The organism is Bacillus sp. ISL-46, from assembly GCF_018613205.1.
In genome coordinates this window covers 173,015-230,685 of sequence record NZ_JAGGQR010000045.1, presented here as the reverse complement: position 1 = coordinate 230,685, position 57,671 = coordinate 173,015, and the positions used below count along the sequence as shown (strand labels likewise).

Annotated in this window: 59 protein-coding genes, 2 pseudogenes and 1 riboswitch (2 of these 62 running past the window's edge); of the genes and pseudogenes, 19 read left to right on the top strand and 42 right to left on the bottom strand. The window is 37.8% G+C overall.

Features of this window, described 5'->3' with window-relative positions:
* From J7E67_RS21735 to J7E67_RS21720, 4 genes are all read right to left on the bottom strand, one after another.
* A protein-coding gene (locus J7E67_RS21735; RefSeq protein ID WP_214718557.1) for a divergent polysaccharide deacetylase family protein crosses the window boundary here: on the bottom strand, nt 1-260 show its 5' portion. It extends 541 nt beyond the left edge of the window; 260 of the gene's 801 nt are visible here — the first part of the coding sequence; it begins with the start codon at nt 258-260; its stop codon lies beyond the left edge, outside the window.
* A gap of 95 nt (nt 261-355) precedes the next feature.
* Complete coding sequence (locus J7E67_RS21730) at nt 356-796, bottom strand: peptidylprolyl isomerase (RefSeq protein WP_214718556.1); 441 nt, start codon at nt 794-796, stop codon at nt 356-358.
* A 243-nt stretch (nt 797-1,039) separates the two neighbouring features.
* Complete coding sequence (locus J7E67_RS31895; RefSeq protein ID WP_285290740.1) at nt 1,040-1,492, bottom strand: CBO0543 family protein; 453 nt, start codon at nt 1,490-1,492, stop codon at nt 1,040-1,042.
* On the bottom strand, nt 1,419-2,480 hold the full coding sequence (locus J7E67_RS21720) for a DUF2515 domain-containing protein (RefSeq protein ID WP_214732820.1): 1,062 nt from the start codon (nt 2,478-2,480) through the stop codon (nt 1,419-1,421). Before J7E67_RS21720 ends, J7E67_RS31895 begins: the two co-directional genes overlap by 74 nt.
* Nucleotides 2,481-2,630: 150 nt before the next feature.
* Between J7E67_RS21720 and shc the strand changes: the two genes are divergently transcribed.
* Nucleotides 2,631-4,496 (top strand): squalene--hopene cyclase, encoded by a 1,866-nt coding sequence (gene shc, locus J7E67_RS21715; protein ID WP_214732819.1) that lies wholly within the window; start codon nt 2,631-2,633, stop codon nt 4,494-4,496.
* Between the two features lie 45 nt (nt 4,497-4,541).
* On the opposite strand, the gene J7E67_RS21710 is transcribed toward shc, so the two are convergent.
* The 18 genes from J7E67_RS21710 to J7E67_RS21625 form a co-directional block, all read right to left on the bottom strand.
* Nucleotides 4,542-5,048: a mismatch-specific DNA-glycosylase gene (locus tag J7E67_RS21710; RefSeq protein ID WP_214732818.1), complete on the bottom strand. Its 507-nt coding sequence runs from the start codon at nt 5,046-5,048 to the stop codon at nt 4,542-4,544.
* Between the two features lie 72 nt (nt 5,049-5,120).
* Entirely contained in the window at nt 5,121-5,696 is a 576-nt protein-coding gene (locus J7E67_RS21705; RefSeq protein WP_214732817.1) for a YitT family protein, read from the bottom strand.
* Between the two features lie 122 nt (nt 5,697-5,818).
* On the bottom strand, nt 5,819-7,144 hold the full coding sequence (locus tag J7E67_RS21700) for a Na+/H+ antiporter NhaC family protein (protein WP_214732816.1): 1,326 nt from the start codon (nt 7,142-7,144) through the stop codon (nt 5,819-5,821).
* 114 nt (nt 7,145-7,258) lie between these two features.
* The gene (locus J7E67_RS21695) at nt 7,259-7,690 is read right to left on the bottom strand and encodes a cell wall hydrolase (RefSeq protein ID WP_214732815.1); all 432 of its coding nucleotides are present in this window, start codon (nt 7,688-7,690) and stop codon (nt 7,259-7,261) included.
* Nucleotides 7,691-7,857: 167 nt separating this feature from the next.
* Entirely contained in the window at nt 7,858-8,271 is a 414-nt protein-coding gene (locus J7E67_RS21690; protein WP_214718547.1) for a hypothetical protein, read from the bottom strand.
* Between the two features lie 27 nt (nt 8,272-8,298).
* Nucleotides 8,299-9,186 carry a peptidylprolyl isomerase gene (locus tag J7E67_RS21685; protein WP_214732814.1) on the bottom strand — a complete coding sequence of 296 codons (888 nt, stop codon included), beginning with the start codon at nt 9,184-9,186 and terminating at the stop codon, nt 8,299-8,301.
* Nucleotides 9,187-9,207: 21 nt separating this feature from the next.
* A complete protein-coding gene (locus J7E67_RS21680; RefSeq protein WP_214732813.1) occupies nt 9,208-10,650 on the bottom strand; it encodes a S1C family serine protease in 1,443 nt (480 codons plus the stop codon).
* Nucleotides 10,651-10,816: 166 nt separating this feature from the next.
* Nucleotides 10,817-12,223, bottom strand: coding sequence for a sensor histidine kinase (locus J7E67_RS21675; RefSeq protein ID WP_214718564.1), 1,407 nt, complete (start codon nt 12,221-12,223; stop codon nt 10,817-10,819).
* Nucleotides 12,213-12,914 carry a response regulator transcription factor gene (locus J7E67_RS21670; RefSeq protein WP_214718542.1) on the bottom strand — a complete coding sequence of 234 codons (702 nt, stop codon included), beginning with the start codon at nt 12,912-12,914 and terminating at the stop codon, nt 12,213-12,215. Before J7E67_RS21670 ends, J7E67_RS21675 begins: the two co-directional genes overlap by 11 nt.
* A 185-nt stretch (nt 12,915-13,099) precedes the next feature.
* Nucleotides 13,100-14,074, bottom strand: coding sequence for a quinone oxidoreductase family protein (locus J7E67_RS21665; RefSeq protein WP_214732812.1), 975 nt, complete (start codon nt 14,072-14,074; stop codon nt 13,100-13,102).
* Between the two features lie 12 nt (nt 14,075-14,086).
* Nucleotides 14,087-14,866: an enoyl-CoA hydratase/isomerase family protein gene (locus J7E67_RS21660; RefSeq protein ID WP_214732811.1), complete on the bottom strand. Its 780-nt coding sequence runs from the start codon at nt 14,864-14,866 to the stop codon at nt 14,087-14,089.
* Between the two features lie 128 nt (nt 14,867-14,994).
* Nucleotides 14,995-15,732, bottom strand: a complete 738-nt coding sequence (locus tag J7E67_RS21655; protein ID WP_214732810.1) for a 2-phosphosulfolactate phosphatase — start codon at nt 15,730-15,732, stop codon at nt 14,995-14,997.
* A gap of 17 nt (nt 15,733-15,749) precedes the next feature.
* Nucleotides 15,750-16,826, bottom strand: coding sequence for a phosphotransferase family protein (locus J7E67_RS21650; RefSeq protein ID WP_214732809.1), 1,077 nt, complete (start codon nt 16,824-16,826; stop codon nt 15,750-15,752).
* Between the two features lie 108 nt (nt 16,827-16,934).
* A complete protein-coding gene (locus tag J7E67_RS21645) occupies nt 16,935-17,501 on the bottom strand; it encodes a TetR/AcrR family transcriptional regulator (RefSeq protein ID WP_214718532.1) in 567 nt (188 codons plus the stop codon).
* A 131-nt stretch (nt 17,502-17,632) separates the two neighbouring features.
* The gene (locus tag J7E67_RS21640; protein ID WP_214732808.1) at nt 17,633-19,246 is read right to left on the bottom strand and encodes a long-chain-fatty-acid--CoA ligase; all 1,614 of its coding nucleotides are present in this window, start codon (nt 19,244-19,246) and stop codon (nt 17,633-17,635) included.
* A 64-nt stretch (nt 19,247-19,310) separates the two neighbouring features.
* On the bottom strand, nt 19,311-20,063 hold the full coding sequence (locus J7E67_RS21635) for an SDR family NAD(P)-dependent oxidoreductase (RefSeq protein ID WP_214732807.1): 753 nt from the start codon (nt 20,061-20,063) through the stop codon (nt 19,311-19,313).
* 29 nt (nt 20,064-20,092) lie between these two features.
* Nucleotides 20,093-21,301 carry an acyl-CoA dehydrogenase family protein gene (locus tag J7E67_RS21630; protein ID WP_214718526.1) on the bottom strand — a complete coding sequence of 403 codons (1,209 nt, stop codon included), beginning with the start codon at nt 21,299-21,301 and terminating at the stop codon, nt 20,093-20,095.
* A gap of 230 nt (nt 21,302-21,531) precedes the next feature.
* Complete coding sequence (locus J7E67_RS21625) at nt 21,532-21,729, bottom strand: hypothetical protein (protein ID WP_066256390.1); 198 nt, start codon at nt 21,727-21,729, stop codon at nt 21,532-21,534.
* 185 nt (nt 21,730-21,914) lie between these two features.
* Here J7E67_RS21625 and J7E67_RS21620 point away from each other — a divergent pair, with 185 nt between their 5' ends.
* Nucleotides 21,915-22,796, top strand: a complete 882-nt coding sequence (locus J7E67_RS21620) for a VanW family protein (protein WP_214732806.1) — start codon at nt 21,915-21,917, stop codon at nt 22,794-22,796.
* 25 nt (nt 22,797-22,821) lie between these two features.
* Here the strand turns inward: J7E67_RS21620 and J7E67_RS21615 are convergent, their stop codons facing one another.
* Nucleotides 22,822-23,094, bottom strand: a complete 273-nt coding sequence (locus J7E67_RS21615) for a hypothetical protein (protein WP_214712228.1) — start codon at nt 23,092-23,094, stop codon at nt 22,822-22,824.
* Between the two features lie 268 nt (nt 23,095-23,362).
* Here J7E67_RS21615 and J7E67_RS21610 point away from each other — a divergent pair, with 268 nt between their 5' ends.
* Together J7E67_RS21610 and J7E67_RS21605 are read left to right on the top strand one after the other, a co-directional pair.
* Nucleotides 23,363-24,076 carry a class I SAM-dependent methyltransferase gene (locus J7E67_RS21610; RefSeq protein WP_214712226.1) on the top strand — a complete coding sequence of 238 codons (714 nt, stop codon included), beginning with the start codon at nt 23,363-23,365 and terminating at the stop codon, nt 24,074-24,076.
* Nucleotides 24,077-24,208: 132 nt separating this feature from the next.
* Complete coding sequence (locus J7E67_RS21605; RefSeq protein ID WP_214712238.1) at nt 24,209-24,460, top strand: sigma-G-dependent sporulation-specific acid-soluble spore protein CsgA; 252 nt, start codon at nt 24,209-24,211, stop codon at nt 24,458-24,460.
* 290 nt (nt 24,461-24,750) lie between these two features.
* On the opposite strand, the gene J7E67_RS21600 is transcribed toward J7E67_RS21605, so the two are convergent.
* Nucleotides 24,751-25,620 carry a YitT family protein gene (locus J7E67_RS21600; RefSeq protein WP_374223935.1) on the bottom strand — a complete coding sequence of 290 codons (870 nt, stop codon included), beginning with the start codon at nt 25,618-25,620 and terminating at the stop codon, nt 24,751-24,753.
* Nucleotides 25,621-26,452: 832 nt separating this feature from the next.
* Here J7E67_RS21600 and J7E67_RS21595 point away from each other — a divergent pair.
* The 4 genes from J7E67_RS21595 (at nt 26,453) to J7E67_RS21580 (ending at nt 29,201) form a co-directional block, all read left to right on the top strand.
* The gene (locus J7E67_RS21595; RefSeq protein ID WP_214732804.1) at nt 26,453-27,706 is read left to right on the top strand and encodes an erythromycin esterase family protein; all 1,254 of its coding nucleotides are present in this window, start codon (nt 26,453-26,455) and stop codon (nt 27,704-27,706) included.
* Between the two features lie 130 nt (nt 27,707-27,836).
* Nucleotides 27,837-28,040, top strand: coding sequence for a DUF1657 domain-containing protein (locus J7E67_RS21590; protein WP_088088548.1), 204 nt, complete (start codon nt 27,837-27,839; stop codon nt 28,038-28,040).
* Between the two features lie 73 nt (nt 28,041-28,113).
* Nucleotides 28,114-28,320, top strand: coding sequence for a DUF1657 domain-containing protein (locus tag J7E67_RS21585; RefSeq protein ID WP_088088549.1), 207 nt, complete (start codon nt 28,114-28,116; stop codon nt 28,318-28,320).
* 20 nt (nt 28,321-28,340) lie between these two features.
* Nucleotides 28,341-29,201, top strand: a complete 861-nt coding sequence (locus J7E67_RS21580; protein WP_214712222.1) for a DUF421 domain-containing protein — start codon at nt 28,341-28,343, stop codon at nt 29,199-29,201.
* Between the two features lie 51 nt (nt 29,202-29,252).
* Here the strand turns inward: J7E67_RS21580 and J7E67_RS21575 are convergent.
* A pseudogene (locus tag J7E67_RS21575) lies at nt 29,253-29,959 on the bottom strand (DMT family transporter); the annotation flags it as partial.
* Between the two features lie 140 nt (nt 29,960-30,099).
* Here J7E67_RS21575 and J7E67_RS21570 point away from each other — a divergent pair.
* Complete coding sequence (locus J7E67_RS21570) at nt 30,100-30,714, top strand: PH domain-containing protein (RefSeq protein ID WP_088090510.1); 615 nt, start codon at nt 30,100-30,102, stop codon at nt 30,712-30,714.
* Nucleotides 30,715-30,757: 43 nt separating this feature from the next.
* Here J7E67_RS21570 and J7E67_RS21565 read toward each other — a convergent pair whose 3' ends face one another.
* Nucleotides 30,758-31,390, bottom strand: coding sequence for a nitroreductase family protein (locus tag J7E67_RS21565; RefSeq protein ID WP_214712220.1), 633 nt, complete (start codon nt 31,388-31,390; stop codon nt 30,758-30,760).
* Between the two features lie 134 nt (nt 31,391-31,524).
* Between J7E67_RS21565 and J7E67_RS21560 the strand changes: the two genes are divergently transcribed.
* Nucleotides 31,525-31,884, top strand: coding sequence for a winged helix-turn-helix transcriptional regulator (locus J7E67_RS21560; protein WP_251026908.1), 360 nt, complete (start codon nt 31,525-31,527; stop codon nt 31,882-31,884).
* A 209-nt stretch (nt 31,885-32,093) separates the two neighbouring features.
* Here J7E67_RS21560 and J7E67_RS21555 read toward each other — a convergent pair whose 3' ends face one another.
* Complete coding sequence (locus J7E67_RS21555) at nt 32,094-32,906, bottom strand: YitT family protein (protein ID WP_214712219.1); 813 nt, start codon at nt 32,904-32,906, stop codon at nt 32,094-32,096.
* Between the two features lie 230 nt (nt 32,907-33,136).
* A riboswitch (Lysine riboswitch) is annotated at nt 33,137-33,327 on the top strand.
* Between the two features lie 104 nt (nt 33,328-33,431).
* Between J7E67_RS21555 and J7E67_RS21550 the strand changes: the two genes are divergently transcribed.
* Nucleotides 33,432-34,913 carry an amino acid permease gene (locus J7E67_RS21550; RefSeq protein ID WP_251026907.1) on the top strand — a complete coding sequence of 494 codons (1,482 nt, stop codon included), beginning with the start codon at nt 33,432-33,434 and terminating at the stop codon, nt 34,911-34,913.
* A gap of 93 nt (nt 34,914-35,006) precedes the next feature.
* Here the strand turns inward: J7E67_RS21550 and J7E67_RS21545 are convergent, their stop codons facing one another.
* Nucleotides 35,007-35,231: a helix-turn-helix domain-containing protein gene (locus tag J7E67_RS21545; RefSeq protein ID WP_214712215.1), complete on the bottom strand. Its 225-nt coding sequence runs from the start codon at nt 35,229-35,231 to the stop codon at nt 35,007-35,009.
* A 124-nt stretch (nt 35,232-35,355) separates the two neighbouring features.
* Between J7E67_RS21545 and J7E67_RS21540 the strand changes: the two genes are divergently transcribed.
* Nucleotides 35,356-35,529, top strand: coding sequence for a hypothetical protein (locus J7E67_RS21540; RefSeq protein ID WP_168244701.1), 174 nt, complete (start codon nt 35,356-35,358; stop codon nt 35,527-35,529).
* 57 nt (nt 35,530-35,586) lie between these two features.
* Here J7E67_RS21540 and asnS read toward each other — a convergent pair whose 3' ends face one another.
* Together asnS and J7E67_RS21530 are read right to left on the bottom strand one after the other, a co-directional pair.
* Nucleotides 35,587-36,978 (bottom strand): asparagine--tRNA ligase, encoded by a 1,392-nt coding sequence (asnS, locus tag J7E67_RS21535; RefSeq protein ID WP_214712214.1) that lies wholly within the window; start codon nt 36,976-36,978, stop codon nt 35,587-35,589.
* 174 nt (nt 36,979-37,152) lie between these two features.
* A complete protein-coding gene (locus tag J7E67_RS21530; RefSeq protein ID WP_214712211.1) occupies nt 37,153-38,034 on the bottom strand; it encodes an alpha/beta hydrolase in 882 nt (293 codons plus the stop codon).
* 200 nt (nt 38,035-38,234) lie between these two features.
* On the opposite strand from J7E67_RS21530, the gene J7E67_RS21525 reads away from it, so the two are divergent.
* Entirely contained in the window at nt 38,235-38,465 is a 231-nt protein-coding gene (locus J7E67_RS21525) for a hypothetical protein (protein ID WP_214712209.1), read from the top strand.
* 18 nt (nt 38,466-38,483) lie between these two features.
* On the opposite strand, the gene J7E67_RS21520 is transcribed toward J7E67_RS21525, so the two are convergent.
* Nucleotides 38,484-38,945: a GNAT family N-acetyltransferase gene (locus tag J7E67_RS21520; RefSeq protein WP_214732803.1), complete on the bottom strand. Its 462-nt coding sequence runs from the start codon at nt 38,943-38,945 to the stop codon at nt 38,484-38,486.
* A 180-nt stretch (nt 38,946-39,125) separates the two neighbouring features.
* On the opposite strand from J7E67_RS21520, the gene J7E67_RS21515 reads away from it, so the two are divergent.
* Nucleotides 39,126-39,260 carry a BA3454 family stress response protein gene (locus tag J7E67_RS21515; RefSeq protein ID WP_214732802.1) on the top strand — a complete coding sequence of 45 codons (135 nt, stop codon included), beginning with the start codon at nt 39,126-39,128 and terminating at the stop codon, nt 39,258-39,260.
* Nucleotides 39,261-39,411: 151 nt separating this feature from the next.
* Here the strand turns inward: J7E67_RS21515 and helD are convergent, their stop codons facing one another.
* Nucleotides 39,412-41,754, bottom strand: a complete 2,343-nt coding sequence (helD, locus tag J7E67_RS21510; RefSeq protein WP_214732801.1) for an RNA polymerase recycling motor HelD — start codon at nt 41,752-41,754, stop codon at nt 39,412-39,414.
* Between the two features lie 455 nt (nt 41,755-42,209).
* On the opposite strand from helD, the gene J7E67_RS21505 reads away from it, so the two are divergent.
* Nucleotides 42,210-42,743 carry a YceI family protein gene (locus tag J7E67_RS21505; RefSeq protein ID WP_214732800.1) on the top strand — a complete coding sequence of 178 codons (534 nt, stop codon included), beginning with the start codon at nt 42,210-42,212 and terminating at the stop codon, nt 42,741-42,743.
* A 286-nt stretch (nt 42,744-43,029) separates the two neighbouring features.
* Nucleotides 43,030-45,444 carry an immune inhibitor A domain-containing protein gene (locus tag J7E67_RS21500; RefSeq protein WP_214732799.1) on the top strand — a complete coding sequence of 805 codons (2,415 nt, stop codon included), beginning with the start codon at nt 43,030-43,032 and terminating at the stop codon, nt 45,442-45,444.
* A gap of 372 nt (nt 45,445-45,816) precedes the next feature.
* Here J7E67_RS21500 and J7E67_RS21495 read toward each other — a convergent pair whose 3' ends face one another.
* From J7E67_RS21495 to J7E67_RS21465, 7 genes and pseudogenes are all read right to left on the bottom strand, one after another.
* Nucleotides 45,817-46,305: a L,D-transpeptidase family protein gene (locus tag J7E67_RS21495; protein ID WP_214732798.1), complete on the bottom strand. Its 489-nt coding sequence runs from the start codon at nt 46,303-46,305 to the stop codon at nt 45,817-45,819.
* Between the two features lie 99 nt (nt 46,306-46,404).
* Nucleotides 46,405-47,907, bottom strand: a complete 1,503-nt coding sequence (locus J7E67_RS21490; RefSeq protein ID WP_214712197.1) for an aminotransferase class V-fold PLP-dependent enzyme — start codon at nt 47,905-47,907, stop codon at nt 46,405-46,407.
* Between the two features lie 124 nt (nt 47,908-48,031).
* Nucleotides 48,032-48,379, bottom strand: a complete 348-nt coding sequence (locus J7E67_RS21485; RefSeq protein WP_168244713.1) for a hypothetical protein — start codon at nt 48,377-48,379, stop codon at nt 48,032-48,034.
* A 582-nt stretch (nt 48,380-48,961) separates the two neighbouring features.
* Nucleotides 48,962-49,696, bottom strand: a complete 735-nt coding sequence (locus J7E67_RS21480) for a polysaccharide deacetylase family protein (RefSeq protein WP_214732797.1) — start codon at nt 49,694-49,696, stop codon at nt 48,962-48,964.
* Between the two features lie 66 nt (nt 49,697-49,762).
* Entirely contained in the window at nt 49,763-50,482 is a 720-nt protein-coding gene (locus J7E67_RS21475; protein ID WP_214732796.1) for a DUF2306 domain-containing protein, read from the bottom strand.
* Nucleotides 50,483-50,670: 188 nt separating this feature from the next.
* A complete protein-coding gene (locus J7E67_RS21470; protein WP_214732795.1) occupies nt 50,671-51,270 on the bottom strand; it encodes a TetR/AcrR family transcriptional regulator in 600 nt (199 codons plus the stop codon).
* 29 nt (nt 51,271-51,299) lie between these two features.
* Nucleotides 51,300-51,824: pseudogene (locus J7E67_RS21465) on the bottom strand (VC0807 family protein); the annotation flags it as partial.
* A gap of 309 nt (nt 51,825-52,133) precedes the next feature.
* Here J7E67_RS21465 and J7E67_RS21460 point away from each other — a divergent pair.
* Nucleotides 52,134-52,922 (top strand): Cof-type HAD-IIB family hydrolase, encoded by a 789-nt coding sequence (locus tag J7E67_RS21460; RefSeq protein WP_214712183.1) that lies wholly within the window; start codon nt 52,134-52,136, stop codon nt 52,920-52,922.
* 81 nt (nt 52,923-53,003) lie between these two features.
* On the opposite strand, the gene J7E67_RS21455 is transcribed toward J7E67_RS21460, so the two are convergent.
* Nucleotides 53,004-53,840, bottom strand: a complete 837-nt coding sequence (locus J7E67_RS21455; protein ID WP_214712181.1) for a DMT family transporter — start codon at nt 53,838-53,840, stop codon at nt 53,004-53,006.
* Between the two features lie 235 nt (nt 53,841-54,075).
* Between J7E67_RS21455 and J7E67_RS21450 the strand changes: the two genes are divergently transcribed.
* Nucleotides 54,076-55,086 carry a MerR family transcriptional regulator gene (locus J7E67_RS21450; protein WP_214712179.1) on the top strand — a complete coding sequence of 337 codons (1,011 nt, stop codon included), beginning with the start codon at nt 54,076-54,078 and terminating at the stop codon, nt 55,084-55,086.
* 103 nt (nt 55,087-55,189) lie between these two features.
* On the top strand, nt 55,190-55,711 hold the full coding sequence (locus J7E67_RS21445) for a MerR family transcriptional regulator (RefSeq protein WP_214712178.1): 522 nt from the start codon (nt 55,190-55,192) through the stop codon (nt 55,709-55,711).
* A gap of 89 nt (nt 55,712-55,800) precedes the next feature.
* Here J7E67_RS21445 and J7E67_RS21440 read toward each other — a convergent pair whose 3' ends face one another.
* Nucleotides 55,801-56,790, bottom strand: coding sequence for an acyltransferase family protein (locus tag J7E67_RS21440; protein WP_251026906.1), 990 nt, complete (start codon nt 56,788-56,790; stop codon nt 55,801-55,803).
* Nucleotides 56,791-57,083: 293 nt separating this feature from the next.
* Nucleotides 57,084-57,671 carry the final stretch of a DHH family phosphoesterase gene (locus tag J7E67_RS21435; RefSeq protein WP_214732793.1) on the bottom strand. Its footprint extends 657 nt past the window's final position, so only the last 588 of its 1,245 coding nucleotides appear in the window; its start codon lies off the right edge, out of view; its stop codon occupies nt 57,084-57,086.

Below are 57,671 nucleotides of genomic sequence, written 5' to 3'. Positions count from 1 at the left end.
ATGGATAAATGAATCATTACTTCGATGCCATATTTATGGGCCCATTCCGCATGTTCTGTCGAGTGTTCTGAAAACGGCATGACTGCAGCAGTAATCGGAATTTCTCCTTCAAGGAAGTCACGCACACCACCCGTTCCACCGCCGAAATCATCAATGATAATCGCAGCCTTTAGTTCTTTGGGTTCATTTTTTTCGGCCGATGTCGGTTGTTGAAATGTAAATACCATGAATGGAATAAGCATATAAATAAACTTTTTCATAAATGACCCCCAACTTTGATTTTAGAGGTTAATTTGCCCTAAGTGATCATAAATTAGACAAAAAAAAGAGAGCTGCAAGAGCCCTCTTGAGTTATCTATTCTTGATCATATACCTTTACTTCTACCATTTTATCACCATTGCGCATGGATTTTGCAGTTTCAAGCCCAGAAGTCACTTGTCCAAACACGGTATGCACACCGTTTAGATGCGGCTGTGATTCATGAACGATAAAGAATTGGCTTCCTCCAGTGTTTTTGCCTGCATGTGCCATGGATAATGCACCAGGTACATGTTTGTGAGGATTCCCTTCTGTTTCACATTTAATTGTGTAACCAGGTCCACCAGTTCCACGACCTTCAGGACAGCCTCCTTGACTTACAAATCCAGGAATAACTCGGTGGAATGTTAATCCATTGTAAAATCCTTTGTTAACCAATGATTCAAAATTCTCAACTGTCCCTGGTGCTGCTTCTGAATATAAATCAAATTCAATTTTTTCTCCGTTTTCCATCAAAAAATGACCTTTTTTCGCCATTGAAAACACTCCTTTATGTAAAAATCATTTTTATCATACACTTTTCAAAAAAGAAATGAAAGTTTGAAACACCAAATTTCTTCCTTTCAGTAATATTTCTCCTATGGTTGTGGTAATATAATAGTACCCCTTCCGAACATTCGCTTGTTGCGGGACACTTAACCAATGTACGGACGGAAGGGGCAAGGTGTAACAAACTGTTGCATCACGAAAGCCGAGACGAAAGTCTCGGCTTTTTGTATGTTAGCCTTTTCGTATAGCCATCCAAGTGTAGAAAGAATAAAGAATCGTTAAAAATAACAGGTAACCAAAGAACGTGTAGAGATGTGACCAGTTCTCAGTGTGGTCAAACCAGCCGAACACTTCCGTTAATTTTTCTAGAATGGGCATCAAAAGACTAATAAAGACGATCAGGCCTAGTTTCCCCCATTTATTCACCTGGTTCATCATTCGCAGAAAGACGAATACTAACACCGGCAGCACCACGAGTGTAAATACAATATTGATGGAGAAAATAGTTGGCAACGGCCTCACGGGGAACCGATATATGTGTTTCCCAACGAAAAAAAGATCTAAATACGTAGCGAACAAGGAAGCCAAAAATACGGCTGCGAGGGATGGGTTAGTCCAAAATCGATATGGCTTTTTTGGCGATGGCAGCGAGCTCGAGTCGTTCAAGTGTTTTACAGTATTCATTTTTAATCTCCCCGTCAATTTTTTCATTGTCATCCATTAAATAATCCACAACACGATCATCTTCAAACCAGTCCCCTTTTTCAGCCTCCGTTTGACTTACATTCTTCCAAGCGTATTCAAGGGCAGGACTATAAATTTTCCTTGCCCGCGGCCTGAGCTGACAGGCCTTTAAGCGGGTTTGATAGGCAAAACCAGGTATTCCTTCGTTGATGTTATTAAAAATATGCGGCCAGTAATCCTTTCTGGAGCCTGAATGTGGATGGGTTTTAGCCCATTCCAAGACTAGTTTTAAACGCTCCTTGTTTTTAAAAAGGACATCATATAATCTTTTTCCAAGTAAAATTCGTTCATTCAATGACTCAAACTGATGAAGTGTTTGCCCAGCTAGGTTTCTTTTTCCATAGGGAAAGAGGATATGGTTAAAAGAAAGCAGGTCCTGGAGAATAAATTCAAATTTATTTAACACTCCTTTTTGATAAAGTGGATTCTGAACCACCCTTTTTTCCAAATAACTCTGTTCATTTATTATCAACGCAATGGCGAGAGTATAGGTTTCTTGATAAAGCCAAAAGTGATTCCAAATCGTTTCCATAAAGGTAGAAATATTTAGATAAGAACTTAAATGAAATAACGGTTTATGTTGCTTTAAGCTTTCCCTATACAACAAAAATTGCGGATAGACGTCTTGGAAAATGAGCCAATTCCCACGCTCTAAAAAAGAAAAAAAAGTTTCTCTTTCTTTTTTCGAGAGTAAACGGGTGAGAAATTCTCCCTTAAGGTCGGTCATATTCCACCCCCCGTTCCGTGAGACCATATGCCCGAGAAAAGCCCAATGGATTTCAGGGAAGTGAAGATAAAAGTCAAGGTATGCCTTCGTTCTAGTGACATTATTTAAGTTATGCTCCTTTGTCTCAGTCTTTATTTGTTCTAAAAGGATCGCTTCCCCTCTCGTTATTTTTGGCGGCAAACCTGATTGTTTGCCCTTCATTTTTAATTCTTCCCTTATATATTCAAGTGGTGACTTCTCGCGATTTCTCTTAAAAAATATGGCACATTACCTCCTTTGCGTATTCTCCTTCTACCTATGGAATATGTATGAATGAGAATAATTTTCTGGGAGAGGAATGAGTACTTACTTATGAGCAATACAAAAAAAGGCATCGATTGGATTATTAAGAAGCTTCGGAAAGACCAATCTCCCGATGGATCTTGGAATTACCCCTTTGAAACAGGACAGTCAACAGATGCCTATATGATCATTTTATTGCGGACATTGGAATTAAATGATGAAGAATTAATTCAAGGCTTGGTTTCGAGGATCATTAGTAAACAGGGTGAAAATGGAGCATGGAAGCTTTATTATGATGAAGGCGAAGGGAACCTCAGCGCGACAGTGGAAGCTTATTACGCCTTATTATATTCGGGATATGTTAAGAAGGATGACAAACGATTGCGGGCTGCGAAAAGATTTATTGTCTCCAAAGGCGGCTTAGAAGAAGTTAGTATCTTTACAAAAGTGATGCTTTCTTTAACCAGTCAATATATATGGCCAGATTTTTCTCCTCTTCCGGTTGAATTCTTACTCTTGCCACACTACTTTCCGATTAATTTCTATTCCTTTTCTGTCTTTGGCAGAGCCAATCTTACTCCGATTATTCTTCTCGCCGACAAAAAGTTTTTTATTAAGACAAAGAAAAGCCCTAATCTTTCAGGACTACATCTACACCGTAATCAGGAAAAACCTTGGTTTCGATCTGCTGAATATCGTTCCTTGTTGTCATTTATCGAGGAGGGAGTTAAAAGATTAATGGGTCTACCCGAGCAGCTCCATCAGCTAGCGATAGAACGGGCCAAAAAATATATGTTGGACCACCTTGAAGCAGATGGCACCTTTTACAGTTACTACAGTAGTACCTTTTTAATGATTTTTGCCCTACTCTCCCTAGGATATAAGAAAACGGATCCGGTGATATCAAAGGCCGTGAAAGGTTTGATTGCAATGAAATGCGATATCAACGGAAGCCCCCATATGCAGTACACCACAGCGAATGTATGGAATACCTCATTGATTGGTTATGCCCTCCAGTCAGCTGGTGTTTTAGCAGACGATCCAATGGTCATGAAGGCCAATCGTTACCTGTTAGACCATCAGCATCATAAATTCGGGGATTGGGTAATTCATAATCCAAAGACAATGCCCGGCGGCTGGGGGTTTTCCGATATAAATACGATGAATCCGGATGTCGATGATACAACTGCCTCGCTCCGTTCTATTTCAAGAATTGTTCCGCATGAAAGACATGCCTGGGACCGAGGTCTGAGTTGGCTTTTATCCATGCAAAATGACGATGGGGGCTGGGCAGCGTTTGAAAAGAACATCAATACAAAGTTATTCGAATTCCTCCCAATTGAAAAAGGCGAATTTTTACTAACAGATCCTTCCTGCGCAGACATCACAGGGCGAACCTTAGAATTTTTGGGGAATTACACGAATTTATCAAGAGACCACAAAGCGATCAATAAAGGGGTTAACTGGCTTTTGAAAAATCAACTGAAGGATGGTTCTTGGTATGGAAGATGGGGGATTTGTTATTTATACGGAACTTGGGGAGCAGTAACTGGTTTATTAGCCGCAGGGGTCCCTACTAGTCATACAGCAATCCAAAAGGCTGTGAATTGGATACAAGGGATTCAAAATGAGGATGGCGGCTGGGGAGAGTCATGCCATAGTGATAGCGAAAAAGCATATGTGCCATTACGAGCAAGTACATTAACGCACACAGCTTGGGCACTCGATACCCTGCTAACCACTTCAGAAGAACCAACCACACAGATTCGAAAGGGGATTTCCTATTTATTAGCGTCACTTGAAAAACAAGATTGGACCACTAATTATCCAAAAGGTCAAGGAATGGCCGGTGGTTTTTACATTCACTATCACAGTTATCGCTACATTTTCCCTCTCATGGCTATGTCACATTATCATAAAAAATTCGAGTCGTAAAAAGAACAAAACATCGACGGCATTAGTTTAATTTCCGTCGATGTTTTATTGAGTTAGGATCGGGACAAGCCCTTTATAGATATCAACAATTTCCTCCATTTTCATTCGAACCAGACCACTTGAAGAAGGTGCAACGAAATCAACCACTCCAGGTACAAATCCGTTGGGTTGCTTTCCCCACTGAATCACTTTTAAACCACTGTATTGCTGGTAAACTCCCTTTCCAACAAAGCAAACTACTTGTGGCTTTAACTGTTCGACCTTTGTCTTTAAGATTTCTCTTCCCTCCACGTACTCTTCTTTCGTAATTTCATCCGCTGCCTTTGTCGGCCTTTGAACGATATTTGTAAAGCCATATCCTAAATCTAAAAGTTTCGCATCTTCAGTTGCGTCATATTTCCTCGGCGTTAACCCCGCTTCATACAAGATCCTCCAAAAACGATTGTTGGGATTAGCATAATGATGCCCTAGTTCACTAGAGCGAATGCTTGGATTAAAGCCAACAAATAAAACCTTTAAATTTCCCTTGAGATGATCACTGATAAGTTTCATAAAAAATCTCCTTATTTACCTAGCCTTTTTAGATTTACCAATTGTTCAATCGTTATGTAATATTTACTTTATTTAGTGCCGCTCAATGTTAATAGTGGTAATAATACTTGCTAGTAGTCCAACAATCGCTACGATGATCAGTGAATAAAAAAGTTTCACATCCTGAAGGAGAAAGAGACCGGTAATAATAATTACGGCATCCATCGCAAACATAATGACGCCAACATTCACTTTTGACCATTTGGCAATGATTAGTGCTAGAAGGTCCATACCGCCTGGACTAATATGATTTCTAAGCATTACCCCAACCCCACACCCAATAATCACAGCTCCTACAATAACACTGCTAAGAATGGGTAGATGAAATATTCCATTTAAAGGCATGAATAATTCAATCATAAGACCGGTACAGAGCGCTCCTATTACACCATTGATAAAATAAATGGGGTCAGATTTAAAGGCGAACATATAAACGGGGATATTAAGAAAGATAAACGTGATTCCGGTTTTAAAACCCCAAATATATTTTAACAACAGGCTAATACCTAAAAATCCTCCATTAATTAAATGCAAAGGAAGAATAAACCCGTTAATGCCAATCCCAATCATGGTGCTCCCAAATCCGATTATAGCCAATTTTTTCAGCATGTGATCATCCCTTGTCCAAGTTCTTTACTACCACTAATATGAAAGATAGTGGTACTTCATTCAAAGGGATTTTCTTTTAACCCCAAAAACCGAAAAAACGGAGACGCAAAGGACTCCGTTTTTTAAGCAATCGCTGTTCGATTTGGTTTGGATTTTCGGGCTTGTTTTACTAAGGAAACTAATATCGTTAAAATGGGTAAAATCCATAAAAATAGCGCAAATGGCAGATAATCCATGATCGGTATACCAACGATCGTGCTGCACATGATGGCGAGAACACTCCACGGGACTATCCCCGGAAACAGCATCGTCGAATCCCCCATCACTCTAGCTAGCTCTTCTTTTCCATAGTTACTAGACCAATGAGGAAGGAAGGATCTCCCTGTTAGAATAATGGGCAGGGTTTGATTTGCTGCTATTAAAGTGATCAAAAATGTCGCCAAAAGCGTTTTAAGGGTGTCACCAGTCAGAGATCGAGATGATTGTAACCATTTATCTAAATAAGGCTGCATGACATTCATTTCTTCTAAAAGGCCATTATATGCCCCTGCCAAGGCTAAAAATAGGAGCAATTCGTACATATGAAGGAATCCTCCCCCAAGCCCACCAATGCCATGCCACAAAGAAAAAACGAGTTTTGTATATGAAATTCCACCGAATAATGCAATCACCGAAGCTGATAGAATACTAGTTAAGAAAGCATAAATGATACTAAACTGTAAAAGGACAAATACGATTAAGATGATTGGCGGGATTAATTTAATCACTGAAATTTCATGTAAACTTAGTGGTTGGGTATTTGAAGCAGTTGTTTCAGAGATCAGATAGTCAGCCATTCCATAAAAGCAAAAGCATAAAATAATAGCCAAAAGCGTGGTGACAAGCATCGCATTCCATTGTCTTTTCACCGGCAATTCAACCGTTTGTGACAAAAGTTGATGGGCACTTGAAAACGGCGAGGTCCGATCGCCTACAAACGCTCCTGAAACCAATGCGCCAGCCACCATTTCAACAAGAAGGTGAAGAACGATTGCCGTCCCAATAATAGGTATGCCAATCGCACTCAATGTCCCAACAGTCGTTCCAAGTAGCATCGAGAATACCATGGCGCTTAGAAAGGATAAGACAAAAAAATGATTTGGGATGATAAAATGCAAGGCGATTTTCACCATTTGCTGAATGGTACCTGATAAGTACCAAGATGGCAGCAAGAAACTAACCAAGAAAAGAATTAAGATGACAATTTTCGTTTTATTCACACCCAAAATACTAATATGTAGAATTTGTTTTATCGATATCTCTTTTTTCTTTGCTAACCAAACAAGCATGAGGTAGCCTGGAAAAAAACCTGCCACAAGTGGGTGATGAAAGATAACTGACCAAACCACCCCTGTCAAAGTAACGATTAGAAGGAGCAACACTTGCTTTAAAGAAAAATTGATATCCATACGAACCGACCCTTTAATTAAGAAGCATCTCTTATTATAAGGAAAAATGACCCTTCCGAAAAGCAATAGCTTGCCACCAATATAAAAAGAAGCCGCAAAAAGACGGCTCCATTGTTACGCAAAGGTATTATAAACACTTTCACACTCTGCCGCAGTCGGTTGATAAAAACAATGCAGTTTAAACCTAGCTACAAAAGGTTGATTATACCATGTTTGCGGGCAATCTCCGGGTGGCTTAAAATACCATAGGCTGAATTTTGCCGGCCAATACCTTTCACCATTAATGACTTTTTGTGCCAAACGCTTTTCTGCAGTCCTAGCTCGTTGATAAAAATATCCTTTTGTCGTTGCTTCAAATGCATGTGGTTGATAAACCATTTGTGGTATTGTTCGAAGACCTTTAAAATCAGAACAGTTTGCACGAAGTCTGTTTATTCCTACGTTTCCAACAAGGAGCATTCCTTGAGTGCCTTCCCCTTCAGCTTCGGCTCTAAGTAATCGCGCCATAAGATCAATATCCGATGAACTTGCCTTCACAACTGCCATCACGTCACCCCCAATTTTGTTGCTTTATAACATATTCCTAAAAGTGGGTTGGTGATATAGATTTTACGAATAACAAGAAATAGCGGAAACCACAGGGTTGTTTTATTACTTGGTCAAACAACCTGACGATCATTCCGCCAACTTGTCACTTTATCTCGCCAACCCGCTTAATGAAGGTACTTTTTACGTGAACCGAGCCTTTTTCGGTAGACAAACTTTCTAAAATCATCCTCCTTTAGATTCCCATCATAAACTAAAAAAAGTAACGATTGATATTCTGGAAATCGCTCCATGACGAAAAGGGCGAACTCCTTCCGTTCGCCCTTTTGTTTCAATTTAAACTCTTCCTGGTTAATAATATCTTCAATCTTCTTTTGGTAATATGCTTTCGTATCTTCCCACTTTTCCTTGCGATTCTCCAAAACATCTCGGGCATATTCAGGTAATTTCTCAATCACAAGATCAATATAGCCTTCAGACCACATAATCATTTTATCCTTTTCAGGGAGTTCAAAGACCATATTCATCAACTCAAGATCATCCACTGTATCGTTTGCTGCATATTTCCCGACCCGATTCATCTTGCTATTCACCTCTTGATCGTAGGGTTAAACTTCTTCTAGTGTATTTTCAATATCATAGCTCTTCTTCTTGTTCTCTAGCCAGGTTGTGTACTCAGAATCGATTTTCTGATCAACTAAAGTTTCTTTAATTTCTTCCTTACTGTCATTATAATTTGCTTCTTTTGCCTTCTTTTTAGCCTCCACTTTAATAATATGATACCCATATTCAGTCTTTACTGGCTTACTTACTTGGTCCACTGCCAGTCCAAAAGCCACATCTTCAAATTCAGTGACCATTGTCTCTTTGGCAAAATATCCAAGGTCACCGCCTGAATCCTTCGTGCTATCATCGGTGGAATAATCTTTGGCTAACTCCGCAAAATCCCCGCCATCGTTGAGCTTTTGTTTGACCTCATTAGCAGTTTTTTCATCGGCAACCAGAATATGACTTGCTTTAATTTGCTCTGCATCGGCAAACGAATCCTTATTTTCATCAAAATAGGTTTTCATTTCCTCCTCGGTAATTTCTATTTGAGGCTCCAGTAATTGTTTGATGGTCAAATAATTTTTTAGATCTTGTTTAAGAAAAGCCAAAGTAGTATTGTTGCTTTCAAGCGCCTGTTTAAATGCTTCTTCGCCGCCATAAGAGGCTTTCAGTTTTTCAACCTCTTTATTCAGGATACTGTTAGTAATATTTATTTTTTGTTTTTTAGCCTCAGCAGCCACAATTTTATCGCCAATTATTTTATCAACTGTGGCAGCACCATACTGTTCGACCATTTCACTATAAAGATCGTCTTTGCTAATTGCTTCACCATTAAACTTTGCGACCGTCTCATCCTTCTTTAGGGCGAAACTTAGCGAGATACCCATCGTAATTAATAACACTAGTATGATTAGAACAGTCTTTTTATTTTGCTTTAATAAGGACATTTTTCTAGCTACTCCCTCCCATTATTCCGACAGTTTTACAATTATCGTCATTTGTTTTCCTTCGCGGTAAATACCAAATTTTATTTCAGCGCCTTTGCTAACTTTTGTATATAAATATTTTCTTAAATCTGAAGAACTGGTAATCTCCGTTCCATTCATAGAGACAATAATATCCTTTACTTGCAGCCCAGCTTTTGCAGCTGCTGAATTAGGCTCAATGTTTGTCAGCAAAACACCTTTTGTTGTGTTATTCGGCATGTTTTGCCAGTACATTTGTGGCACTTGATCAAGATCTGCAAGTCCTACCCCAAGATATGGACGGTCAATTTTACCGCTTTTAATTAATTGATTCACAATTGGAATGAGGTCATTACTAGGAATCGCAAAGCCTAATCCTTCGACACCACTCTCAGAGATTTTCAAACTATTGATCCCAATCACTTGCCCCTGTGGGTTAATTAACGCACCACCACTGTTCCCTGGATTGATCGCTGCATCTGTTTGAATGACATTGGTGTCCCAATTTCCTGCTGATGTTGTGATAGCAATGCTTCGGTTCGTTGCACTGACAATACCTTGCGTGACTGTCCTTGAGAGATCGAGTCCGAGCGGGTTTCCAATCGCATAAACCTGGTCGCCAGGGCGGAGTGTGGATGAATTACCAAAATCAGCAGTTGCCGTCACGTATTTAGCGTCAATTTTTAAGACCGCAAGATCCGTTAAGGCATCTGTGCCAACAACTTCTGCGGTCGCCTTTTCACCGTCAAACAAAGATACTTCAAGTTTCGAGGCCCCTTCTACTACGTGGTTATTGGTGACAATATACGCCGTGTCATTATTTTTTTGAAAAATAACTCCCGAGCCAGATCCGCTTTCCACACTTTGTGATGTGTTAGGGTTTCCATATAAATTATTCTCTTGTTGCTGATAATTAACGATCCCTACAATGGCTTTTGATACATTTTCAACCGTATCCGCAATCGAATTAGAAGATGCGGCTGTTGGCTGAGCCACCACTGGTTTGACAGATGTTCCTTGTTGTGAACTTATTGCCCCTTGATTCTCCACCTTCGGAAAATGATTTTTTATGTAGTCTGTATGTGGCAGAATCACTAATGTCAATACAGACCCAATTACCCCAGCGGCTAGTGTGGAGGCAAATCCTCTTACATTCCGTTTTTTCTTATACTTTTGATCAACTTGGCTAGTCGTACGCGTTTGATCCATTTCTAGAGGTAATGTCGCTTCTATGGTTGGGTCGAATACGATTGGTTCTTCTTGTTCCTCATGATTGACAAAATCCTTCGTCTCCACTGTTACGGTCGCATCGACAGCATGCGAATTTTCTTCGGTATGGCTGAAATTGATTGTATCTACTGCTTGTTCTTCAGCTTTTGTATTTTCAGTCATTTCAGATGAATTAGGTTGATTTTTTTCGAATTCATTTTCATTTTTCAATTCCATCTCACTCAATCTCCTTTAAGGATTTTCTAACTTGTCTTTACTTTAACTGACAAATCTTAAGAAATTATTAACAAACTATAACGGCTTTTGGAAATATCCAAGAAATATAATCGCAACTGCGCAAAAAAGCTGCAGGCATCAGCCCGAAGCTTCTAAATACTCCCTCTTATTTTTGAAGTCGAATCACAAATTTTGTTCCTTGTCCTTCTTCACTGAAAACATTAATTTCTCCATTATGAAGTAGAACCAATTGCTTTACGATTGAAAGACCTAACCCAAATTCACCATAGGGGTTACTGGTTCTGGAAATATCAGCTTTATAGAAACGACGCCAGATGTTTTCGATATCATTGGGATCAATGCCAATTCCCGTATCTTCCACTTCGATAATAGTTGAGTTCTCCTCTGTTCTTCCACGCAGCCAAATAGTCCCGTTCGTGGTAAATTGAATGCTATTTTTGGTAATATTAATTAATATTTGGATCAGACGGTCATAATCTGCATTGACCATGACTTCCGGTGCAGCGTCAATAACTATCCGATTATTTTTATCCTCTGCTTGGGGCATTAATTGTTCCTGAATAATTTCTAGTAACTCTACGAGCTGAATGTCTTCCCTAAATAACTGAATCTGGTTGGAGCGAATTTTGTCATAATCCAAGTTTTCATTGACAAGGCGAATGAGTCTTTTCGCTTCTTGACTAACTAAGTTGATTCCACGCTCTTTATCTTCTTCCGGAATCATATCATTTTTCAAACCTTCGATTACACCACTAATTGTCGTAAGAGGCGTCCGCATTTCATGGGAAACATCAGACAAAAATTGCCTTCGTCTATTTTCCAGACTTTCAATTTCCTCCATCGATGTATTAATTTTATCGACCATATGATTAAAATCGTTTGCTAATTCACCAATTTCATCAAAATTGGAGGCAGAAACGTGTACTTGATAATTCCCAGCAGAGACAAGAGAGGTTGCTTCACGTAGACGCTTAATCCGGTTAACATGAATCCTCGATAAAAACCAACTCATTAGAAAGGACACAATAAGAGCAATAAGAATGGTATACAAAATAAACTGATTAACACGTTGAATCATCGCACTTGAGCCGCTAATCGGTGAGGTTAATAGAATGCCGCCAATAAAGTTCCCGTTATCAAGATACGGTAATACAACAAAGGTAACACCTTCTTGACCGAACCTTTTAAAATCGCTATTAACCACAAGGGTACGTCCTTTTGAAATCTTATCCCAATCCTTGTCAGATAACCCCCCAATGGCTGGACCCTGTTTTCCAACGGCGTATAATTTTCCATATTGATCGAACATACTAAAGCTCATTTTTCTGGTCGCTAATACGGAGCTATATCGATTAATGATGGACTCCGTCGCTTGTGGCCTTTGTTCAATCTCTGACATGATAGACTTTCCGTAAGAAATGAGCTCGTTTGCTTTATTCTCATAAACCAGATTTTCAACATAATGGGCAAATAAAAGACTTAACACCAAAAAAGCAACAATAATGATACTGATATGACTAAAAAACTGTTGGTAAATATATCTAAACTTCATCCGCTTTGATTGACTCATCAAACTTATACCCTACCCCCCATACCGTATGGAAGAATTGCTGCGAGCTTGTTTCGACTTTTTTCCTCAGCCGTTTGATATGGACATCGACTGTCCGTTCATCACCGTAGTACTGATAGCCCCAAACCCGTTCAAGTAACTGCTCTCTTGAAAACACTTGTCGGGGGTGTTCAACCATATAGTAAAGTAAATCAAACTCCTTCGGTGTTAAGTTTGTCACCGGTGTTCCGTCCACAATCACTTCTCTCGTATTTTTACTTACCTTAAAGTGTTCAGTTTGTAGGAAATCGTCACTTTCTTTTGGCACCTGTGTTTGGAAGCGGCGTGTCACTGCCTTAATTCTCGCCATCAATGTCAGCGGACTGAATGGCTTGGTTACATAATCATCAGCTCCCATCTCAAGTCCGAGCACTTGGTCTGACTCACTATCCTTTGCTGTTAACATAATGATTGGAACAGTAAAATTTTCTTGCCGGATTTTACGGCAGATCGTTACCCCATCCATTCCCGGCAGCATCCAATCAATAATGAGAGCATCCCATGTCCCTTCCTTAATGCGGTTATATCCCTCAAGGCCATCATTGACAAACTCTCCATCAATGCCTTCTTTGGCAAAAAACATTTCGATCATTGAGCAAACACTTTTATTATCTTCAATCACTAATATTCTCAAAATTAGATCAGCTCCTCATGCAACCTAAATTGTTCTATTTAATTAGTTTAGCTCAAATTTTAAGCATAACAACCATAAAAACAATTGTTCTCTACTAATTAATAGTTTGTTCATAGTTTATTAATATTTCCACAGAAAAAGAGGCTTGAATCACTTCAAGACCTCTTTCATACATTTATTTAACATTACGGCACTAAAATTAATTTCCCTTGTGTTTTTCGCGATTGCAGCAGAGTATGGACCTTTGCAGCATCCTCTAATGGGAATACCCCGCCAATGGTCAGCTTTAATTTTCCTGCACCGAGGTATGTAAGTAACTCTACTAAGCTTGGCTGCAGTAATTCTGGTTTCCTCATAATCTGCGGTAAGAAAAAGCCGATAACTGATTGATTTCTAGCCATCAGTGATGACGGATAGAAGCGGCTTTGTTCACCGCTTGCAGCACCAAACACAACAAGGCGGCCAAATGTGGCGAGACATTTGACGGTTTTATTAAAAACATCCCCGCCCACCATTTCAAGCGCAACATTTACCCCTTTGCCGCCAGTGGCTTCAAGAACCTGCTGTTCCCAGTCTGGCTCTGTATAGTTAATTAGTACGTCTGCGCCCATTTCCTGTGCTAACGCCAATTTTTCAGCTGTGCTTGCTGTAGCAATGACCTTTCCTGCCCCAAACAATTTTGCTAGCTGAACAGCAATTGTTCCTACCCCGCCTGCAGCTGCATGCACAAGGACGCTTTCGCCCTTTTCTAAACGACCCATTGTTTTTAAAATATGATAAGCACTTAAGCCTTGCAACGGCAGAGCAACGGCATTTTGGAAATCTAATTGTTCAGGAATCGGAATCAGTGAACCCTCATCTGCTAGCGCATATTCAGCGTAGCCCCCTGATTCGATTAAGGTGACAATTCTTGTGCCTGGCTTAACTTTTGTGACTTGATCTCCAATTGCAGCAACCACTCCCGCAATCTCAGCACCAAGAATGAAAGGCAGCGGCGTTTTTACGACATATTGTCCTTCCCTCCGAGCAGTATCCGCGTAGTTAACACCAATCGCTTTTATTTCAATTAGAACTTCATGACCGGTTGGAACCGGTTTTTCAATATCCACTAGATTCAATACTTCTGGTCCACCATATTCTGTTAATCGAACTGCTTTCATCACTTTCATCTCCTATTTCCCTTTAAATGCTGGTTTTCTTTTTTCCTTAAAAGCGGTAATTCCTTCTTTGTGGTCAGCTGTTTGCACCATTAACGTCTGTATCAACCGCTCCTGCTCGAGGATTTCCTCAAGTGTGGATGTAAACGATTGATCAATTAATTTCTTTTGTTTTCCAAACGCTTTCCCAGGACCATGCGCCAATTTTAAGGCGAATTTCGTAGTTTCTTCTTGAAGCTTCTCTAATGGAACTAAATAATTAATCACCCCTAGTTGAAAAAGACGCTCTGCAGGGATTGGTTCTGCTGTAAAAAAGAATTGTTTCGCTAAATGCGGACCAATTAATCTCGGAAGTAAATAGGAGCCGCCCCCGTCAGAAATTAAACCAACCTGTGAAAAGCTTAGGGCAAACTTACTGTCTTCCGCTGCTACTATAAGATCACAGGCCAGAGCCAAATTAAACCCTGCCCCAGCGGCAAAACCGTGAACAGTGGCGATAATCGGCTTTTCGGTTTCTTTCATCAATAAAATGAGCTCATTGAGCTTGCCGATATGCTCGTAAACTTGATTAGAGTCTGCCTGCCCCATTGTTTTGACATCGCCGCCTGCACTAAAGGAACGACCGGCTCCAGATATAACAATCACCTGTATATCTTCATCCATTTGGGCGTTAGTAAGCGCATCCTTTAGTCCTAAAATCATCTCGGGGCTAAACGCATTTAGGCTTTCTGGACGGTTTAATGTCAAAGACAACACCGGACCTAGTTTTTCAATTAATAAATGTCCTTGGCTCATATTCATCTTCCTTTCAGTTTATGTTCGTAATCTATTGAAAACCAAAAAGCTGTCGCCCTGCAAATTCCGCTTCCTGCCCCGTTATTAATGCAATTGTTTGTGAAAACCTCATCGATCTCTGCATCCCTTTATATAGAATAGATTGTTTCGACTACGACTTTTCCATCTTTTAATATAGGTACAATCGAAGTTATCCCTTTTACCGAAGCCACCCTTAAGTCAGGATGCTGATTATATTTATCTAGAAGTTTTCCAACATAAGAATCTAGCAGAATCTCGTAGGCGTCCTTTTGACCCCGGTAGAAATATAAAGCCGTTTTCGCTGCATCTGTTAATTCATATTCACTATGTTTCAATAAACAATCTATTAAGTGGCCGGCACCATAAAAATCTTCTAAACTCATTTCCCCAGAATTTCCGGAACAAATAATTAGAATGGTTTGATCCTCACTAACTTTCTGAAGAGAACTAGCAACAGCAGGATTATTGAGCATAGATGCAATGTATACTTTATTCGCCGAAGATGATTTTCTTAACGCCACAGTGCCGTTTGTGGTGGATAAAATTAACGTTTTTCCATTAATGGATTCCCTGATTAACGTTGGACTAGGATAAACAAACCCGTCAATCGGTTTGGCATCTAGTTCTCCAGCCAGAATACATTCATCCTGTTGGTACTGATTTGCAAGTTCGATTGCTTCCTTGCTATGCAAAACTGGAATGACTTCCTTTGCGCCATCCTTTAAGGCTGAAACAATTGTGGTTGTTGCCAGTAGTATATCTAAGACGACCGCGATTTTATTTCCATCAGCAATTTTCTCTTCTCGGATGTCTTCTTTCTTCATAAGAAGATGAATCTTAGTCATTCCCACCCAGCTCCCTTTTAAACCCTTTCATCCGCAACATTCGCTGCATGCAGAATTAAATTTTTTACAAAATAATTAAAATTGGCAAATCGTGTATCAGTGGTTTGCCCTTTTTTATAGCGGTAGTAAATTTGTTGACCAATGACAGCAAGTTTAAAATAAGCAAACGTTAAATAAAAGTTAAAGTTAGAAACATCCCGGCCGCTTTTTTTCGAATAAAGATCGATACATTCATTCCTTGTTAAAAATCCATCATGGACAGCCGTGATCGGCGCCTTACCTAACCCCTTAATCAAAAGTTCAGAGTCATCGAGTTGATTCCAATAACCCATGGCCACCCCAAGGTCTGCCAGCGGGTCACCTACCGTGGTCATCTCCCAATCAAACAGGCCAACCATATCGGTTAGATCCTCAGTAAACATGGCATTATTGAATTTATAGTCATAATGTATGATCGTCGCTTCGTGTTTTTTGGGTGTCTGTTCTACCAGCCATCGTTTTAATTGTTCAACGACAGCAATTTCCTCCGTTTTCGCCCGTTCATATCGTCCAATCCAGCCATGTACCTGCCTTTCCATAAACCCGTCCGGCTTGCTGATCTCAGCAAGACCCGTCTGTCTGTAGTCGATCGCATGCAATTCTACAAGTTTATTGACCATTACCTCCGAAAGGTGCCGACAGTGATCTTCAGTTACTGTAACTCCATCAGGGAAAAACGTGTCAATTACAAGACCATTCTTTCTTTCCATTAGGAAAAAGGGACTGCCAACGATCGATTCATTTTTAGAAAAAAGGATTGGCTTTGGAGCAACTGAAAATAATGGATGCAACTCTGAAAGAATTTTAAATTCCCTTTCCATATCGTGAGCCTTCGGTGCTACAGGTCCTAGAGGAGGGCGTCTTAGTACAGCTTCCCAACTGCCCTTTTTTATTTGATAGGTTAAATTAGAATGCCCTGCTGAAAATTGTAAGATTTCAAGCGGACCACTTGGCAATTTTTCGATGTTTTCTTGTAAAAACTTTTCAAGGACAGGAAGGTTCAATTCCTCCCCTTTTCGGACAGGGATTGTATCTTTACTCATTTGGTGTGGCATCAGATTCCACCTTTCAATTCGGAAAATTCAAACGATACTGACCAGTTGGTATTCACCTTGAAAAAAGAGAGGGTAATTTCCACAAAAACCCTCTTCCCAATTTTTTCTTCAATTGACTTGGATTCCCTTTAAAATCATTTCTACAAAAATCTCTGCAACTTCCCGGTCAGAGACCCTTCCGTTTGGGTTAAACCATTGGTAGCTCCAATTGGTTATGCCAAGAATTCCCATTGTAATAATCTGCACATCTAACTCGGGCCGGAACTCACCTATTTCTACTCCTGTCCGAATCAGGACTTCTATATTGAGACGGAATTGATCTCTTTTTTGAACAATTAATTCAATATGTTCTGAACTTAAATTATTTATTTCTCTAAAGAAAATTTTTGCAGCCGCCCCTTGACTGGAAATACTTGTAATAAGCATATTAACAATCTCATATAATTTTTCCTTACAAGACTTCGAAGCATCTTTTAATATCTGCTCCTGGTAAAAAAGTAATCCATCTATATATCCGAGGTGGATATCCATCAGCAATTCTTCCTTACTTGAAAAGTAATAGTAGAATGTACCCTTTGTCACACCAAGAGAATCCACAACGTCTTGAATTGACGTCTCGGTGAATCCTTTTTTTTCAAAAAGCCGGATGCTTTGAGCTGTAATTTTTTCCTTCACATTATGTCCTCGCATTCTGTAAAAATGTCTATTGAGAATTATATCATAATCTATAATACCCCTATAAGCACAAACGAGGATTTCTACTATCTATACTATTTTCGGAAACATTTTAAACTATCTATAAGCTTTTATTTATTTTTCACTTCGTCCCTTAAGGCACGACGGAGAATTTTTCCAACATTTGTTTTTGGAAGTTGATCGCGGAATTCGACATTGCGCGGTACTTTATAGGCTGCCAAGTTTTGCTTACAATATTGGATTATTTCTTCTTCTGTTACGGTTTTGCCAGCCTTTAGTACTATGACGGCTTTCACATCTTCTCCTCGGTAAGGATCGGGAACTCCAATACAGACCGCCTCTTGTACAGCAGGATGTTCGTAAAGGACTTCTTCAATATCACGCGGATAGACATTGAAGCCACTGGCAATGATTAAATCTTTTTTGCGATCAACGATGTATAGATAACCATCTTCGTCTACTTTGGCAATATCACCCGTGTATAACCAGCCGTCACGGAGGGTATTTGCTGTTTCTTCCGGCATATTCCAATACCCCTTCATAATCTGTGGTCCCTTAATGATGACTTCCCCTAGTTCACCAACAGGCACTGCTTCAGTCCCTGTTGCTAAATCCACTATTTTGTATTCAGTGGATGGGACGCCAATCCCAACGCTTCCAGGTTTGCGTACTGAAAATGGCGGATTGCAATGGGTGGTCGGTGAGGCTTCTGATAATCCATAACCTTCTAAGATTTTAGAACTTGTTTTCTTTTCAAAGCTGCGGAGCAGTTCAAGTGGCATTGGCGCGCTTCCGCTGTTACACGTTTTAATACTGTTAATCCCGTATTCTTCGGCACGAGGATGGCTTGTAATCACTACATACATGGTTGGGACACCTGGAAAAACAGTAGGTTGTTCATTCTTGATCGTGTTTAATACTTCCTCTAATTCAAACCGAGGAAGCATGATCGATTCAGAGGCTGTAAAAATCGAAAGGTTCATACAAGAACTCATCCCGAAAACATGGAAGAGAGGAATGACCGTTAGAAAACGCTCGTTTCCGATTTCCATTTCTTCTTTAAAGAACTCGTAACACTGAATCACATTTGCTAGAACATTTCGGTGCGTCAGCATCGCACCTTTCGATCTTCCTGTTGTGCCACCAGTATATTGAAGGATGGCTACATCATGCTCAGGGTCCATTTCAATCGGGAGGATGCTTCCGTTACTTTCCGATAAGAAGCTTTCAAAGCTTCTGTCCGGGGCAAATTCATGTCCTGAAGGCTGGAGGCTGACAACAATGATATTCTTTAGGTTGGTAAGTGCTTGAACACTTTTCACCCTTGGATAGATGGCATCGAGAACTACAATGGTTTCCGCTCCGGAGTCCTTCAGTATATATTCAAGCTCTCGTTCGACTGACATTGGATTCACTTGGGTAACAATCGCCCCAGCCGTAAGAATTCCGTAATAGGAAATAACATATTGCGGACAGTTCGGGAGCATAATCGCAACTCGGTCGCCTTTTTGAACATGATTTTGCTGCAAAGCAGATGTAAAGTTATGAACTAGCGAGTTTAATTGCTGATAAGAAAATTTCCTTCCATAAAAGGATAGAGCATTATTATCAGGATATTTTTCCGTTGTCTCCTGAAGAATTTGTCCTAAAGGCTTATTTGGAATCGTCACATTTGTTTCGATACTTTCCGGATAATGGGCTAACCAGGCTTTCTTACCACTCATCGATTTTCCTCCCAAAATGTGTTATAAACTCACTAATGATTTTTTACCATTTGCTATAGAGCATCTAAAATGCTAAGCCGCCACCGTCAACAGACAGGGTTGTACCTGTAATAAAAGACGCTTCATCTGAAGCTAAAAATAACACCGTATTTGCAACCTCATCTGGAGTTCCAATTCTTCTTAGTGCATTTGCACGTGAAATAATTGGCCATTTTCGATCATCCTGCTTCCAATGATCAATAATTGGCGTGTCAATTACACCTGGTGCAATCGCATTGACCCTGATATTGTATTTCCCATATTCAAGGGATGCATTTTGTGTCAACATGACAACCCCAGCTTTAGATGCATTGTATGCAGACACATATTTCTGTCCTTTTAAGCCGAGCAAACTAGATGTGTTAATAATTGCTCCGCCTCCTGCTTTAATAAATTCAGGTACTGCGTATTTTATTCCAAGGAAAACACCCTTTAAATTAATGTCAATTACCCGATCCCATTCTTCTTCAGATAAATCAACACTACTTACTTCGGAATTACCGACACCAGCATTGTTGAACAAGATATGTAAAGCGCCAAATGTGCTTGTGGTGGTGTTAATTAATGCCTTTATTTGTTTAGAATCGGTTACATCTGTTTTGACAAATATTGCTTCACCGCCCTCTTCTTTAATTAAACGAACTGTTTCTTCCCCAATTGCGGAATCGATATCTGCTACGGCAACCCTTGCTCCTTCTTTTGCAAAGCGGAGCGCGGTGGAGCGGCCAATACCGCCCCCTCCGCCCGTAATTATTGCTGTTTTCCCTTGTAATCTCATAGTTCTCAGCCCTTCTTCAAGTCTAAATTCTATTGATATTTTCTCAATTCTAGCTTGGCAACCTGTGCACGATGGACTTCATCAGGTCCATCTGCTAATCTTAATGTTCTTGCGTTTGCCCATTGGGCAGCAAGTGTAAAATCGTTTGAAACTCCTGCAGCACCCAGTGCCTGAATGGCACGATCAAGGACACGTAATGCCATTGACGGGGCGACTACTTTAATCATAGCAATCTCTGCTTTTGCTTCTTTATTACCAACAGTATCCATCATAAAGGCAGCTTTTAAGGTAAGCAGTCTTGCCTGTTCAATTTCGATCCTAGAATCTGCAATCCATTCACCAATTACCCCTTGCTGTGCTAATAGTTTTCCAAAAGCAGTCCGTTCCTGAACACGCTTACATAATTCCTCAAGCGCTCGTTCAGCTGCACCAATTAATCTCATACAATGATGTATTCTTCCAGGCCCTAATCTCCCTTGCGCAATTGCGAACCCTTTCCCTTCTCCCCAAAGGATATTTTCGAGCGGTACGCGCACATTTTCATAGGTGATTTCTCCGTGTCCATGCGGGGCATGATCATAGCCGAATACAGGGAGCATCCGTTCAATTTTCACACCTGGGGAATCAAGTGGAACGAGAATCATCGACTGTTGTTCATGACGGTTGGCAGACGGATCTGTTTTCCCCATAACAATCGCAATCTTGCAACGAGGATCACCTGCACCAGATGACCACCATTTCCGACCATTAATAACGTACTCATCGCCATCTCTTTCGATCCTAGCTTCGATGTTAGTCGCATCCGCTGAAGCCACAGCTGGCTCTGTCATCGAAAAGCAAGAACGAATTTCACCTGCTAACAACGGCCTTAACCATTGTTCTTTATGCTTCTCTGTCCCATAGCGTACGATAACTTCCATGTTTCCCGTGTCAGGCGCACTACAGTTAAATACCTCTGGACCTATAAGAGACCTTCCCATAATTTCACATAAAGGAGCATATTCCTGATTAGTTAATCCGGCACCCAATTCACTTTCTGGTAAAAATAAGTTCCAGAGCCCTTCCGCCTTTGCTTTTCCCTTCAGTTCCTCCATAATCGGCGGCACCGCACTCCAACGGCTTTCTTGTTCATTTAGTTGCTGCTCGTAAATACGCTCATTGGGATAAACATTCGCTTCCATAAAGGCCGTTAATTTTTCCTGTAACTCTTTCACTCTTTGAGAATATGAAAAATCCAATATTTCCACTCCCTTCCCCATACTAACCAGTTGGTATGTTGTGCTTTTAATTATACCTGTAAATATTAAATATTCAAATTAATTTCTAAATATTCTATAACATTTAGTATAGCAGGGGAGTCTAATAGAACAAATTTTAAAAAATTATCTGATCCACAGAAAAAGAGTGGGCCAAGAAAAGTCAAACCAATACCTTCATCCTGCAACAGACATTTCCTGACCTTGGATTATTAAAACCTTTTAGTAAAGGATCTTTTCTGTTTATTCATTACTTCATGCGATTTTTCGATAATATCTGTTAGTACATCTCCTTTATAAATTCTACCCAACTTCAATCCTTGCTGGTAATACTCAACAATTTCGTCCAGCAGCAAGGAAGTTTCCTTCGTAATTCTTACGTTTAATTGAATTCTTTCGTTTTCAGCCAAGATAAACACTCCTATTTATTCGCTAACAACCTGCTAGCACTTTTCTATTCCATTGTTATCATCTATAAATATACTATATTTCTACATTCTTTTCAGTAGAAATAAAAAATTTGGGCAACTCTTTCTTTGTGGGTACATGAAATTGCATAGTTCGACTAATATTATTATTAGGAGGGTTGTTGGTTATGTTTAAGACTTTGATTTTGGGGCTTTTCCTAATGGTCCAACAGGGAAATTCGTCCGATAGTTTACCTATTACAAAGAATGGTCAAATCGTGGCCAATATGAATCGAGAAGACTTTGCTCTATCTCATACTGGTTTGCCATTATTAAATTCTCAAAAATTTAATCAGTTTTTAGACCATCTGGATAAACAATTTTCTGTTGCACCTGAAAACGCCAGCTTAGATCAGTTTGGGGTAATTATACCCGAACGACCAGGTTCTCGAATCCATCGCCAGGCCTTTACTGAACAATTCTATGCCTATTTTTTTGGTTCTAAAAAGGAAAATTTGGAATTACCTATTCTTACTGTTTATCCAAAGGTGGATAGTGAATTACTTGGTGAAATTCGCAGCATGCGAATTGGGCGCTATGTTACTTTTTTTAATTCTCGCAACAAAAAAAGGTCTAACAATATTCAGTTAGCAACAATGGCCATAAATAATTATGTTGTTTTTCCTGGTGAAAGATTTTCTTTTAATCAAGTGGTAGGTAAACGAACAGCTGCCAAAGGTTACCAACGGGCTCCTGTTATTGTGAAGGGGGAGTTCTCAGAAGACATTGGCGGAGGTATTTGCCAGGTCTCTTCTACTCTCTATAATGCGATTGACAATGCTGGGATCAAGGTTCTGGAGCGTTTTTCTCATACCAGAAAAGTTCCCTATATTCCTCCTGGACGAGACGCAACAGTAAGTTGGTATGGTCCCGATTTTGAATTTAAGAATAACTATAACCAGCCCATATTAATCAGAGCACGGACATTAGGAAATTTGTTAATCATAAAAATTTATTCTTCCGAGAATATTAGCTACTCACCAAAGAAAATTCCTAATCCCCCATATTAAAAAAGTCCGCCATGCGGACTTTTTTTTAACGTTTTTTATCTTTATTTAATGCACTCATCAATAGTTCTTCCGAAAATTCTGTTATCGCATGATTATCCATTAAATTAAGATTTGTTTTTGGCGTAAAGTTCTTTACCATATTTTGAAAAGGAAGTGCAAGGTCCTTACGTTTTCCCTTTGTCACTCCAAAAACAGCAGCACTTATACCAATGCCTAATAGAGATGCCCACATAGCTCCTCTACTTTTTCGTTTTCTTCCAAACATATTGAAAAACGGCTGAACATTTACTTTTTTCATCCAAAGCACTCCTTCATATTGAAATGGAAAGGAATCTCCCCCTTCCATTTCATTAATTTGCGCGTAATCGCTTAAAATATTAGAAGGAAACTGAACATAATTTGTTATTTGCTGGTAAGTTTTTGAGTGATATATATTTTAATGGTCAATTATTTGTTTACATAATATTTCTATTGTTACTTGTTATTTCGGAGCACTATTTAGAAAGAACCTCTCTCCACTAGTTATCATAAAATGCTAAAAGATCATTGAGGTGGTGTCTTTATTTATGGGAGGTTTAACCTATATTGACTTCTTGGCCAAATTTGGCGTGGGTGGGGCCCATCCAGGTGGGATCCCATTAACAAAAAACATACTGTCTGGTGAAAACATTACAAACAAATCCCGCATTTTAGATGCAGGCTGCGGCACTGGACAAACAGCGGCATATTTATATCAGCAATATAAGGCAATGGTAGTAGGACTTGAAATCAATCCAATCATGATAGATAAGGCAAGAAGGCGCTTTCAATCATTAAATTTACCCATTCAGTTAATCCCAGGGTCTGTTGAGAAACTTCCCTTTAAAGACAATAGCTTTGACTTTATTTTATCTGAATCCGTTTTAGCTTTTGTTAATAAACCGACCGCACTAAGAGAATTTTATCGAGTCTTAAAAAAAGGTGGACGTTTTATTGCAAACGAAATGACGATAAACACAAAGCTAAGTCAGGATGAAGAAGCTGAAATCATGAAATTTTATGCTTTAGATTCATTATTAATGGAGGATGATTGGAGAAAGTTATTAGAGAAAACAGGCTTCCAAGATATTGTTCTAAAAATCGAAAACACCGCTATCAGTCATGGGAACAATACAGCAGAGTTCAATTTCTCCAAAAATTTTGAACCTGAACTTTTCCAAATATTAAATGAACATGGAAATATTGTCTTAAAATACCAGGATATTTTAAGCTATCGAATCATCTCTTGTTCGAAATCTTAATTGTTTATTACAAGCCTCTCTCCTAAGTGTGTTTATCAGAGGCTTTTTTACTGCACTGCTATTTCCTAACTTTCGCATGTATATTAAAGACATCTCGTTGAAAAATATGTGGTGAAAGGATAGGTGAAAACCTTGGATAAAACTTTGGGCTACTTAAGAGAAACTTTGTCAAATTACACTGATGACCATTCCGAAGGCAAGCATATTTACCGCAAACTATCGGAAGGTCGCTATGCCTCCGAAGGATCCTTTGTTCGAGATTTGAACCAAAAAGAAATTGCATTTTTAAATAGAATGCTGCCGAAAGAAATTAACTATGCAAAAGAAGAGCAAGATGAAAAAAGGGCTCACGAGCTAAATGAAGTGTTTGAGCTTTTATTCTGAGAGATTTACTTTATAAAAAAGATGGCAGGAAAAGGGAAATATCCTGCCATCTTTTTTGGAAATAATTCATTTTTCGCAAAATTATTTCCGAGGTAAGCGCAAGGTACGACAAAAGTACCATTCATCAACTCGGGATTTTCAGCATTATCTGACATGAAAATACAAGAAACACATCAAACTAATCGTGATTTTACCGCATTTTAGCCCCATAACGACAAATTGCCAATTTACGTCCAATTTCTACTATAAAGTCAAAGTTCCGCAAAAAAGAAGCCGATGTTTCCCAGCTTCTAATGGATGTCTTTTTTCTTAAATCTGCCACCACGTACCTCAGCGATATCCGCAACAGCTAGAAAGGCACTGTCATCATTTTCAGTAACAATTTCCTTCAATTTTGCTTCTTCAAGACGATTGATAACGCAAAAGATGACTTTTTTATCATCACCAGAATATGCGCCCTCACCATTGATATATGTGACACCTCGCCCCAGACGACTCATAATAGCGTCACCAATTTGCTTAGCATTGTCACTAATGATCCAAACGGATTTAGATTCATCAAGGCCAGTAATGGTAATATCAATCGTTTTGTAAGCAACAAAATAGGCAATAAGTGAATACATTGCACGGTCCCACGTAAACACAAAACCGGCACACCCGAGGATAAAAAGATTAAAGAACATAATAATTTCTCCGACGGAAAAAGGAAGCTTTTTATTAAAAAGAATCGCTAAAATTTCGGTACCGTCCAATGACCCTCCATAGCGAATCACTATGCCTACGCCTATACCTAGCACAATTCCTCCAAAAACCGTCGCAAGGAGAATATCCTGTGTAAAAGCTGGGACTGGATGGAGTAGAGTAGTTCCAATAGAAAGAATGAGAATCCCATAAAGGGTTGATAATGCGAAGGTTTTTCCTATTTGTTTATAACCAATAAAGAAAAAAGGTATATTAAGAATAAAGAGGAATATCCCTAATTTCCAACCTGTAACATACGAAAGCATAATAGAAATCCCAGTGATTCCACCATCAATTACATTGTTGGGAACGAGGAAAATTTCTAAGCCCACTGCCATCAGGGTGGCACCTAGAGTGATTAATAAAATGCGTTGCAGGATCTTTCTCTTTGTTAATCTCCGGTGCTGAATTTTCGCCATAATCTCTTCCTGTTGTTGAATTAAATTTAATTCTTGTATTCCTGACATTATCTGGCCCCTTTCAAAAATAATTTCCTACCTTTATTATAACGAATGATCAGTACTATTTATAATAAAATGCTTCTTTATTCTATACTCCTCGAATGAAAAAGAAGCTACCTCAACTAGTGAAGTAACTCCTTAATTTTATTAACACCTTAGGGGACCCAACCATAACATCAGCTGATAGATAATAAACTGAAATTCCCTTTTAGCAATCTTATCAATCTAAATGGAAACCTTTACCTTTCCCCGATGAGTGTTTGTTCCGTTGAATTCCATTAATTCACATGGAATTAATGGAATTCAAATTCCTAAAAGAAACAAATTCTCGGTTTGACACCGATTGCGACTCATTATTCCATCATTTGGGCTTCTAGGCTTCTTGGCAATTCATCCATTTTGAAAAAGGTTCAATATTATTCATATTGATAAATCTTTAACTTTTTCCTTTGATATGGTTGCTATGGAATACATAGATACCTATTATGAAAGGATTTAGTTTTAGGATTTAGCCTTTCCATAGAAGTGTGACAATCGCTCCACCAGCCGAATGATTTTAAAGGAATAACCTTATACCTTACTACTCTTTCACGAACGGAACGAACACAAATGGTTGAGTCTCCTAAGATGTTAACTTTTATTCTATCCTTTACAACTAAATTATAACATGGAATTTTTTGAATTTACGGACTACTTGTGTCAAAAATGTGAATTATTGGGTATTTAGGTTAATGAGTTACAGGGGATATTATAGAAAACTGAGTCCTTATGGAAAGGAATGCTCTAACCTATGATTAAAGCCATTAATACCTACGCAAAACCTTTTGAAACAATTGATGATCTTGACCCATTAATAGCCGCTATTGGTGATAAAAGATTTGTCCTACTGGGTGAATCTTCTCACGGCACTTCAGAGTTTTATACACTTCGTGCAGAGTTAACAAAAAGACTAATCAAGGAAAAAGGGTTTTCATTTATTGCTGTTGAAGGTGATTGGCCTTCCTGCCAAAGCATCAATCGATACATTAAAGGATTTAACCAATCGTCACAAGTCATTAGAGATGTGCTCGAGGATTTTAATAGATGGCCAACCTGGATGTGGGCGAACCAAGAAGTCATTGGGCTCATTGAATGGTTAAAAGAATATAATCACCATAATAACAGAGCCCAAAAAGTAGGTTTTTATGGTTTGGATGTGTATAGTCTTTGGGAAAGTATGGATGAAATTGTTCATTATTTAGAAAGGACCAATTCTCCCAGCTTTAAGGAGGCCAAAAAAGCATTTTCTTGCTTTGAGCCCTTTAATCGCAATCATGAATCCTATGCTGTTTCAGCCGGATACCTCTCTGAGAATTGTACAAAGGAAGCACTTGAACTTCTCGCATCCATCCGGAAAAACAAATGGAAATTCGATGACGACCAGGAAAACGGCTTGAATATGGAGGTAAATGCCATTGTTACAGCAAATGCAGAGGAATATTATAGGACAATGGTCACTAGTGATTCTAAGTCATGGAATGTTCGAGACAGGCATATGGTCGAAGCACTCAACTCAGTACTAAGATTTTATGGTGATGATGCAAAGGTAATCATATGGGAGCATAATACACATGTAGGTGATGCCCGGGCAACTGATATGAAGGATGAAGGAATGGTGAATGTCGGACAACTAATTAGAGAAGAAAACGGGGCCGATAATGTTTTTATTGTAGGGTTTGGTACGTATAGCGGTACGGTAATTGCCTCCACCGAATGGGGAGTTGACTTTCAAAAAACGGAGGTACCTCCCGCTCAACCCGGAAGCTGGGAATCACTTATGCATAAGACAGGGGCTGTAAATAAATATTTGATATTTACTGATCAGAACCGTCATGAATTTACAACAACGATTGGGCATAGAGCAATTGGTGTGGTATACCGGCCGGAATACGAACAATATGGTAATTACGTCCCATCGAAAATGGGGCTGCGATATGATGGATTTATTTTTATTGATAAAACAAATGCGTTGCATCCGCTAGTTCTAGAAAATATTCTTGTCTAATGGGATTTTCCAGATAAAGTTTCAGGGAAATTTAGAATTAACCCAAAAAAACATTAAATACATATCCACCCGAATAATCCACATACTATTTTTGTAATTTCATTTTATATCACGAAAGAAGGATTATGTAATGACAGTAGGAACTCAGGTAAAACAAGCATTAGCTGGACTAAAAAGTGCACAGGCAAGTTTTGAAGGATTCGCATTAGCAACTGATAACCAAAATGCAAAGCAGCTTTATCAACAAGCAGCCCAACAAACCCAGTCGGTTCTTGATAGTTTAGAACCACGTCTTCAAGAAATTTTGAACGAAGAACCACAATACAATCAATAAAAGCAGTTTTAGGTTGGCGATTCTGCCAACCCCTTTTTTCATTTGTTTAATCCCCACGAAAGGAAGTAATTTTGTGACAATCGCATCAAATGTCAAGCAATGTCTCTCTACCATTAAGGGAATCGAAGCACAATTGTCTTCCTTCGCCTTAAATTCACTCGATAAGGACGCTCAAGCTATTTTTCATGAAGCTACACTAACGATTGAAGAGGTAAAGAAGGATCTACAATACCGTGTTTTGGAACTTGAACGACATGAACCCCAATATATGGGTTCATAAAATTTTGAGGTGAGAAACTAATGCCAGATTGGATTTTTATCATAAGTCGTTCATTAATTTTTTTGGGACTTTTATTTATTACAACAAAAGTACTTGGAAAGAAACAAATCTCTGAGCTCTCTTTCTTTGAATATGTTGCAGGAATTACCATTGGAAGTATTGCCGGTGAAGTAGTTACTGGACTAGAAGCAAATGTATGGCATGGAATGTTAGCCGTCCTAATTTTCTTCTTGGTAACTTGGCTTGTTGACTTTGCCTCTCTAAAGAGTAAAGCTTTTCGTGATTTTGCTGAAGGTAAAGGAACCGTCGTCATTAAAGATGGGAAGGTCCTAGAAAATAATTTGAAAAAAGAAAAATATTCGATAGACGAACTTTCTGCGTTACTTCGACAAAAGGATATTTTTAGGATTGCAGATGTAGAATTTGCTGTGTTGGAACCGCGTGGAAATTTAAGCACACTTTTAAAAACAGAAAACCGTCCTTTGACACCTAAGGATTTACAAATGAAAATGGCGAAAGAAAAAGAACCACAAACAGTCATTATGGACGGGAATATCATTGATGAATCATTAAGATGTTCCGGAAAAGGCAGAGGCTGGCTTTATACAGAGTTAGAAAAACTAGATGTGACTCTTGATAATGTCTTCATAGGGCAAGTCGATTCCTATGGAGAGCTAACGGTCGATCTATATGATGATAAAATTCAAGTGCCAGCACCCGCTCAACGTCCATTACTCCTGGCTACACTAAAAAAAGTGCAGGCTGATTTAGAGATCTTTTCTCTTGAGACAGATTGTGATAAATCAAAAGCAATGTACAAGAGAAATTCAGTAAAGGTACAAGAAACAATTGACAAGCTTAGTCCCTATTTAAACGGTTAAAAAAGGTCAGGAACTACCAAAACAATCCTTATCAATCTAAATTGATAAGGATCAAACATTTCTAGGCACAGTTTTTTCAGGACTTTCACTGCGATGATTTTTCGGGTTACTTTTATGCGAAAAAAAGCTGTGCAGGATCATTCCGACCATTACCAATACCATACCAAACCAGGATAATTCATTCGGGAAAACAGTATTCAAAATTAACAATTCTCCTATTACTGCAAATAAAACCTCTATTGATTGCGTGGCCTCCACAGCAGCAAGCTTTTGCATATTTCCTCTAACAAGATCCGTTGCTTTAAAAAATAGAATGGTTGCAATCACTCCTGAGGTTACCGTAACAAGGCCTGATTGGACTATTTGTCCTTTGCTTGGTGGACCAACAGTAAATAAACCATAGACAGATAAAACAACCCACAATGGCAGACTCATATTGGCATCCCTAATACCCGTTGAAAGACATCAAGACGCCCTCCGCAAATATCCATCATTTTTCTGTTTCCAAGCGGATAGGCAAATGAAGCGATTAGTACCGGAAGGACGCCTAAGGCTATTGCAGCAATCGATATGTGATTTGCCTGTTCCAATTGCATCAGAATAATTCCTAGAAGGATGATTAATGACATCCCTAAACCTTTAAAAGGAATTCTCCGTTTTTTCTGGATTGGTCCTTTATCAGTCATAACCATTTCGTAAAAAAGTGGGGCCAGCAAGGAACCTGAGATGATTGTAACCTGCCATGTTCTTTTCATTACTTGTTGTTAATTTGTTTTTAGTAATCAGGTGCATACTACCATTTTTTAAAGCATAAAGTTTTTGGGATAAGGATGAAACTTTATTGTCCCCCCCTCGTAAAAATGGATGGAATGATTTTAAAAAAGTGAGGTTGATACCAATGTTTGGAAAAGTAGCCGCGGATATTTTGGGATTAAGTGATGTGGGTTCTGTCATTAAGCCGGAAAATTACGATAAGGTGGACGCAGATGATTATGTCATGCATGAAGACAATGAAAAAATTTATTTTCTTATCAAATCAAAGTCTGATGAATACTGTTTTACAAACAACGCCCTTATCCATTTAGATGGGACAAGTGCAACCAGCAAAAAGCGAATGCTCCACCGCTATAGTTATGCAACGAATAGAATTTCAGAGGTAAAACTCGAAACGGCCGGAACCGTTGACCTTGATGTAGAAATAAAATTTAAAATCGGCTCAGTTCCTTTCTCCATCGACGTTCATAAGAAACATATTGAAGAAGTTAAGGATTTATATAAAGCCTTAATCAAAATTTCAGAAATCTCACATGAAAATGAAATTTCGCTTCAGTTTGCTAAACAAAGCCTTGATGTCGCTTCCACTACTCTCGGTCGTGTGACAAGTGCAGACAGCAACTTGGTTGTTCAATTCAAAATGCTTAATCAAGCAGCCTTTCAGTGGTTAGAAGATAGCAAAAAACAATATATAGTAAAAGATTTTGGCTATGTGTTTGAAAAGTATATTAATAACTAATAAATTAAGTATGCGCATGAAAAATTATCATGCGCCTACTTTTTTATCTATAATCTATTAATACATCCTCCAATGGTAAACGTGTTGTATTGAAAGCAGGTGCTGCCGCCTTCCCTAGTGAAATCAACACAATTGGGAAAAGTCGATCGGAGACATTGAACATTTTCACGAATTTATCTTTATCAAATCCACCCATTGGAACGGTGTCATACCCTCTGTCTTTTGCAATTAACATCAACTGCATCGATACTAAACCAGCATCAAATGAGGCAATATTTTTCAAGACTTCTTCTGGAGCAAGTGGGTATGTTTTATTTGTACCTTCTATTAATCGATTCATATTAGCTTCGTCCATCAAACCAGCCTCGTATGCACTTCGATAGACTTTTTCCACACTTTTATACATTTCCTTATCGCCTAATACTGCAATAACGGCAGACGCTGTTTCTACTTGCTCTTGATTGTTGGCGATTGATCTTAGTTCCTTTTTCGCCTCTTGATCTTGAATAACAATAAAACGCCATGGTTGAAGATTACTAGAGGATGGTGCTTGTGTCGCTTCTTTTAGCATATCTTTAATTTCTTCTTGAGAAATATTGTATGTTGAATCATATTTTCTGACAGAGTGACGTTCTTTTATCACTTCAGATAAACTTTTTATTAATGTGGTTTGCATGAGAGATTTCCCCCTGTGAATTTTTAGCTTACTAAAAGTAAGTTCTAATTCATCTTACTATTAGTAAGTACCTATCGTCAAGTAATTCAAATATGGTATTATACAGTTAGAAAAGTAAAAAAGAGGGATTTTATATGAGTGAACCTAACCACCAAGATTGTATGACTCATTCTGCAGAGGAAATTAAACATATATGTATTAACTTTCATAAGGCAATCGAATTTATTGGCAAACGTTGGATGGGTTCTGTTATTTATACGCTTATGGAAGGACCGAAGCGGTACCATGAAATAATATCATCTATTCCAGGAATATCTGATCGTCTCTTAACCGAACGCTTACGTGATTTAGAAAATGAGGGATTGATTGTCAAAAACGTCATTACTACCTCTCCAAAAAAAGTGGAATATGAATTGACTCCAACTGGTAAAGAACTAGATGAGGTTATTCATGTGCTAATGAAATGGGTAAAAAAACGAGGGAAATCTCTGTGATTCACTGTCTCTATTTTAAATAAGGTTATGTTAAAGCTTATTGTTGATATTGGCACCCTGTTGACCTTCGTTCCAGGCGCGAAGACTCCTGCGTGCGGTTCCCCGGACCGCCCGCGAACCGCACGCACCTAGAACGGAAATCAACAGGCAGTTTAACAAAGCCTTAACTAAAAAAGGCTTGCATCTATTTGATAGATGCAAACCTTTTTTTATGGACTTGGCCGATGAAACAGCCCCATGACTTCAATTGTTTCGGTAATATTGACAAATGCTGATGGATCAACTTCTGAAATTAAGTTTTTAACTTCATTAAGTTCGTATCTAGAAATTACCGTTATCATTACGTTCCGTTGGTGATTAGAGTAGCCGCCAACCCCATCCATAATCGTCAAGCCTCGATACAAATTTGTCAGTAAATGATCTCTCATTTCTTCGCCCTTTTCTGTAATGATCATTAAAGTTAATTTAGCATGATCTGTATAAATTGCATCTACCACTTTACCTGTAACAAAAATGGAAACCAAGGTATAAAGAGCAGAATCCCAATCAAATAAAAATCCACTGATCAAGATGACGACTGCATTCATACCTGAAAGTAAAACACCAATCGGAAAATCCCTTTTTCTCGCGACAATCATGCCAATAATATCAAATCCCCCGGTCGATCCAGAACAGCGAAAAACTATTCCGACACCTAACCCGGTTAAAGCACCTCCGAAAATAGAAGAGAGAATCCTATCATCGGCAATGGCATGAACGGGAATTAAATAAAGGCCGATTGAAATAATTATTACAGCAAAGATGGAATTCACGATAAATCTTTTCCCTAACATTTTATAACCAATAATCAATAACGGAAAATTCAGCAGGAAATTTGCCACCCCTGTATTAACAGGCGAGATCATCCCTAAAATCATAGAAATTCCGCTCAATCCACTGCTTAATACTTCATGAGGGATTAAAAAAAGGTTAAAAGCAACCACAACAATTAGAGATCCCGAAATCATTCCAACAATCTGCATGGTAAAAATCCTCCTATGAAAAACAGGCAATTAATTCTATTTAAAAATAATACCGATTCTCTCTTTTAAAGTAAATTAAATAATTTATTAAAAAAAACTCAATTATCTGTCTATTCTAATTGATTGAATAAAGACTTCTCATTTCTGGAATAATATATTATTGACAATTATAAAATAATATTTATACTTTAGTAATATATTAACTATATATGATAAATCCTCATCAAAACCGATGAGGTAGAGGTCGCGGTTTTTATCAGTAAAGCGGACGAGATGAGAGAGACATCCCTGACTCCGTTTGAAAGGAAAAGCTGCCGAAGTGTGCTTTCATCTCTGAAAAAGCATGCTGGGGCTGTCTCCAAATAGGAACAGAACTGTCACGCTTAAACCTACCAGCTAAGCGTGTTGAGCTATCTTTCGGAAGGTATGATGCGGGGTATTTACAATGCCATCGATACTTCTTCGATGGCATTTTTTTATTCCAAACTCCTTCTCGAAAAAATTAGAAAAAGAGGAGTCAAGACAATGCAAACAGCAAGAGTATTAAAAGAGAGTGAATATACTAGTGACTTAACAATACAACAGGATCCAACGGAATTAAAACGAAGTTTAAAATCCCGTCACCTCACAATGATTTCCCTTGGCGGGACGATTGGCACTGGACTTTTTCTAGCTAGCGGCGGCGCTATCCATAGTGCGGGACCCGGCGGGGCAATCCTTTCCTACCTTGTTATTGGTATTATGGTTTACTTTTTGATGCAGGGCTTAGCAGAAATGGGTGCCTATATGCCAGTTGCCGGAAGCTTTAGTACGTATGCAACCAAATTTGTCGATCCTTCCCTTGGTTTTGCCCTAGGCTGGAACTATTGGTATAACTGGGCAATTACGATTGCTGCCGAATTAGCTGCTGTAACAATGATTATGAAATTCTGGTTTCCACATACGCCTTCATTCATTTGGAGCGGCATCTTTTTAGTAATCATGTTTCTATTAAACTATCTTTCTGTTAAAGGATTCGGAGAAGCAGAATATTGGTTTTCCTTAATTAAAGTTGTTACAGTTATTATTTTTATCGTTACTGGTACTTTAATGATCTTCGGCATCATGGGTAATGAAGCAATCGGCTTCAAAAACTTCACTGTTGGTGATGCTCCATTCCACGGCGGCTTTATGTCCATGCTGGGAATCTTTATGGCTGCAGGCTTCTCCTTCCAAGGAACAGAGCTTTTAGGTGTTGCTGCTGGTGAAACGGAGGATCCAAAGAAAGCTATTCCTCGTGCAGTGAAACAAGTTTTCTGGCGCATTTTATTATTCTATGTATTGGCTATACTAGTAATCGGACTGCTTATTCCATATACAAACGGGAATTTAGCAAATGGGGATATAACTGTTAGTCCATTTACGCTGGTTTTTCAAAAGGCAGGCATCGCTTTCGCCGCTTCAATCATGAATGCTGTTATTCTTACAGCTGTATTATCGGCAGGAAATTCAGGAATGTATGCATCCACTCGGATGCTTTGGGATTTGGCCCGTCAAGGCAAAGCACCGAAATTCCTTGGTAAATTAAACAAAAAAGGTGTTCCAGTCAATGCCTTAATTGCAACAACCTTAGTGGGAACACTCGCATTTCTTGCTTCCTTCTTTGGGGATGGAACGGTTTATGTATGGTTGTTAAACGCTTCTGGTATGTCCGGCTTTATCGCATGGCTCGGTATTGCAATATGTCATTATCGATTCCGTAAAGCATTTGTCGCCCAAGGTAAGGACCTTAGCTTGTTACCATATAAATCAAAATTCTTCCCTTTTGGTCCGCTCTTCGCGTTTGCCGTTTGTGGGTTTGTTGTCTTAGGACAAAATTATTCAGCATTCACGGGTGACCAAATCGATTGGAACGGTGTTTTTGTTTCATATATCGGACTGCCATTATTCCTTATTGTATGGCTAGGATATAAATTCACAAAGAAAACTAAGGTTATACCTTTAGAAAAGTGTGATTTAAGAAATTAGTTTGTTTAGAAAATAGCACGCGAAAATTTTCGCGTGCTATTTTCTTAATCCAATAAAAAAAACAGACTCAATTGAAGAGCCTGTTTTTAAGTATTACGCTTCCTTTTCCTCAGATGACCAAATGTATAAGTCTTCAATAGAGCAATTTAATTCTCTTGAAATTGTCATCGCAGTATTTAAGTTCATCACTTTTTTGGACAAGTAGTCGTTAAGCTGAGTTTGAGGAATACTTGTATTCCGTTCCAAACTTTCCAGGTCCATGCCGTTTTTTGATAATAAATCTTTGAGGTTACTTTTTTTTGCTTTATAATTTGTCAAAATGACACCTCACTTTTTTAAAAGCATAACACATTAAGTTCGTAATTGAAAGGAAGAAGGGTTTCCCCCTTTCCATCTTGGCTTATGTTATACTTAATTAGGAATAGGTAAAGGAGTGTGAAACATGAAAAGCTCAAACAATCTGTACAAAAACGGACAGTCAGTTAACATTAAAGAAACTGGCGAGGTCGTCACAATTTTAAAATCACAATATGTTAAAAACATGAAAAGATATTCTTATATCGTTAAGGAACATCCAGAAACATTCTTTTTTGAAGAGGAATTAAAGGTTCTTTAATAAATAAAAAGGAGAAGGCCGATTCTGTGAATCAGCCTTCTCCTTTTTAAATTTGTTTTAAAACTCGGCATTTCCAGTTGTTCTCGGGAATGGAATGACATCTCTAATATTAGTCATTCCAGTTAAGTACATAATTAAACGCTCAAAACCAATACCATAACCAGAATGTTTCGTACCGCCATATTTTCTTAATTCAAGGTACCACCAGTAATCTTCTTCATTCATACCAAGATCATTAATTTTCCCAGCCAAAATTTCTTCGCGTTCTTCACGCTGGCTGCCGCCAATCAATTCACCAATTCCTGGGACAAGTAAATCAGTTGCCGCTACTGTTTTGTTGTCTTCATTTAATCTCATATAGAAGGCTTTAATTTCTTTTGGATAGTCTGTTACAAATACTGGGCGTTTGAATACTGTTTCACTTAAATAACGTTCATGCTCGGTTTGCAGATCAAGCCCCCACTCTACTGGATAGGCAAAAGTTTCTCCGGACTCCCTTAATATATCAATGGCTTCGGTATATGTCACACGGCCAAAGTCTGCTGTGTAGGCATTATTTAGACGATCCAATAACCCCTTTTCGATAAAGCTGTTAAAGAAATTCATTTCTTCAGGGGCTTGTTCAAGTACATAGCCAATCACAAATTTCACCATTTCTTCAGCCAAGTCCATGATATCTGGAAGCTCAGCAAAGGCAAGTTCAGGTTCTACCATCCAAAATTCCGCTGCATGTCGAGCAGTGTTAGAGTTCTCTGCTCTAAACGTTGGGCCGAAGGTATAGACATTCCGGAAAGCTAAGGCAAACGCCTCAGCCGAAAGCTGTCCGCTAACAGTCAAATTAGTTTCCTTGTTAAAGAAATCCTTGGTTAAATCTGTTTTGCCTTCTTCATTTTTTGGAGGATTGTCCATATCTAGTGTTGTCACTCGGAACATTTCTCCTGCACCTTCTGTATCACTGCCGGTAATAATTGGTGAGTGAACATAGACAAAACCTTTATCTTGGAAGAATTTATGCAATGCATAGGAAGCAAGTGATCTCACACGAAAAACAGCTGAAAACGTATTGGTTCTTGGTCTCAAATGGGAAATTGTTCTTAAATATTCAAACGAATGCTTTTTCTTTTGTAAGGGATAATCTACATTTGACGAACCTTCTATCACGATATTAGTTGCTTTAATTTCAAAGGGCTGCTTCGCTTGAGGAGTATAAATAAAGTCTCCTTCAATCCTAATGGATGAACTAATTGGTAACTTTGCAATATCCTTAAAGTTCTCTAATTGCTCATCAAATACAATCTGCACCCCTTTAAAAAAGCTGCCATCATTTAATTCAATGAACCCAAAAGTTTTAGAGTCGCGAATCGTGCGAATCCATCCAGATAACTGGACTTTTTGTTCAATATAGCTTTCCGTATTTCTGTACAAATCCTTGATTAAGGCCTGTTTCATTGGTTTTCCTCCTAAATCTTATGTAAAAAAGTAAAAAACCTTCCATCCCTTTTGGGACGAAAGGTAAAATTCACCGTACGATCATCGTATTTCTTTTATCCCTTCAATATTATATAAAATACCATATCAAATAAGCAATTTTCAACAAAATTTCCGGTATGAAAGAGATTTATTTTAGTTTTTTGTAGATTCTTTTGAAAACGTGTCATTTTGAGTACAAAAATGGGCAGAGAGCCATTCTTGGCGGTCAAGTAAGGCTGCTTTGCAATTGGTAAATAGATGATCGGTATCATACCAGATGATTTTTTTGGGAGAACTTGCAGCAGAATAAAAAGTGGCAGCATGGCCATGTTCGATAAATTCGTCATTTTTGGCGAATTGGAAGAGTAATGATGCCGGCGCAGCATTTTTTACATAGTGGATGGCATCTAATTTTCTAAGACTTGAAATAAAATATTCAAATCTTTCAGGCGGTAAAAAGCTGCGAATGATGGCTGCGATTGGATGTTCACTAGTCAGTTGCCACTCTGAAGCCTCCCCATACCCTGATATTAAGACAAACGTTTTAATGAGCGAATCAATTCCTGAAATTACCCCGCCACAAGCCGCTCCAAAACCGTGGCCAACAAAAGCAATCCGGGCTTCATCCACAATCGTAAGCTTACTAAGTAGTGTAACTCCCATCCTAATATCCATTATAGTATGAATGTATTCTTGAATATCCGCTAAGGCTTCAATTTTTTTTGTGAATTTTTTCCTATCAAGATCGTCCGGTTGACTATTCCTACCGAAAAGCGGTGCTTCAATTAGGAGGGAAATATAACCTTTTGTTGCAAGCAATTTTGCTTCATGAAAAAATGTTTTTCTATTTCCTTGACTAGGGTGCATAAAAATGACAGCAGGAAATGGTCCTCCCTTGTTAGGAATAAAAAGAAAGGCAGGTATCCTCCTATTGAAAAGGCTTTCATAATTGACATCATAAATAGAATAACCTTCTTTTGAAATAGATGAAATCACCTCAAATCCTGCTCGTGTTTCTACATCGTAATCAAACATTCTTTACCGCCCCCGCGAAGATTCTTTTTTACTAATTTATTTGAATTTTCAGATTAATAGAACGAATAAATCCATAAATCTCTTATCCGTACAATATCCCTTAAGTTTTTTAAAATTTTCAGAATAATAGCAGGAAAAACGTTGCTTATCGTCGAAATAGTAAAAAAATGTTTATACTTGATTTAAGAGGAGTGTTTGATGTGGACAAGATCACATGTATTGCCTACCTTTTATACAAGTCATCTACGAATCAAGACATTAGAGAAAAAGCTATCCAATTATTGAATGGAGATGTATCAATTCGTGATTTAAAAAGAAATATATCTATTCAAGCCAATCTGGTCATCGCTGAATCGTTCCTGAAAAAGAATAAAATCGATAAAGATCAAGTTCAGCAATTTGCTGAGCAATTTATGTATCAAGAAATTTAAGGTATCCATTTTGGATAATTATCCAATTTGTTTTTCATAACACAAAATACCAGTTCCATTTTGTGTTGTTGCAGTACTATAATAGATAAATCCTAATGATTCCCAAAAGCGTTGAGCCTTTTTATTTTCTTTTAAGACACCAATTCTAACACACTTCATTCCTCGTTTAAGCATCTCATGTTCGTATGCTGCAAAAGCTTGTGCACCGAAACCATAACCTTGATAATCACTATGAAGCAGTAAAAGACCAAGCCAGGGGTAATGGTCCTTCGGATTTTCTAATAAGTAGTCAATTATTCCAATATAGGTGTCATCAAGCTTTATAAATGCACTGTTAGTATTAGGATTTAAGAATTCTTCTTCCATGTCAGCAAGTGTTCTTGCCTCTTTGCCATTTTCAAAAATATTATATTCTGGATTCGAGTTTATCATTTCGAGTGCAATAAACAATGTTGCTTTTGTTACCTCTTCAAAATGCATTGAATTTGTTTACCTCCCTATTGTTTTTATAAAACAATTATATCAAAACTGAAAGTTTTAGTAACATTTGTCGAAAAAATATCGTCATAATTATTTAAATTACTTAATACACTGAATCGTTTTGTAATTTATGACTACACTTTTTACTAATAATTTAAACATAGAAAAGGAGATTCAATTATGGTACAAGTAGAAGTAACAGTAACCTTCGAAGGAAAAAGCTATTTAACGAATGTCATTGCTAATCGGGAAACATCCGATGATGAATTATTCCAACTTGCATTAGAACAAGTTCAAAAACAATGGAAAAAATAATATAGCAAAAAACAGCGGAAATGGATTCGGCTGTTTTTTAATTTTTTCTAGTTAGGTTATGAATTTGGCGCAAATGCATAGTACTTTTAACATAGCCTAAACTTAAAGAAGCTGTGTGCTCAGGTCATCGAGACATACAGCTTCTTTTTCATTAGCATTTACTTGGTTTTACAAGTGTGTAGGTATCTTTAGGAGCAACCTCCATTAGCGGACTAATCCTAGATGTTGCGATCATGTGAAGTTCATGCATGGCCCTTGTGCAGACGGTATAAAATAATTTGCGTTCACTTTCTTTTTTATATTGAGAACAATCGTACAAAATAACGGCATCAAATTCAATTCCTTTCGCAAGATAGGAGGGAATAACGAGAATTCCTTTCTCATACGAAATCGTTCCTTTTTCAATTAGATGGAGCGATACCTCGTTCTTGAGCGCTTCAAAGGCCCTTTTGCTCTCATCGGCTGTCCTGCAGATTACAGCAATGGTTCGATGGCCATCATTTTGAAAATCTTTAATTGTTTTGATTATTGTTCGCGTAATTTCATCGGGTTCTATTTCAGTAACTAACGGCTTCCTGCCCGTGCGGTTAAAGGGTTCAATATTTTCTCCACCCTCAATCAACGCACTGGTAAAGTTAACAATCTCTTTTGTCGATCGATAGGTTTTTGTAAGGACAAACGATTCTATTGTCTCTCCCGAGATATTTAGGTCAGATAAAACCGTTTCTGCACCAGTGGCACCAGAAAATATCGCTTGATTAAAATCACCGAGTAAAGTCATTTTGCTAAAAGGAAATAGCTTTTGTATAAAAGCAAACTGGAAGGGTGAGTAATCCTGTGCTTCATCAATAAAAATATGACGAATAGTAGATTTGGACTTACGACCTTCAATTAAATCCTGGAGATAAACATATGGTGTGGCATCTTCATAAGGAATTTTCATATCCTTTAATTTCTTCACTGTCTTCCTGCAAATTTGGTCCCAATCAACAGGTAAGCGTTCACCCATATTTTCAGCTTGCTTAAAAAGTTGGTGATAAATTTTGGGAGAATCAATAAACCGCAAACTTTTTACTCTCGCAAATATTGGCCTGAATTTTTCTTTTACGACCATTTCAGCAAGGAGTTTTTGCTCCTGCTCAAAATCATCAAATGTATTTTCCGAAAATTGATTTTTTTCCTGAAGTTTTTTGAAGGCCTCCATAAAGGCTTCTTTATCGAGAAATTGGACTTCTTCCTCCACCCAGCTTCTCGAACGCTCTTGTCTAACCTTCCGCTTTAAATCTCTTAAAAGCCATTCCTTTACAAGCTGCATGCGGTTGGGTATGCTAATGCTTTCTTCTAGTGAATAAAAATAATCATGGATCTCCTTTTTAGAAATCAATACATCTCCTCTAAATATTAAATCCCTAAAAATTAGACCCCTTTTCGTTAATCCATGCGCATATCGATCAATGATATTTTTATATTCAAGACTTGCTTTAAAACGAATACCTTCAACTCTAAGTTTATATTCCTTTTCATCATCATATTCACTTAACAAATATTCCATTTGCGTAAAGGCGTCTTCCACATTAAATTCTTTACCTAATCGAGAATGTAAATATTCCTGAAAGGTGGATTGCTGCATATTTTCTTCACCTAACTCTGGTAAAACCGTTGCTACATAGCTATTAAACAAAGGGTTAGGTGAAAAAAGCATAATATTTTCTGAATTCAATGTCCCTCGATAACGGTAGAGCAAATAAGCAACCCGTTGCAGGGCAGCAGAAGTTTTTCCACTTCCTGCTACACCTTGGACGATCATAATTTTCGCCTGCTCATTGCGAATAATTTCATTTTGCTCTCGTTGAATAGTAGCAACAATGCTTTTCATTTGCGTACTCGCGTTGTTTCCAAGAACCTCCTGAAGCATTTCATCTCCGATGGTTACCCCTGTATCAAACATCCCTTTAATTTCTGAAGCCCTAATAATAAATTGACGTTTTAAGTTCATTTCCCCTTCTATCGTTCCTTCAGGGGTACTATATCTGGCAGGACCAGGTGAATAGTCATAATAAAGGCTAGATATAGGGGCACGCCAGTCATAAATCAAAAAATTTTCATCCTGTTCATCCATTAACGATGCAATTCCTAGGTATACCCGGTCCTCTGCTTCTTCCCCGTTTTCTAAAAAATCAATCCGTCCAAAGTATGGGGAATACTTTAACCTTGATAGTGTATTGAGATGTTTATCCAAATGTCTATGGGTCCGCTCACGTTCTGAGAGCAGTTCGGCCTGTTGTTTGATACTCGCTGCTGTTTCTATCATATCATCAGGTTCATCCATATTGACGGTTACATCTTCCCAAAATTCTTTACGTATCTCGAGAACATCAGAACTTACCTTTCCAGCATTTAGCTTTAATTTATTTATCTTTTTTTCGATTTCATTTACAACCGTGGTCACTCTTCTTTGTTCCATTTTCAAGCCTGTGCTCTGTAAATCGCTCATCAAACCACTCCCCAGATAAATGTTTTGGTCATTTGTTGACAATCGAATAAAATCGTGTTAATGTTATAATAGGTAGTTTTCAAGTAATTACATCAATAATTATTTATGCCAAATATCATCTTATCATGCTCCTCCTACATTTTCAAGGAGATTTTTCAATGCCATTAACAAACGCCTTCAGGGGCGTTTTTTTTATTGTCCTATCTAAGTTTATGTAATCCTCAATTTTCTTCCTATCCTTCTTCCTGTAATCCGCAAACTTAAATATATTCTCATTGAATTATTTAATTCGGCCAATCCTAAATACTTATATAGATAGTATTGGAAAAAATTCAAAAAAAATTTATAAAATCTAATTGACAATATGTTTGCTCACAACATATAATTTATCTTGAATTAAGTTATTTTGATTTCAAGATAAACGAATTAAACAAACATACTGGAGGAGAAATAAAATGAAAAAAACTAAATGGGCTCTTGATGCATCACACAGCAGTGTAGATTTTTCTGTTCGTCACATGATGATCGCAAACGTGAAAGGTACTTTCAACAAGTTTGACGCAACGATTGATGCAGATCCAACCGATTTAACAACTGCAAGCATTGAATTTTCAGTTGATACTGCAAGTGTAGACACTCGAAATCAAGACCGTGATGGACACTTGGTTTCTGCAGATTTCTTTGATGCAGCTAATCACCAAACAATGACTTTCCGCTCTACTAAAATTGAAAAAACAGATGACGGCGAATACAATGTTACTGGTGATTTAACACTACGTGGTGTATCAAAACCTGAAACATTTGCAGTTACTTTCGAAGGTCAAGGAAAAGATCCATGGGGAAATGAAAAGGTTGGATTTAGTGCAGAAGGTACGATCAATCGTTCTGAGTATGGCCTAGTTTGGAATGCGGCACTTGAAACTGGCGGCGTCCTTGTTGCTGACAAAGTAAAAATCAACTTACAAATTCAAGCAGCTAAAGCTGAGTAATTAAGATAAATCAAACACATTAAGTCATTTCAGGCGTGAATTCACATCGAATTCACGCATTATTTTTTTATAGAATAGACCCATTGTAAATTAATAGATTAGTCCAATCGGCTATTTTCATATATGATATAACCTTTTTCAAAAAAATTAAAATCGCTGTCGAAAATAATTCAAAAGGACTAAAACTTATCTGAATTAACAGAAAATTAAGGAGATAATCCTATTGTTTTATTTCAATTTTCGAAATATTATTTACTAGCAAGCCAAAAAAATTAGGGGGAGTTTTATGAAGAAACTATTAAAAACAGGTCTATCCACCGCAATAATGGCTGGTACATTGTTTGCCGGTTTTCCGGGCAACTATGCTAGTACATCGGGTGGAGTTCTAGCAAAAAGTCCAACCACTAATTCGCATTCTTATGGTTCACTAGACCTATCGGTAGTAAATGAAGATAAATTACTAGATGCCCTTATTAAACGTGGTGTTATCTCAAAGGGAGCATCTACTGCTGAAAAGCAAAGAGCATTACATAAGTACATAGAATTGAAGGGTAAAGAGGATAAAGTAAAGACATCTGACCCTTTAGCTGCAAAAGTAAAAGCTGGTGATGCAGAAAAACAAAGGAAATTTAAAGACTTCAATAAAGGTCTTTTAAAAGGAAATGGTAACAAAAATGGACAGTTGAAAGGCAATCCTGATCCAGTTAAAGAAGGGACTTCACCTGGAATTCAAAGACAGGGCAAATTACTAACATTAACTGTAGAGTACTCGGACATTGCACATAATAATATAAGGAAGGATGAGACTGATAACTATTATTCTGACTATACTCTACAACACTATGAAGATATGATTTTTGGTAAAAACGGAGTTAAAGGGCCTAATGGTGAAACATTTGTATCCCAAAAGCAATATTATGAACAACAATCTGGTGGAACATATACGATAAATGGACAAGCGTATGGTTGGCTAAAAGTTCCTGGAACTGCAGCATTTTATGGAGCTGATAGTGCTACTGGACATGACAATGTAACCCCAGGTGGATCAAAACAATTGGTTGTCGATACTTATAAAGCTGCACTAGCTGCAGGAATCCCCTTGGAAGATTATGACCTAGAGGATCCACATGATTTTGATAGTGATGGTGATTTCTGGGAGCCAGATGGATTAGTTGACCATCTTCAGATTATTCATGCTGGTATGGGCCAAGAAGCTGGTGGTGGTTCACTAGGAGATAAAGCAATCTGGTCACATCGTTCTGCAAAGTTTGTTGATTTAGACGGTTATGATGAATCAATCCAGCATCCAATTGGAAAACCAGGATTCTACGATTACACAATGATGCCTGAAGACGGAGCTACCGGCGTATTCGCACACGAATATGGTCATGATTTAGGGCTTCCAGATGAATATGATACAATCTATTCCGGTGCTGACGAACCGATTGGATATTGGTCCATTATGTCAGCTGGATCATGGGCAGGAAAAATCCCAGGTTCAGAACCAACAGGCTTCTCTCCTTGGGCAAAGCAATACTTCCAATCTACATTGGGTGGAAAATGGACTGCCCCTACATCTGTAAACTGGGAAGAAGTCTCCACAAAAGGAACACAGTTCTTACTCGACCAAGCAAATTCACCACTTGGGAAAAATAATCAGGCAATTCGAGTAAACTTACCGAAAAAGAAAACCCCTGTTAACACACCTGCTTCTGGAAGCTTTGAATTCTGGGGCGGGCAAAAAGATGAAATGGATACAAATATGGTAACTGATGTAGATTTAACTGGGAAAAATTCTGCTACATTAACATTTGATGCCTGGTATGATATTGAAGAGCAGTGGGATTTTGCTTTTGTTCAGGTTTCTACTGACGATGGTGCTACTTGGAACTCACTAGGGAATTCTAATACTCGTTCGGATGTTGTAGCTGAAGGTTACCCTACTATCTTGAATTCAATGCCTGGTTTCTCAGGTAATTCTAATGGGTGGCAGGCACAATCTTTTGATCTATCAGAGTACAAAGGTCAAAAGATTAAACTTCGCCTTCGCTATGCAACTGACTGGGGTACATCAAATATTGGTTTCTTCGCAGATAATTTAAAGGTTGTTGCTGATGGAGTAACAGTAGTAGAAGATGGTGCTGAAAGCCCGACCTCTCCATTTACATTAAATGGATTCTCGAAAATGGATGGAAATAAACTCACAGACCATTACTACCTTCTCGAATGGCGTAACCATCAAGGTGTTGATTCAGGCCTTGCCAATATTAAACGTGGTAACACATTAATGAGCTATGATGGCGGTTTAGTTGTTTGGTATGTGGATGACAGCTATACAGAAAACTGGACTGGTGTACACCCAGGAAATGGTTTCCTAGGTGTAGTAGATGCCCATCTATCAAAGGATCTGAGATGGCTTTTAGCTGCTGATGGATCTACTCCTGAAGCAAGCACTCGTTATCAAATTGCGGATGCAGCTTTCGGCTTAAATTCTACTTCAGGATTAAACCTAAATTATCCAGGTGTACAGACATTAACTGCTCCAAGTCAAACTGCTGTATCGTTATTCAATGACAGCAATTCGTTTTTAAATACCTTCTTACCTGATGCTGGTCGGGATATCCCGCACTATGGACTTAAAGTTCGAGTTAACGGACAATCCAAAGACAAATCTGTTGGCTCAATCGTAATATATAAGTAATTAAATGAGTTCCACCTTCTTACTTTAGAAGGTGGGATTTTTTTCATATCGACACTTCGAGCGGTCTTCCTATGGAGAAATATAAACTAGTTACTTTTTTATAAAATTTAGATGGCTGATACGAAAATTAAGTTTTTTGCTTTATGAGGACAGGTTTTACATTTTCCCACTGATTTCTGTCTTCATGAACACTTCATGAGGACAAATTCTATACTTTCCCTCTGATTTCTGTCTTCATGAACACCTCATGAGGACTAATTTTATACTTTCCCTCTGATTTCTGTCTTCATGAATGTCACATCAAGATAGATTTTTATATTTCCCTTGGCTTCATTAGAAAAAGGCTGATTCGAAAACCGGCCTTTTTTTCCCCTAAGGACGAATAATCACTCTAGTCCCATTTGGTACCATATCCGCCAGCTGCAAAACATCCCGATTATACATTCTCACACAGCCATGGGAAACGGCTTTTCCAATCGAACTTGGGTCGTTTGTGCCGTGAATCCCGTAACCTTGTTTGGAAAGTGAAAGCCACAACACTCCAAATGGTCCCCCTGGATTATACTGCCGATTTACAATCACAAAATCACCTGTTGGAGTATTCGTCAACATCTTCCCTACCGCGATTGGAAAAATTTTTGCTAGCCTTCCATTGTTATATAATGTAAGTCTTCGTTTTCCGACAGAGATTTGAATGGAAAAGGGTATAGTAGTGGGTTCTGGCAGACCTGGAATTTGGATTTTTTGGCCTACATGTAATTGCCCGACCCCAGGATTTGCTGCGTGAAGTCTACGGAGACTTACGCGATAATTAGCAGAGATAATCCCCAGCGTTTCGCCAGGCTTAACTATATGAATCATACGATCCCACCTTTCTTCTGATAGCATATGACCATACAAGTTTGTGGTTGCCTTATTTAGAATAGGTACTGATATCCTTCCTTTCTAGCTGGATCAGCATTATTCAAACCGAAATAGTGGGGCCATATCCTCTCTTACGTGGTTCACAAAAAAGTAATCATTACTTGCCTTATCATATCGATAATCGTTTCTCCATTCATTTATGTTTAAGGTGATATCTCTTATGGCATTTACAAACAATAGGATTTCTTCGTTAGTCATAATCGGATGTAATGAGAAACGAACCCACCCTGGTTTCTCCGACAGATCTCCCTGATTAATCTGTTCAGAAATATGCTTAGAGGAAGGTTTATCAATGTGAAGGAGATAATGTCCGTAGGTCCCTGCACATGAGCAGCCACCTCTTACTTGAATCCCAAACCGGTCATTGAGAAGGCGCACGATTAGATTGTAATGGATTTTCTCAATATAAAAAGAAACAATACCCAGACGAACTTTTTTATGACCATCTAATAAATGAAGGCCGGGAATCTCTACTAATCTAGGTAATAAAATACTTAACTGTTCCTTCTCTCTTGTTAATATATTGTCCACACCCATTTGATTCTTCAAATTCAAACATAGGGCGGTCCGAATGGCTTGTAATATTCCTGGTGTCCCACCATCTTCACGCAGCTCGATACTGGTATGATATTGGTGCTCACCCCATGGATTCGTCCAGGTCACAGTCCCGCCCCCGGGATGGTCTGGAACATGATTAGCATATAACCTAGTATCAAAGACCAAAACACCACTAGTTCCCGGTCCCCCTAAAAACTTATGAGGAGAGAAAAAGACGGCATCAAGTTTTTCCAATGGGTCCTTTGGATGCATATTAATGGTCACATACGGAGCCGCAGCCGCAAAATCCACTATACAAATGCCACCATGTTGATGCATAATTTTTGCTAATTGATGGTATGGGGTTTGAACCCCTGTTACATTGGAGCATGCTGTAAACGAACCAATCTTCATTTTTCTATTCTTATATTGATGCAGCAGGTGAACAAGCTGATTTTTGTCCACGCCTCCTTCCTCGTCTGGACTTAATACAACCACATCCCCCAATGTCTCGAGCCAGGATGTCTGGTTTGAGTGATGTTCCATATGTGTAATAAAAATTACTGGTCGCTCATTTTCGGAAATCTGCAGCCGCCCTTTCCACTGTTCATGAACTCTAATTCCTAACAATCTCTGAAACTTATTCATCACAGAGGTCATTCCAAATCCATCCAGGATTAGGGCATCATGCTCGTCGGCGTTAACATGTTCCTTAATAATTTTTCTGGATTGATTATATATCCCTGTCATCATTAAACTAGTTATATTCGATTCTGTATGTGTATTTGCCATAAAGGGTCCGAATACCTCAGAAATTTTCTGTTCTATGGGTCGATAAAGTCGTCCGCTTGCCGTCCAGTCCGCATAGATGATTTTCTTTTTCCCATAGGGGGAATCAAACACTTGGTTCGTCCCAATCACTTGTGAGCGAAACGGTTGAAAATATTCTTCAAGGTTATCCGGAATCCGATAGGTTTTACTTCCAATATTAGCGGTGATCATTTGTTTCACACCTCACAATATAAATCTGTTATTAATATATGCAGGAATCTATAGCACGGTTTCTTTAACGAAATCTAAAAAGAGCAGCCCCCTATATGGGCTGCTCTTCTGGTATTAGTATTTACTAATAAGTAGTAATTTTCGCTGATTCTTTCCTTGTAACTTCCTCAATTTTTTGGATAAACATTTGAAAGACACGTCTTTTTTCCTCTAGGTCTTTTATGTATTCTTTTAGTTGGTTATAGCTTTCTTCAAATGGTTTATGGTACATGTCGCGAATTTTATCAATAATTTCTTCATTTACCGTCGATTGTATCACTTGCTTTGTTATGCCATATTTGTAGGAGTACACCTTTAATTCCTGTGCTACTTCATCATATTCATTTGCAATTTCAGTTAAGACTAGTGAAATATCATCTTTCCACTCATCTAATGATTTTTGCAAGTAGGATTTTGCCATTGTCTCTTCCATATAAACACCCGCCCTAATACAGTCTCGATTATGTTTATACTATTATAACGTGGTTTGATTACATTGAGGTTTCGGCCAGTTTACATTGTCTTTTCAATAGCTATTTTTTTGAGTCTTTCTCCTCAATCACCTGAGTAATTGGATCCGCACTAGTAATACTTTCTAGGTTTTTAATACGTGGCAGATTTCCTAGGATAAAGAACTCGTATAAAATCAATAAAAAAACTGTGCAAACCGATTGGTTGCACAGTTTTTTATGTTTCTAACTAAAAGATGGTTTTCGTAAAGAACAATGGGAGCTTTCGGAAAGAAGTTCTGGTGCAAAATCAGCCAGTTTCTTGATAAAATAACATGTTTCTGGAAAGTGGTGCTCTAAGAACTTGTTTTGAAAAAGAAATCAGTTCACTTGCTGAAAAACTCAAAGCAGGATCGATATTTCGAAGGTTATTAAGCAGGCTGCCGAATGATGAAATAAATCTTTCAGCAACTGCTATTTCCTATGTAACATTTTTGTTAACACTTCCTTGCACAACTAATTTTTTTGGAAAAAACAAATACCTCTTAAAAGTAATAGTTCTTAAATTAGTCTATCTTCACTGCTTTTTCGAAATCATCGAGTGTAGTTGAATATTTTATATACGTTCGAGGTAAATAGTAAAGCTCGTTCTTAAAGCCTGTCATTGAAAATGGGCCTGGCGTTGTAGTCAGTCCATACCGATAATACTTTTTCGCTTCCGCCACCACATGTTCATTCGTAATCCCATAGGGGTACGCTAGAGCAATAACAGCTTTACCTGTTATTTGCTGGATTTTTTCTTTCGATTCTTTTAGTTCATATTTTAAGTTTTCCTCTTTGATTAAATCTGGATGTGTAGCTGTATGTGACTGAATAGATATTAATCCTGAATCTGCTAACATTTTTAGATCTGCTTTAGATAAGCGGTTTGCCCTTCCTACGAAATCAGAAATTACAAAAAAGGTACCGGCTGGATGAAAACTTTCTGTTGTGAGTTTTTGAAAAATCGAATAGGCATTAAGATTATTTTTGTAACCATCATCAAAGGTGATAAAGATTGGCTTTTGAACAGTTTTAATATCCTTCCAACGCTCAAAAGTTAATAAGGTATAACCATGATCTCTTAAATATGCCATTTGTTTCTCAAAATTTTCTGGAGTTACATATAACTCCTTGGATCCAATACTGTCAAATTGATCGATGGAATGATAAATTAATATAGGAATCTTTTGCTTAGCATAGACGCTTTTGGGAAGACCTAAAATGAGAAGAGATAAGAATAGTAATAAAATCTTTTTCATAAAATTCCTCGCTTTTTGCGTTTTATATTTATCTTCCCCCTATTATTCCTCCAAAATATCATTTCATTAAAAAAGCTGCTTTTGGCAGCTTTCTACGATGGATGAGATCAACTCACAAAAAAGTGAAACAACTGGATTGGAGCTAGGGATTTTTTGTCCTGATGTATATTTCTTATTTTTCTTCCTTTTCCATTCCACAAATAATAGGTTCATCACAATGGCTAGGTATACTGCAATTGGAAAGGCTACTGAACTATCCAAAAATATGGAAAAAGGGATGACGACTATCCGAAAAGTAACGAACACCCATGTTATTGCATAACTACGAAGAATCCAGACCTTATGTGCACTTATTTTCCGCTGGGTTGCCTTGATTACGCCCATAGAAGTAGTCCACAGCCAAAAAGCATTTAGGACTAGAAATGCAATGGTTGACCCCTTTCCTCCTGTTGCAAAAAGAGAAATATATGGTACGACAAGTATATTAATAAAAATTGCTACTGCATAAATTTTGCCTAATATTTTATGAAGCTTTGGTTTCCTTTGGCTTATCTTAGTCAATTGAAAAGGACCAATCGCTAGAGAGATCGTACCAAATAAAATATGAGGATAGAAAAACCACTTCCACGTTGTCAATGAAAAATCTGGGTTTTCCATTTTTCCCTTAACCATTGGTGCCCATTCCACACCATTCAATAGAAACATAACAAAGATATAGACGGCGAATAAAGCAATCGTAAAATATAAAACGCCAATTGTAAGTTTCCTTTTCGTCTCATTCTTCATTTTATTTTCCTCCATTACCCCAAATTTTTTCAAAACATTTATATGGTACGGATCTGAATGGAAGTCGGATGATCCCTCTCTATCCTAATTGAATGTAACCCATTATTAACACCTCACTTAAGAAATGTACCGACAGTCGGTTTGTTTTTATCGTACAAACCCCCACCTAATGGGGCCCAAGAAAAGATTCATGTTAATGAATTCATAATCACTTTAAAAATATCACTTGCATCTACTTTGTCTTCTTTTGAGGAGCTCAAACTTTGCGTGACCCGTAAACCGTATGAAAAGGTCATCATTAGTGTTGACATCCTTTCTGCATCAATAGTAGGAGGGATCACGCCATTTTCCTGCCCCATCTTAATCCATTGGGTACCAGTATCTTTACTGTAGCGGAAAAGTTCAGTCAGGATATTTTTGACCTTTTCATTTTCTTGGCTTAACAAATATATAAAAATTAAGTTTCCAATATCATTGGAATTTTGCCGTGAGTGAAAAAATTGACTGACAACCCCAAACCGTCCTTGATTAGGACTTTCTTCTTGCATGGATTGAGTAATTGTCATTTGAAATTTTTCATTCATTTCTTCAATTTTAGATTTTAGAATGAGCCCGAACAACTCATCCTTACTGTCAACATAATGATAGATGGCCCCTTTAGATAGTCCAGATCTTTCAATAATGTCTTTTAGTGTCGTATTTCTACAGCCCTTTTCGATAATGATTTCTTCAGTTATTGATAGGATGTGTTGAAAGCTCGGGTTATCATAAATAGTTGAATTAGCCATAATACTACCTTCCTTAATTTCATGATGAGTTATTTATTATTAGTTAATAGGTCTAGACGTGTTTTTGCATACCTGCGATACACAATTGTAAATAAAATCGTTGCACTAATCACCCCCCAAAAAATCAGTTGTGACACCGCTAAAAATGCCGAGACCGATAGTTCGTAGACGAGAATGATTTTGGCAATCGCCTCACCTAATAATGCGATTCCCCAAATTGCTGTCATGATTCTAAGGACTAACCGAAAATATGGATGCTCCCAGTTTTTTTCGAATTGCCCCTTCTTTTCCGTGGCTTCACTTGCACTAAACCTGATGGCAAAATGATAAATTAATGGCTTTGCAAAGAACAAGGATGCGATAAATATCAGGCCTAGCAATCCTGTAACCATTGATTCTCTTAACAGGATAAGCCTTTCATTTCCACCAAGAACGAACGCCAGCAAGCTTAATACAAAGCCAGTTAGCATAAATAAACCAAACGCATCTGCTTTTCTATATTTCACAAGATGGAAAAGATTATCCGCCAATGGAATTAAAGTAGCAATTAAAAACGCAACAAAACTTGTGTACTAGTCTAATAGTAAGTTATAAACGATAACTGGTATCACTCCATTTATTACAATACTTAATACAATCGATTGGATCAATTTCTTTTTATAATTTACATTCACGTGTATGCCTCCCCTTTTTCACCTTTTAAATGTAATAAACTTATCTTACAAACCGACTGCCGGTTTGTAAATTGTTTTATTTACTTTTTTTCCCTTTTCGTATTTAAATTGCATTCTATATTCATGTGACATCCTTTCTTAATAAGTGGTAGACTAAAAACAACATTCTTCAAAGAAGGAGCTACATTCATGACCAATTATAAAGTTTTATTTTTAGATATCGATGGAACATTACTGAGACCAGATGGTACGATTGAAGATTCAACAAAAAAGGCCATTTCAAAGGTTCAGGCTCAGGGCTTGGAAGTTTTCTTAGCTACAGGAAGGCCACTACATGAATTAGATGAACTCGCAAAAGAGTTAAATATTCACTCATTCATTGGTTATAACGGTGCATATGCCATTTATAAAGGTGAAGATATATTCCAGGAGCCTATGAAGAGCTCTACAGTTATGAATTTCTTAGAGATTGCTAAGGATAACCAGCATGAAGTGGTCCTGTATACGAATAATAAGAACGTTTTTACCAATGTAGATTCTGGGATCACAACGGAGTTTATGCACAAATTCCACTTACATAAAAATGAACCTTATTCTCCTTCAGTTAATAGTTCGATCTTAGGGATGACACTAGTCAATCTAAAAAAAGATGACCCTGTCCTTTACAATAATGAAGAGGGAATCCATTTATCCCAAGTCAATGTCGAGGGAATGCATCATTGCTATGATGTAATCAGGGACAAAGTGAACAAAGGCTATGGAGTTCAAGTAGTTTTGAAGCGGCTAGGCATCAATAAGGAAAGTTCGATTGCATTTGGAGATGGAATGAATGATAAGGAAATGCTTCAAAACGTGGGCGAAAGCTTTGTCATGGGTAACGGCCATCCAGACCTTTTTAAATATGCAAAGCATAAAACTACCAAGGTTACTGATTCTGGAATATATAATGGGTTGAAAAAGCTTGGGATGGTGAATTGAGATAGGTAATAAATCATGATGCCAAATAAAAAGTGCAGAGCATTTCAATTTAACTTGAAACACTCTGCACTTTTTTGCGCTTTAGATCTTTGTGAAAATTATCCCAAGTAGAGCAGTACATACACCGATCACTTGATATCTTTTTAATTTTTCTTTAAAAAGTATAAACCCAGCTAGAACCACTACTAGACAATTTAAACTTACAATTGGAAACACAATACTTGCCGTTCCAGAATTAAGGGCATAGAAATAACTGCTATATCCTAAAATGCTAATTAGTCCAACAATGGATCCCACATTGGCTTCTGACCTCTGCCACTTTTCTTTTTTCAAGATACTGCAAATAGCTAAATAGACACTCCCCCCGCCATACATGGCAATGAGGATATCTAATGAATTTATTTGCAAATAGGATGTAGTTTTCATTAAAACCCCTAGTAAACCAAAAGAAAATATCGCAAGCCCAACGCGAATAATCCAAGGGAAATAATTTATTCCTCTATTATTACCAGATGAATACTGGATGGCCATGGCTGAGCCAAGCATAATTATGATTCCTACCCACTGAATCACTGTGATATGTTCATGAAAAAGAACGCCAGCACATACGATTGGAAATATTGTATTTGTTCCTACTAATGGCGATGTCAAACTAGCAGGGCCCTTTTCAAAGGCCTTTGACATTTGGATATTTCCGTTTGCATTTAATATTCCAATAAAAGCTCCTAGTAAAATGGTGATAAGATTCAAATGGACTGTCCCGTTTACAAAAGCAAATCCCAAAGTTAATAGGAATGCTACAAAATAGAAGAAGAACTGAATATGTACTTTCGACACTTTCTTCTCCGTGCTCCACTTGAAAATAGTATTATTAGTCCCAAAACAAACCATAGTAACAAAGGCCGCTGCAATCCACATGTTGAGATCCTTCTTTCTACATCAGTTCCTCTCCATATAATAAACCTCATTTCTACTCTGCTCAATCGTTTTTTTTTTAATAAATGCTCAATTTGCAAAATATTGTTGTTATTTCATGCTTTCCGTCTTGTTTTGATAGCTTTTGTCATCTAGCAGGAAAATGTGCTACCGAATGGTGAATTACTAACATAAAGATGAATTATTTCCGAGATAAATAGAAAGGAATGATTTTTATATGAAGACCTATACCTTAAAAGAAGTAGCCAAAAAAATAAATACAACACCAGGCACCATACGTCAATGGGAAAAAGATTTAGTTGATTTACTAGAAATTCCTCGTACAAAACAAGGGGCAAGAATATGTACAGATAGGGAGATTGACCAGCTAATAGAAATTAAACAACTTTATGAAAAAAAGTTAAGTAAGGAAACAATCAGGGAATGGATGCAAAAAAAACTTCACCCTGAAAGTGAGGATATACCCCAATCCCCCGCAGTTTCACAAGAGACCATTGAAAATCAGGATGTCTCAGAATCATTGGCAGTTCCACAAGGGGTCATTGAAAACCAGGATGTCCAAGAATCATTCGCTGTTTCACTCAATGGAATAGAAAATCTGGATATGCAAGAATCACCTATGGTCTCATTAGAGGTCATTTCTGACTCAGCCAAACCGATAACCATACAAGACGCTATAGATGCACATCAGTTTTTCGAGGCAATGGATACGTACAAGCAAAATTTCTTAAGCGACGTAAAAGATGAAATCCGGACGGTTGTTCGAAGAGAAGTACTAGATGAAGTAAAAAAGGAAATAAAGAATGGAACCTATACCACAGTTAAATCATTATCTGACTCGATATATAAATCATCTGCTAACACAAGAGCTGAAATTCAGGAGTTATCAGAGACTCTTGAAAAAGCATCTGAACTATCAGCTGACTCATTACAGTACCTATCCAACAACATTGCTAATGTTTCAATCGAGACTTCGCAAGAAATTTATACACTTTCCAAGCAGTTGTCAGAAACTTCCGAGGAACTATCCCACTATGTGGATGTTACTAATAACGAAATCTCAAGTCTCACAGAGGCAATGTCAAAAGAACGTGAATTTTTCCTTGAAGAGCGTAATCAGTATCGACATGAAATTTCGCAAAGAGAATTAGCCTTTCAACAAATGCTTAACAGTTATAGACATGTGGCTGCAACAAAAGAAAAGAAATGGTGGAAATTCTGGACTTAATACGAAAGTTTTCTTCGATTAGAACGACTCCCTTTTAAAGACAAAAAACAATAATTTCGTCACTCGTGGATTGCGGTTTATTTTATCAATGGAGGGATTCGAAATGAATACAAGTGAAGTAGCAAAATTATTAGGAGTATCTACAAGTACTATTCAGCGCTGGGTAAAACAGCTTGAGCTTCCAATGGAAAGAAATGAGCGTGGTCATTACCATTTTAGCAGCGAGGATATAGAACTATTAAAAAAAATACACGAACAGCTCCAAAACGGGACACTAATCCAAGAAATAGTCCCATTAAAAGAGAAAAAAAATCCTCGAAAAGGTGCTGTTAAAGCGGTAAATGACGATCAAGCACTAGAAAAGTTATATTCAAAAGTCAGTGAATTGGAAAGTAATCTAAATTCAAAAGCAGATTCGGTTGCTTCCTATCAACTCCTTCAGCATCGCCGTGAACTAGAGGATTTGCAACATCTCGTAAAAGATTTATCGCAGCAGGTAGAACAACTTCAAAAACAAATGAACCAACTAAAAATGACCTCGCAAATGGAAAAACCACTTGTATTTGATCACAGTAAAGTAAAAAGAAAAAAGAAAAATATTGTCAGTTCATTATTTGGGTTTTAGGTCGTTACAATTTTATAATTTAAATACACAAAAAATAGCCGAACTGGTCCATACTAGTTCGGCTTTCATTAACCACTCCCTGTATTCTTTTAAACTTTAAATTCGACAAGAGGTTGAGTATATTTTTTAATTAAATAACTTCCTAGAACGATACAGATCATAAAGGAAAGAACGAAAAGTAAAAGATAATTCCCTGAAATGGAGATGATACTTTTATTTGGAAGAATCTCTTGGAGCGATTTAATAATAAATCCATGAAGCAAATAGACATATAAAGTTCTTTCACCAATTTTCGTTACTTTAAATTGATTGGAAGGTATTAATGCTAAAAACCCAAATACAACTATTAATGTCAGCCCATATTGAAGTCCTCGCAACAGCCCATCGGCCAACTCTTTTTCCCCCATATTTGCATATGATGTATCGCCCAGAAGCCATGGCACCGCATCTTGAGGGAAACTGAACCCAAAGAAAATATAAGTCCCGATAATGATTATTATACCAACTGGAAGTGAATATCTGGCCCGAATTACTTTCTTTAACTGATCACCATTTAGTAAAAAACCCAAGAGGAAATAGGGAAAAAATACAAATGTTCTTGATAGGCTTAAAAAACTACCCGCGTGATCAACAAAACCAATCGCAATTCCCAAGACAATGGCAATAAAAAAGCCCCTCCATCTTAACCTTGCAAAGAGATATAGCAGTAAATTCCAAAAAAACAAACTCATCAAAAACCAAAGCGACCAATGAGGATGTAAAAAATCAATTTCTATATTATTTTCCTGCCCATTTAAATAATAATATATGGAATAGATCATCTGAAAAATAAAATAAGGAAGTAATATCTTCTTAATAGACTTTATAAAGTAGCCTTTCTTTTTATAACCTTTCGCGAAGTATCCAGAGATTAGGATAAAAGCGGGCATATGGAATAGAAAAATAACTGTATATAAAGTGAAAAGGATCCCATCATGTTCCTTTAATGGACTTATGAGATGCCCAAAAACGACGAGAAAAATCAAAATGAATTTTGCATTATCAAAATATTTACTCCTTTTTGAAGCTGAAGCCATCATATCACCCCATAGGTTAATTCAATCAAAAAGGTATATTAATTTTTTTCCAAACCCTCACCATTTAATTCCCAAGACCAATTCTCTTAGTTGTTAACCAATCATAACAAAAGAACATTACAGGAATATGTATATAAATTAACTTTCTGTTGCATGGTTATTACGATTTTGAAATAATAATCTCATATACCTACGATTATATTACCACTTCACTCTTAATAAACCCTTAAAATTGAATGTTAAAAAAATCAAAAAAAGGCCACTCCTTTTTTCGTTAAGGAATGGCTTTTACTAATTCATAAAGTAATATCTACAAGATGATTCCTGATGGTTTCCTGATAATTCCCTCTTAATTCATCTTGTGAGATCCGAAGAGCTTTTGAAACGTGATAAAGATATTCATGGTCGCTTCGAAGCCAAGAAGAATAATTTCTTTTTAAATACCGTTCTGCATCCGCGAATGCAGAGAAAGACTGCTCCAATTTCTTCTTATTATGTATTATAGAAAAATAGCCATCTCCACATGGAATGATATATGAACTTTCTCCTAACGGGTTCTGATAAGATGTTCCAACCTGTGAATCCTTAACATTAAATTCATTCCGATCTGCATCTGGTTTAAGTGGAATCGTTTCAAAAACATTTATTACAAACTTTTCAAACGCTTCCCTTGTCATTTCTGATCCAGAGGCTTTCGGATGCCCTCCTCCTCCGTACTTTTTTGCATATTCGGCTACATTTATTTCATCATGAATGGTTCGAAATCCCATCTTCTTTCCACCCATATTCAGAAGGACAATCATATCCAAATGCGGATATAAATTATTTAATTCATTCCCTAGCTCTGATAAATATTGTTCGGCATGAACAATTCCAACACAGTA

Coding starts and splice junctions, on each gene's coding strand:
- J7E67_RS21485 (WP_168244713.1), bottom strand. CDS start 48,379: ATGGAAGAGACAATGGCAAAATCCTACTTGCAAAAATCATTAGATGAG.
- J7E67_RS21555 (WP_214712219.1), bottom strand. CDS start 32,906: ATGCAGATTGTTGGAATGATTTCGGGATCTCTAATTGTTGTGGTTGCT.
- J7E67_RS21690 (WP_214718547.1), bottom strand. CDS start 8,271: ATGAATCGGGTCGGGAAATATGCAGCAAACGATACAGTGGATGATCTT.
- J7E67_RS21655 (WP_214732810.1), bottom strand. CDS start 15,732: ATGACTAAGATTCATCTTCTTATGAAGAAAGAAGACATCCGAGAAGAG.
- J7E67_RS31895 (WP_285290740.1), bottom strand. CDS start 1,492: ATGAATACTGTAAAACACTTGAACGACTCGAGCTCGCTGCCATCGCCA.
- J7E67_RS21590 (WP_088088548.1), top strand. CDS start 27,837: ATGACAGTAGGAACTCAGGTAAAACAAGCATTAGCTGGACTAAAAAGT.
- J7E67_RS21635 (WP_214732807.1), bottom strand. CDS start 20,063: ATGAGATTACAAGGGAAAACAGCAATAATTACGGGCGGAGGGGGCGGT.
- J7E67_RS21530 (WP_214712211.1), bottom strand. CDS start 38,034: ATGTTTGATTACGATGTAGAAACACGAGCAGGATTTGAGGTGATTTCA.
- J7E67_RS21620 (WP_214732806.1), top strand. CDS start 21,915: ATGTTTAAGACTTTGATTTTGGGGCTTTTCCTAATGGTCCAACAGGGA.
- J7E67_RS21615 (WP_214712228.1), bottom strand. CDS start 23,094: ATGAAAAAAGTAAATGTTCAGCCGTTTTTCAATATGTTTGGAAGAAAA.
- J7E67_RS21730 (WP_214718556.1), bottom strand. CDS start 796: ATGGCGAAAAAAGGTCATTTTTTGATGGAAAACGGAGAAAAAATTGAA.
- J7E67_RS21515 (WP_214732802.1), top strand. CDS start 39,126: ATGGTACAAGTAGAAGTAACAGTAACCTTCGAAGGAAAAAGCTATTTA.
- J7E67_RS21600 (WP_374223935.1), bottom strand. CDS start 25,620: ATGGCGAAAATTCAGCACCGGAGATTAACAAAGAGAAAGATCCTGCAA.
- J7E67_RS21470 (WP_214732795.1), bottom strand. CDS start 51,270: ATGGCTAATTCAACTATTTATGATAACCCGAGCTTTCAACACATCCTA.
- J7E67_RS21460 (WP_214712183.1), top strand. CDS start 52,134: ATGACCAATTATAAAGTTTTATTTTTAGATATCGATGGAACATTACTG.
- J7E67_RS21550 (WP_251026907.1), top strand. CDS start 33,432: ATGCAAACAGCAAGAGTATTAAAAGAGAGTGAATATACTAGTGACTTA.
- J7E67_RS21445 (WP_214712178.1), top strand. CDS start 55,190: ATGAATACAAGTGAAGTAGCAAAATTATTAGGAGTATCTACAAGTACT.
- J7E67_RS21495 (WP_214732798.1), bottom strand. CDS start 46,305: ATGATTCATATAGTTAAGCCTGGCGAAACGCTGGGGATTATCTCTGCT.
- J7E67_RS21705 (WP_214732817.1), bottom strand. CDS start 5,696: ATGCTGAAAAAATTGGCTATAATCGGATTTGGGAGCACCATGATTGGG.
- J7E67_RS21580 (WP_214712222.1), top strand. CDS start 28,341: ATGCCAGATTGGATTTTTATCATAAGTCGTTCATTAATTTTTTTGGGA.
- J7E67_RS21685 (WP_214732814.1), bottom strand. CDS start 9,186: ATGTCCTTATTAAAGCAAAATAAAAAGACTGTTCTAATCATACTAGTG.
- J7E67_RS21570 (WP_088090510.1), top strand. CDS start 30,100: ATGTTTGGAAAAGTAGCCGCGGATATTTTGGGATTAAGTGATGTGGGT.
- J7E67_RS21540 (WP_168244701.1), top strand. CDS start 35,356: ATGAAAAGCTCAAACAATCTGTACAAAAACGGACAGTCAGTTAACATT.
- J7E67_RS21650 (WP_214732809.1), bottom strand. CDS start 16,826: ATGCCACACCAAATGAGTAAAGATACAATCCCTGTCCGAAAAGGGGAG.
- J7E67_RS21490 (WP_214712197.1), bottom strand. CDS start 47,907: ATGATCACCGCTAATATTGGAAGTAAAACCTATCGGATTCCGGATAAC.
- J7E67_RS21680 (WP_214732813.1), bottom strand. CDS start 10,650: ATGGAATTGAAAAATGAAAATGAATTCGAAAAAAATCAACCTAATTCA.
- J7E67_RS21710 (WP_214732818.1), bottom strand. CDS start 5,048: ATGAAACTTATCAGTGATCATCTCAAGGGAAATTTAAAGGTTTTATTT.
- J7E67_RS21720 (WP_214732820.1), bottom strand. CDS start 2,480: ATGAAGGGCAAACAATCAGGTTTGCCGCCAAAAATAACGAGAGGGGAA.
- asnS (WP_214712214.1), bottom strand. CDS start 36,978: ATGAAACAGGCCTTAATCAAGGATTTGTACAGAAATACGGAAAGCTAT.
- J7E67_RS21505 (WP_214732800.1), top strand. CDS start 42,210: ATGAAAAAAACTAAATGGGCTCTTGATGCATCACACAGCAGTGTAGAT.
- J7E67_RS21695 (WP_214732815.1), bottom strand. CDS start 7,690: ATGGCAGTTGTGAAGGCAAGTTCATCGGATATTGATCTTATGGCGCGA.
- J7E67_RS21640 (WP_214732808.1), bottom strand. CDS start 19,246: ATGAGTGGTAAGAAAGCCTGGTTAGCCCATTATCCGGAAAGTATCGAA.
- J7E67_RS21595 (WP_214732804.1), top strand. CDS start 26,453: ATGATTAAAGCCATTAATACCTACGCAAAACCTTTTGAAACAATTGAT.
- J7E67_RS21440 (WP_251026906.1), bottom strand. CDS start 56,790: ATGATGGCTTCAGCTTCAAAAAGGAGTAAATATTTTGATAATGCAAAA.
- J7E67_RS21565 (WP_214712220.1), bottom strand. CDS start 31,390: ATGCAAACCACATTAATAAAAAGTTTATCTGAAGTGATAAAAGAACGT.
- shc (WP_214732819.1), top strand. CDS start 2,631: ATGAGCAATACAAAAAAAGGCATCGATTGGATTATTAAGAAGCTTCGG.
- J7E67_RS21660 (WP_214732811.1), bottom strand. CDS start 14,866: ATGAGCCAAGGACATTTATTAATTGAAAAACTAGGTCCGGTGTTGTCT.
- J7E67_RS21560 (WP_251026908.1), top strand. CDS start 31,525: ATGAGTGAACCTAACCACCAAGATTGTATGACTCATTCTGCAGAGGAA.
- J7E67_RS21475 (WP_214732796.1), bottom strand. CDS start 50,482: ATGAAGAATGAGACGAAAAGGAAACTTACAATTGGCGTTTTATATTTT.
- J7E67_RS21450 (WP_214712179.1), top strand. CDS start 54,076: ATGAAGACCTATACCTTAAAAGAAGTAGCCAAAAAAATAAATACAACA.
- J7E67_RS21500 (WP_214732799.1), top strand. CDS start 43,030: ATGAAGAAACTATTAAAAACAGGTCTATCCACCGCAATAATGGCTGGT.
- J7E67_RS21700 (WP_214732816.1), bottom strand. CDS start 7,144: ATGGATATCAATTTTTCTTTAAAGCAAGTGTTGCTCCTTCTAATCGTT.
- J7E67_RS21665 (WP_214732812.1), bottom strand. CDS start 14,074: ATGAAAGCAGTTCGATTAACAGAATATGGTGGACCAGAAGTATTGAAT.
- J7E67_RS21675 (WP_214718564.1), bottom strand. CDS start 12,223: ATGAAGTTTAGATATATTTACCAACAGTTTTTTAGTCATATCAGTATC.
- helD (WP_214732801.1), bottom strand. CDS start 41,754: ATGAGCGATTTACAGAGCACAGGCTTGAAAATGGAACAAAGAAGAGTG.
- J7E67_RS21455 (WP_214712181.1), bottom strand. CDS start 53,840: ATGTGGATTGCAGCGGCCTTTGTTACTATGGTTTGTTTTGGGACTAAT.
- J7E67_RS21480 (WP_214732797.1), bottom strand. CDS start 49,696: ATGAAAAAGATTTTATTACTATTCTTATCTCTTCTCATTTTAGGTCTT.
- J7E67_RS21610 (WP_214712226.1), top strand. CDS start 23,363: ATGGGAGGTTTAACCTATATTGACTTCTTGGCCAAATTTGGCGTGGGT.
- J7E67_RS21520 (WP_214732803.1), bottom strand. CDS start 38,945: ATGCATTTTGAAGAGGTAACAAAAGCAACATTGTTTATTGCACTCGAA.